Genomic DNA, 54,952 nt, shown 5'->3' with positions numbered 1-54,952 from the left:
CGAACACCTCAACCGCTGAAGGTCCAGCCGTCCGGACCGTTGCGCACGATGCGGTCGGCGCCGCCGGTGGCCAGGACGAGCGCCGCGTTGACGTCGTCGTTGCGGGCCACCCAGGCCTCGGCCTCGGCCGGCGCCTTGCCGAACCGGACGTGGCGCTCGACGAGCCGCGACCGTCGCAGGACGTCGTCCCCCGACACGAACCAGACCTCGGCGAGCTGGGCCCTGGCCCGCGCCCACCGCTCCTCGGGGAGCAGCAGGTAGTTGCCCTCGGTGACGACGAGGCGGGCGGCCGGGGGCACGACCGTGGCCGCCGCGATCGGCTGCTCGAGCGTCCGCTCGAAGCCGGGCGCGTAGACCCACGAGTCGGGCTGCTCGACGAGACGACGCAACAGGGCGGCATACCCGTCGGCGTCGAAGGTGTCCGGCGCGCCCTTGCGCGACCGCGAGCCGAGCCGGTCGAGCTGGGCGTCAGCGAGGTGGAAGCCGTCCATCGGCACGTGGGCGACCCAGTCCGCACCCTTGCGAGCCGCGACGGCCTCGACCAGCGCCACCGCGAGGGTCGACTTGCCCGCCCCCGGCGCGCCGGCGATGCCGAGCACGGCCCGGCGGCGGTCGCCCACGAGCGCCACCGCGGCAGCCACGAGCTCCTCGATGCCATGCACGGTCGGAGTCTCCCACCTCGTCACGGGTGGGTGCGGAGGTACTCCAGCTGCGCCTGCACCGACAGCTCCGCCGCCGGCCAGACGCTCCGGGGCACGTCGGCGTAGACCTCCTCGACGACCGCGTATGCCGTCTGCGCACCTCGGGTGACCGCGTCGCGCACCTGCCCCAGCCGTTCGGCGCGGTGCCTGAGGTAGAAGGTCACGGTGGCGGCCGCGTCGGCGACGAACGGCCCGTGGCCCGGGAGCAGGCTCGTGACGTCACCGGCCCGGGTCAGGGCCTCGATGCGGTCGAGGGAGGCGAGGTAGGCCTCGAGGCTGCCGTCAGGCCAGGCGACGACGGTCGTGCCGCGCCCGAGGATCGTGTCGCCGGTGAGCAGGGTGTCGTCGGCGGGGAGGACGAACGAGAAGGAGTCGCTCGTGTGTCCGGGCGTCTCCACGGCCAGGATCTCGAGCCCGCCGACCGTGATGGCCTCGCCGGCCCACAGGTCGTCGTGCCCGCGCCCGAAGGCCCGCACCGGGGCGCCGGTCAGCTCGTGGAACCGGTCGGCGCTCTCGGCGTGGTCGTCGTGCCCGTGGGTGAGGAGGGTCAGCGCGACCCGGCGGCCGGAGTCGGCGACGCGACGCAGAACGTGCTGGAGGTGGTGCTCGTCGAGCGGGCCCGGGTCGACGACGACGACCTCGTCAGAGCCCGGCTCGGCGAGCAGCCACGTGTTCGTGCCGTCGAGGGTCATCGGCGACGGGTTGGGGCAGAGCACGCACTCGGCGCGCTCGCTCGTGATGCCGCCGTGCCAGCCGGGGTCGGCCGCGGTGCCGATCACCGCGACACGTCCCGGGGCCGGCCCGACGACGTCACCGGGCTCATCGTTCGACGATCTCCATGGCCGGCCCGCCGGGGCCGTCGACGACCTCCGGCATGATGAGCGGAAGGTGCTCACTGTGCACGACCACGTCTGCGGCAGAAGGCGCGTCGCGGATCTCCTCCACGCACACGACCGTCGGGGGCAGCATGAGAGCCGACCCGGCGGAATACGCCCTCAGCAGCTCGGAGGGCACCACCCACGTGGCCTGGTCGGCCTCGGTGGTCTCGCCGTCGGCCACCTGGAGCGGCGGCATGAGAGCGGCGAAGAACCACGTGTCGTAGCGGCGCGGCTCGAAGACCGGGGTCAGCCAGTGCGCCTTGGCGACGATGAGGTCGGAGCGCAGGACCAGCCCCTTGTCGCGGAGGACGTCGGCCAGCGAGAGCCGGCGGTCGACGAGCGCGAGGCGGATGTCGAGCCACTCGGGGCCGTCGACCATGGCGAGCGGTCCGCTCGCCGACGGGCTCGCCAGGAGCACGCCGCATTCCTCGAAGACCTCGCGGATCGCGGCCGCGACGTACATCTGGGCCTCCGAGGGCGAGCAGCCGAGCCGGTCGGCCCACTCGGACGGAGAGGGACCCGCCCACGGCAGGCCGATCTCGCCGTCGCGGTCGTCGACGGAACCGCCGGGGAAGACCATCATGCTCGGCGCGAACTCCATCTCGGAGACGCGCCGCAGCATGAAGACCTCGGGTCCGTCCACGCCGCCGGCGCCGTCACGCACGAGCATGACGGTGCTGGCGCGGCGGGGTTCGGCCTCGTCCCAGCGCTCCCCCGCGAGCCAGCGGGTCGCGGTGTCGGAGATGCCGGGCGTCGTGGTCAGGGGGAACCGGCGACCCACGGTGCCGGTCACCTGGCGCTCACCTGCCGTCATCGTGGCATCACCCGCACTCACCGGGCGACGGAGACGATGACCTCGACCTCGACGGGTGCGTCCAACGGGAGCGCAGCGACACCGACGGCCGAACGGGCATGGATCCCCTTGTCACCAAACGCCTTGACGAGCAGCTCGCTCGCGCCGTTGATGACCCCGGGCTGGCCGGTGAAGCCCGGGTCGGAGGCGACGAAACCGACGACCTTGACGACACGGGTCACCGTGTCGAGGTCGCCGATCTCGGACTTGATCGCCGCGATCGCGTTGAGGGCACACGTCTCGGCGAGGGACTTTGCGGTCTCGGCGTCCACCTCGGCGCCGACCTTGCCGGTCGCGGCGAGGGAACCGTCGACCATAGGCAGCTGACCAGAGGTGAACACGAGGTCGCCCTCACGGACGACGGGGACGTAGGCGGCGACGGGCGGCACGACCTCGGGCACGGTGAGGCCGAGCTCGGACAGGCGGTCTTCGACTGCAGACATGGTGCGGTGACTCCTCAGGACTTCGGGCGCTTAAAGTAGGCGACGAGGCTCGTGCCGTCGGGACCGTTGACGATCTGGACGAGCTCCCACCCGTCCGCCCCGAAGTTGTCGAGGATCTGCTTGGTGTTGTGGATCAGAAGCGGTGCGGTGAGGTATTCCCACTGGGTCATGGCCATCACCCTACTCAGTGTCACCACGGCTCTCTCGGGGTGCGTCGGTGGCGCGGGTGACACCATGACGCCCATGACGCGCAGCCCCTCGACGACGTCCCCCGCGAGCGCCTCGACGCGCTCCTACGGCAGCGACCCCGCGCAGGTCTACGACGTCATCCCGCCGGCGTCGGGTGCGCCTGCGGCGAGGGGCACCGTCGTCGTCGTCCACGGCGGGTTCTGGCGGGCGCAGTACGACCGCGAGCACGCGCTCCCCGAGGCCCGCGCCTTCGCGGCGGCGGGCTACCACGTGGTGCTGGCGGAGTACCGCCGAGTCGGTATGCCGGGTGGCGGCGTCCCCGGGACCCTCGACGACGTGCGCGACCTCGTCGCGTCGATCGCGTCGCAGCCTGACCTGCCGAAGTCGCTCGTCCTCGTCGGCCACTCCGCCGGCGGGCACCTCGTCACGTGGGCGGCGGGCCAGCCGTGGGCGTCGGAGCGCGGCATCGCCGGTGTGGTCTCGCTGGCCGGGGTCGTCGACCTCGGTGCCGCGGACCGGCTGCACCTCGGGTCCGACGCCACGCGTGACTTCGTCGGGTCGGGACCGGGCAAGGCGGCGTGGACCTCGGCCGACCCGATGTCGACGCTGCCTCCGAAGGTGCCGGTGCGGCTCGTCAACGGGGCCGACGACGACACCGTGCCGCTGGGCGTGGCCGATGACTACGTCGCGAGGGCCAAGGCCGCCGGCGGCGACGTGACCGAGCAGGTCGTGCCCGGAGCCGACCACTTCGCCGTCATCGACCCGACGACGCCCGCCTTCACGGCCGTCCAGGCGGCAGTAGCCACCCTCCTCCCACCCAGTTGAGGTAAACCCGCCGCCGTTTCCGCGGCGTGGATACCTCAAACGCGGCGTCGTCCACATCCGGTCGCACCGGCTCGGAGTTGTCCCCAGGCTGGTTCGCCGACCGCCCCCGGCGACCCGCGCGGCTGCAGGGTCGGGTCATGAGATCCACCCGGCGCCGTGAGAGGGCCCGCGTCGTCGACGCCGCAGACCTCGGCGTGGTCTCTCGCGCCTCGCTGCGAGCACACGGGATCAGTGCCGCCGACGTGCGGGCAGAGGTCAGGGCCCACCGCTGGACGACGCACGGCCTGCAGACGGTGGCCCTGCACACCCGACCACTCGGTCAGGAGGAGCTGCAGTGGCGCGCGGTCTGGGAGACCGGCGCCGACGTCGCGGCCCTCGATGGCGTGACCGCTCTACTCGCGGCCGGGATGAAGGGCCACTGCGACGATCGCGTCCATCTCTCCGTCGTCCACTCCCACACGGTCAAGCGACTACCGGGGGTTCGAGTGCACAAGATCACGCGCCGCCACGACCGCGAGCTCGAGCCACACGGCATACCCCGAGTTCGGCCGGCCGTGGCCGCGATCCGGGCCGCTCACTGGGCCGACTCGGATCGGCAGGCCGCCTTGCTGCTGGTCCTGCCGACGCAGCAGGGGCTCGTTCGGGCGTCAGATCTGCTGGAGACGGCGCGGACGATCCGCGGGCGTCGACGGCGCGCCTTCGTGGGTGGAGTCGTCAAGGACATCGCGCTCGGTGCGCAGTCTTTGGGCGAGCTCGACTTCGCCCGACTCTGCCGTGCCCGGGGGCTCCCCGAACCGGACCGGCAGGTCGTACGCCGAGGACCGAAGGGCCGGATCTACCTCGACGTCCGCTGGCGCTGCGGGGTCGTCGTCGAGATCGACGGCATCCAGCACACGTGGGGCCTCGCACCCGTCCTCGATGCTCTGCGCCAGAACGGCGTGACGCTCTCGCGCGACACGGTGCTGCGCATCCCCAACATCGGGCTGCGCCTGCACGAGAACGCCTTCATGGACCAGGTGGCGCAGGCGTTGCAGCAACGCGGCGCTTTGAGGTGATGCGGTCGACGAATTGGCGGCGTGTTCACCTCTAACCGGGGCGCGTCCGGGCGCGCCCTAAGGTGGAGGGGTGACGACCGGCCCCACCGACCCCTCCTGGGCGCGAGCGCGGCTGCACGTCGTCACCGGCAAGGGCGGCACGGGCAAGACGACCGTCGCCTCGGCCATCGCGCTGGCCCTCGCGTCGGCCCATGCCCACGTGCTGCTCACCGAGGTCGAGGGCCGGCAGGGCATCAGCCAGACCTTCGACGTCCCCCCGCTCGGCACCGACGAGACCCGCATCGTGCGCCTGCCCGGCGGCGGCGAGGTCGTCGGCCTGGCCATCGAGCCCAAGGCCGCGCTCCTCGAGTACCTCCAGCTCTTCTACAAGCTCGGCCGCGCCGGCAAGCTCCTCGAGAAGTTCGGCGCCATCGACTTCGCGACGACCATCGCCCCCGGCGTCCGGGACGTCCTGCTCATCGGCAAGATCTACGAGGCCAACCGCCGCCGCCGGGACGGCAAGCACAAGGGCGACGCACCCCCTGTCTACGACGGCATCGTCCTCGACGCGCCGCCGACCGGACGCATCGGACGCTTCCTCTCGGTCAACTCCGAGGTGGCCGACCTCGCCCGCGTCGGACCGATCGCCTCGCAGGCCGGCTCGATCACCCGCCTGCTCGAGTCCGAGCAGACCGTCGTCCACCTCGTGACCCTCCTCGAGGAGATGCCCGTGCAGGAGACCCTCGAGGCCATCGCCGACCTCCGGGCCAAGGGCCTGCACCCGGGCGCGATCATCGTCAACATGGTGCGCGAGCCGCTCCTCGACGACACGGCGCTCGAGCAGGCGCGCGCGGGCCGGCTGCACAAGCCGTCGATCCGCACCCAGCTCGGCGAGGCCGGCGTCAAGGCCACACCGGAGCTCGTCGACGGCCTGCTCGAGGAGGCCCGCGACCACGCGCAGCGGATCGACCTCGAGCGCGAGCAGCTCGCACTCCTCGAGGCCACCGGCCTGCCGATCGCCGAGCTGCCCGCACTCCCGGGCGGCGTCGACTCGGGCTCGGTCCGCGAGCTCGCCGACCTCCTCGTCCCGCTCTTCCACCGCGCCGGAGCGCCGACCGGGAACGAGCAGGCCCACGCATGAGCCCCGGACCCGTCTCGACCAAGGCGCCCCTCCTCGACATCGACGCCCTCATCGACGATCCGGCGACGCAGATCGTCGTGTGCTGCGGTTCAGGCGGCGTCGGCAAGACCACGACCGCCGCCGCCCTCGGCCTGCGCGCCGCGGAGTCGGGCCGCAAGGTCGTCGTCCTGACGATCGACCCCGCCCGCCGCCTGGCCCAGTCGTTGGGTCTCACCGAGCTCGACAACACCCCTCGGCCGGTCACCGACATCGACACGGCGGCCGGCGGCAGCCTCCACGCGATGATGCTCGACATGAAGCGGACCTTCGACGAGGTCGTCATCGCCCACACCGAGCCGGGCAAGGCCGAGCAGATCCTCGCCAACCCCTTCTACCAGGCCGTGAGCAGCTCCTTCGCCGGCACGCAGGAGTACATGGCGATGGAGAAGCTCGGCCAGCTCAAGGCGAGCGCCGGCACCGAGGACGCCCCGTGGGACCTCATCGTCGTCGACACCCCGCCGTCCCGCTCCGCCCTCGACTTCCTCGACGCCCCGAACCGCCTCGGCAGCTTCCTCGACGGACGCTTCATCCGTCTGCTCACCGCGCCGGCCAAGGCGGGCGGGCGCGCCGGCCTCAAGGTCTTCGGCGTGGGCGTCCAGATCGTCACCTCGACGATGACCAAGATCCTCGGCGGCCAGATGCTCAGCGACGTGCAGACGTTCGTCAACGCGCTCGACACGATGTTCGGCGGCTTCCGCGAGCGTGCGGACGAGACCTACCGCCTGCTCTCCGAGGACGGCACGGCCTTCCTCGTCGTCGCCGCACCGGAGCGCGACGCGCTCCGCGAGGCGTCCTACTTCGTCGACCGCCTCGAAGCGGACGGTATGCCGCTCGCCGGGCTCGTCGTCAACCGCATCGGTCGCGTCTCGGCGACCGGGGTCACCCCGTCGCGCGCGCTCGCCGCCGCGGAGTCGCTCGAGGAGAGCGGCGGACCGAAGTCGGCATCCAACGCCGCCGGCCTGCTGCGGTTGCACGCATCGCTCGTGCGCACGGCCGAGCGACAGCGCGAGCTCGCGGACCGCTTCTCACGGTCACACCCCGGTATACCCGTCGCGCACGTGCCGGCGCTGGGACGCGACGTCCACGACCTCGACGGCCTGCGGGAGATCGGGCATGCGTTAGCGGGGTCGTGACCCACCCTCAGGTGGCCACGGCCCCGCTCACGTACGACGTGGACCGACCGGCGAACGGTCGGCGTGAAGCCGGCTCAGTCGTGCTTGACCTGTGAGGCCATGCCCGAACGGAGCGCCGACTTCCAGGACGTGATGTCCGGACGCTTGCGGAGCAGGGCCCGGCGCTCGCGCTCGGTCATGCCTCCCCAGACGCCGAACTCGGTCCGGTTGTCGAGAGCCTCGGCCAGGCACTGCGCGAGAACAGGACACGTCTTGCAGACGGCCTTCGCGTCGTGCTGGGCCTTGCCTCGGACGAACAGAGCATCCGGGTCCACGCCTGAACAGCTGGCCTGACTGGCCCACTCGTTCACCCACGGATCCACGATTGCGACAGCACTCATTTTGTTTCCCCTCCCCGCCCGGCGCCTCCCATGACATCCGGACTGACCGCGGACCGTCCCACCGATCCTGATCATGTGGACCCCCCTAAGGCCCAAACGAGACATTACGAGCGCTGGGCCGCGCCGGACATAGCCTCTATGGACCATTTAGTTGGGACGGTGACTAGTCACCTGGACCTCGGACCCCTGGTCATCCAGAGGCGCGAGCGGGTGGTTTGAGACACCTGCAGACCCGGGTGGCTGCACAAGTCCAGTGGCCATAGGGTGAGCGGTTACCCTTGGGCCCATGTCTTCACGCACTACCTCGATCGGTGGCGTCATCAGCCTGCTCGGCGCGTTTCTCGCGTCCGCGCTCGTGCTCGGACTGCTCGCCGCCGGCCTGGTGATGCCCGCGGTGGGCGCCACCGGCGCGCTCGCGCGCAGCGGCGTCGACGTCTTCAACGAGCTCCCGAGCGAGTTCACGACCGACCCGCTGGCCCAGACCTCCCGCATCCTCGCCGCTGACGGCACCGTCATCGCGACGCCGCAGGAGCAGAACCGCACCATCGTGCCGCTCAACAAGATCGCGCCGATCATGCGTGAGGCCCAGGTCGCGATCGAGGACCACCGCTTCTACGACCACGGTGGCATCGACATCCAGGGCACGGCCCGCGCCGTCATCTCCAACCTGCGCAACGGCTCGTCCGTCGGCGCCTCGTCGCTCACCCAGCAGTACGTCAAGATCTCGCTCCAGTACTCCGCCCTCAGCTCCGGCAACGAGGAGGCGGCCGCCGAGGCCGTCAAGAAGGACTACATGCGCAAGCTCAAGGAGCTGAAGTACGCCATCACGCTGGAGAAGAAGCTGACGAAGGACGAGATCCTCGAGGGCTACCTCAACCTCGTCTACTACGGCGACCGCGCCTACGGCGTCGAGGCCGCGGCCCAGCACTACTTCAGCGTCCACGCCGACAAGCTCTCCCTGTCGCAGGCCGCACTCCTCGCCGGGCTGACGCAGAACCCCGGCACCACCGACCCGGTGAACTTCCCGAAGAAGGCCCTGGCCCGACGCAACGTCGTGCTCGACCGCATGCACGAGCTCGGCCGCATCACCGACAAGCAGTGGCAGGCCGCCAAGAAGCGCACGCTCAAGCAGGACATGCGCGTGACGCAGCCGAAGAGCACGTGCCTCGCCTCGCCCTACCCGTACTGGTGCGACTTCATCGTCAACTACGCCCTGACGATGCCGCAGCTCGGCAAGACGCTCGAGGAGCGCAAGCGCACCCTCTACCGCGGCGGCGTCACGATCACGACGACCCTCGACCCGAAGCTGCAGGACTACGCGCAGAAGGAGATCACCAAGAAGGTGCCGATCGGCAACAAGGCCCGGATCGGCTCCGCGGCCTACGTCGCCGACCCCAACACCGGCAAGGTGCTCGCCTTCGCCCAGAACACCGCCTACTCCGTCACCAAGGACGCCGGCGGCGAGACGGGCATCAACTGGGCCCTCGACAAGAAGTACGGCGGGTCCGGCGGGTTCCAGTTCGGCTCGACCGCCAAGGCATTCGCCCTCGTGACGGCCATGCAGTCCGGCATGACGACGAAGTCGTCGGTCAACGCCAAGGCGGCCGGCGGCGAGAGCAAGGCGACGTACACGCCCAAGGAGTGGCCCGGCGGCACCGCCAACTGCGGTCCGGGCGACACGTGGAAGGTGCGCAACGACACCCCGTTCAAGGGCGGCAACATCTCGCTCATGGAGGCCACGGCGCTGTCGACCAACACCGCCTTCGTCGCCCTCGTCGAGCAGCTCGGCGGCTGCAAGGTCCGCGACACGATGATCCGCCTGGGTCTGCACCGCTCCGACGGCCAGACGATCGGCAGGTACGCCCCGCAGTACATCCTCGGTGGCGACGACGTCTCCCCGCAGGGTGTGGCGCACGCCTACGGCGTCCTCGCCGCAGACGGCAAGAAGTGCCCGATGGTGGCCATCACGAAGATCACGCAGGGCGGCAAGAACGTCGCCCTGCCGGCGTCGAAGTGCGACCAGGTCGTCGAGCCGGACGTCGCCAAGGCGACCGACAAGTTCCTCGAGTACAACATGACCCACGGCTCGGGCATCCGGAACCAGCTCAACGACGGCACCCGTGAGTCGGCCGGCAAGACCGGTACCGCCAACAACAACAACGAGTCGTGGTTCGTCGGCTACACGCCGCAGCTCGTGACGGCCGTCTGGGTCGGCACGCCCTACGACCCGGTGACCCGCGTCATGAAGAACGTCCGCGTCGGCGGCGAGTTCTACCCGGTCATGCACGGAGCGGCCATCGCTGCGCCGATCTGGAAGGCCATCATGAACAAGGCCCTCGACGGCCAGCCCGAGGTCAAGTTCGGGGATCCGGCCGACAAGTACCTCGGCACCGACACCGCCAACCAGACGGTGACTCCGGGCCAGCTGCCCGCCGTCGTCGGGCGGTCCGTCGCCGAGGCCGAGTCCCTGCTCCAGGCGGCGGGCTTCCAGACGCAGGTCGGCGGGACGATGTCCTCGCAGGTGCCGCAGGGCCTCGTGGCGGGCATCTCGCCCTACCAGTCGCCGCCGCCCGGCAGCATGATCACGATCTACACCTCGCGCGGCGGGTTCCGACAGGCACTCCCCGCCCCGCAGACGACCGTCTTCACCCCCGGCGGCACCGGCGGCGGTGGCGGTGGCGGCGGCGGCGGGAACGGCAACGGCCACGGAGGCGGCAAACCGACCAAGCCGCCAGGCCGCGGTTGACCCAGCGATGACGAAGGCCCGACGCGATGCGCGTCGGGCCTTCGTCGTCCGTCGGCGACGTGGGTGGGCCTCAACCCGCGAGCACCCGGCGCACGATGGCGGCGACGCGTCCACCCTCGGCGCGGCCGGCCACGGCAGCGTTGGCGGCCTTCATCGCGAGGCCCATCTGCGGCATACCCGTGGCGCCGGAGGCGGTGACCGCCTCTCGGACGATCGCCTCGAGCTCGTCGTCGCCGAGCTGCGTCGGCAGGTACGCCTCGAGGACGGCGAGCTCCGCGTCCTCCTTGGCCGCGAGCTCCGGGCGTCCCGCGCCGACGTATGCCGTCGCCGCCTCACGACGCTTCTTGGCTTCCTTGGTGAGGACCTTGAGGACGTCGTCGTCCGTCAGCTCGCGGTGCTCGGTCCCGGCGACCTCCTCGTTGGTGACGGCGGTGAGGGCCATCCGCAGCGAACCGGCCCGGACCTGGTCGCGCTCGCGCATCGCGGACGTCAGGTCGGACTTCAGCTGCTCCTTGAGGGTGCTCATGGGGCCAGTCTGTCAGGTCGGCCACGCGGGCCCCGACCGGTTTGTCGGGGGTGCGGCCCTCGGGTGCGAGGATGGGCCCCATGCGTGCCGTGACCAAGACCGTCCTGGGCCTGGGGATCGCCGGCGCCGGGGTGCTCGGCTGGGCCTCGCTCGTCGAGCGCAACGCCTTCGTGCTGCGTCGCTTCGACGTGCCGGTGCTGCCCGACGGCGCCGAGCCAATGCGGGTGCTGCACCTGTCCGACCTGCACCTGCTGCCGCGCCAGCGCGCGAAGCGCTCCTGGGTGCACAGCCTCGCCTCGCTCGACCCTGAGCTCGTCATCACGACGGGAGACAACATCGCGGCCCCCGATGCCGTGCCCGCGCTGCTCGACGCGTACGACCGGCTCCTCGGCATCCCCGGCGTCTTCGTCCTTGGGTCCAACGACTACTTCGCCCCCAAGCTGAAGAACCCCCTCGGCTACCTGACCCGCAACTTCGGCAAGGGCGTGGGCACGACCCAGCGGCTGCCCACGGCCGACCTCGTCCGCGGGCTCGGATCCCGTGGCTGGGTCGACCTGACGAACCGTCGGGACTCGCTCACCGTGCGCGGCCTGCGGATCGACGTGCGTGGCGTCGACGACCCGCACCTCGGCTACGACCGCCTCGACCTCGTGCGCGGGCCGGCGTCGCCCGAGGCCGACCTGACGCTCGGCGTGACGCACGCGCCCTACCAGCGGGTGCTCGACGCGTACGCTTCCGACGGCGCCGGACTCATCATCGCCGGACACACGCACGGCGGCCAGGTCTGCGTGCCCGGCTACGGCGCGCTCGTGACGAACTGCGACCTCGACACGGGCCGCGTCAAGGGCCTGTCGCGCTGGTGGCCGGGAGCCGGCTCCACGCCGTCGTCGCAGGCTCCTGAGGGCGCTGCGTGGCTCGAGGTGTCCGCCGGTCTGGGCACCGCGCCCACCGCTCCCGTACGCCTCGCCTGCCGTCCCGAAGCGACCCTCCTGACGCTCGTCCCCCGCTCGCAGGCCTGAACTGGCACGGTCCGTCGCGGCGGTCGACGAGCCCGATTCGGAGATGGGCCGGGGGCTGCGCTAGCATCTCTGCTGCTGCCTCCGGTCCACGGATCAGGGCTAGATGCAGCACCGGGGTGTGGCGCAGCTTGGTAGCGCGCTTCGTTCGGGACGAAGAGGTCGCAGGTTCAAATCCTGTCACCCCGACCATCCGCGAAGGGCCTGCTGGAAACGACGAAGTCGTTCCAGCAGGCCCTTCGGCTGTCGGGGGACGACATCCGAGGAGGAGCGGCGGCCGACGTGGAGTCCTAGTGTTCGACGACGTGGTCGCCGTGCTGGTAGTGGCGGTGCCCATCGTGCAGGTGATCCACGTGGTTGCCGTGCTGGACCGTCTCGCACCCGTCGCCCTCGGCGTGGGCGTCACTGTGGTCCGTGTGCACGGCCCGCTCGGCGTGACGTTCGGAGCCATGGACGTGGTCGAGGTGGTCGCCGTGCTCGACGGTCTCGCAGCCGTCGTCAGGAAGGTGCTCGTGGTCGGACGCGATCGTGTGATCGGACATCTTTCCTCCAGGGACAGGTCGGTTCACCCGCATCTTCCTCCAGCGAACCCGGGGTGCGTCAAGGGTGGGTCGCGAGCGCGTCGGACCCCTACCGGTCGGTGCGGCCGTCGATGCACTCGCGCAGCAGGTCGGCGTGCCCGCTGTGCTGGGCGTACTCCGAGATCATGTGGCCCACCACGGCCCGCACAGACATCTGTCCGCTGCCGGTCGCGAGGACGTCGTCCAACGAGGCCGTCGCGAGCGCCGCCTCGGCCAGCCGGCACTCCTCGAGCAGCCGGTCGTAGTCCGCCTGGGCCCGGGCCGGGTCGAGGTCCTCGAAGTCGGCGTCGGGTCCGAGCGCGGGGTCGTACATCGGCTCGAGGTCCTCCCCGCCGATGAACTCGCGGAACCACCCGCGCTCGACCTTGGCCATGTGCCGGACCAGCCCGAGCAACGACAGGCTGGACGGCGGGACCGAGCGCTGTGCGAGCTGCTCTCCGGTCAGGCCCGCGCACGTGTCGAGCAGCACGGCGCGACGCCAGGCGAGCCTGGCCTCGAGCAGGGTCCGCTCGTCCCCCACCGGCTCGAACTGCGGCAACGACACCTCAGGCGCGGTCCACGTCATCCGGACATCCTGACAGTCAGCCCCCACGCCGTCGGGGTGACCTGCCGACCCGGCCGACAGAAAATCTCGGGTGTCGAGCCCGGCGCGGCGCGACACTGGTGCGGAGGTGCCGGCCGGGCGGCCGGCCCCCGAGCAGGGACGGAGACCGCGATGAGCGACGTGCCCCCTTCAGCAGGCCGGTCCGTCGACCCCGAGGGGGCCACCGAGGGAGCAGCAGAAGGAGCCGTCGAGGGCGCCGCCGACCCGCCCTGCCTGCGCGACTCGACGACACCCGGCCTCCCCGTCTACCTGTCGACGGAGCACTGGAGCCTGCTCGGCACCCGCTCCATGACGTGGTCGGAGATCATGAGCCGGATCACGATCTACCTCACCGTCGTGTCGGCGTTCCTCGTCGTCCTGGCCCTGACCGCGCAGGCCACCGGCTTCGGCACGCCGTTCCGGGTCATGGCCGTCGGCTTCGCGTCGGCCGCCCTCGTCATGGGCTCGCTCACGGCGATCCGGGTCAACCTCGCGAGCCGGGAGGACGCCGACCTCATAAGGGCGATGAACCGGCTCCGGCACGCCTACGTCGAGCTGGCGCCCGAGCGTCGGGTCTTCGCGGGACCGAACGACGACGAGCGCTTCCCGACGCCCGACTGACGCCCGACTGACGCCCGGCCGATGCCCGCGTGGACGCCCGGCTGACGCCCGGCGGGAGCGCTACGGCTCGTCCGCCAGTGCCGTCTCGCGGACCGCCTCGGCGACGACGTCGACGAGCCGACCCGTGTGCGCCAGCATCGCGCGCTGCCGGACGGCCCCGTTGCCCTCCTCCCGCACCCGCGCGAGCCCCTCCTGCACGACCGAGAGGTCGCCCGCCGCCTGAAGTGCGGGTCCGACGTGGTCGAGCAGCGACTCGAGGACCGTCCAGCACGGCACGGGCAGTCCGGTGCGCCAGTCGAGGAGACGACCCTCGAGACCCTCGCGCCCGGCCTGCCAGGTCGCGAGCCGGAGCATCGTCGTCGACACGTCGGGCGCCGGACGGCCGAGAGCCCACTCCTGCGCAGCCGTCTCGACGAGCCCCCGGCACAGGGCGGCGACGACGACGGCCTCGTCGACCGTGAAGCACACGTCGGCGGCCCGGACCTCGACGGTCGGGTAGTGCTGGGCCAGTCGGGCGACGAAGTAGACCATCCCCTCGTCGAGGACCACGGACGACAGCACCATGTCGCGGACGAGCCGGCGGTACGCGTCCGCCGACCCGAAGGGCCCCGTCGGACCCCACGACGGCCACCGGGCGAGCTCCTGGCTCCGGTAGCTCGCGAAGCCCGAGTCCTGCCCGTTCCAGTAGGGGGAGTTCGCGCTGAGCGCGAGCAGCGCCGGGAGCCAGACCCGGATCCGGTCGAGGACGCCGACTCCCTCCTCGTCGCCCTCGACGGACACGTGCACGTGGCAGCCGCAGATGAGGTGCTCGCGGGCGGTGAGCTGGTAGCGCTCCTGCAGCCACGCGTACCTCGGCGACGTCACGGCGACCGGGCGGACGGGCAGCGGCGAGGTGGCGAGCGCAGCCACGCTCGACCCGGTCCCCCGGGCTGCCGCGACTGCCTCCGTGCGCCAGTGCCGCACCTCGTGGCGCAGCGCGTCGAGGTCGGCGGTGGGCGGCGTGTGCGTCTCGATCTGCTGCTGCTGGAACTCCCCCTCGACGGCTCCCTGCACCCCGGCGCCCGCTTCCTCGGGATTCCGCCGCGCGGCCCGTACGAGCAGCTGGGCCGACACCGACCGTGGCCGTCCGTCGTGGACGTCGACGAGCAGCATCTCCTCCTCGACACCGAGGGTCCGCACCATGGTGCTCCTTCCGGAGCACGACCGAGGACGTATGCCGTGTGGCCCGGTGACGCGCCACGGCACCGTGTGGCGCCCGGCGCGCCGGACGGCATACGCCCGTTGCTCCGCGTGACCAGTGTGGCCCGTGGTGGGCTCCGGCGGGAGGGACGAAGGGCCCGGATGTCGGACCGGCGGGAATGAACGGCGGGCGCGTGCGTTGTCCCTCTTTGTCGCCCCAACCGGCAGGAGCATCGTGTCGACCTCGTCCACCCTCGGATTTCGCTCGGAACGCGGGCCCATCCTCATCGCCCTCATGCTGTCGACGTCGCTCATCGCGCTCGACTCCACGATCCTCGCCACGGCGGTCCCCTCCATCGTCGCGGACCTCGGCGGCCTCACCCAGTTCCCGTGGCTCTTCTCCGTCTACCTGCTCGCGCAGGCGGTGTCGGTCCCCGTCTACGCCAAGCTCGCCGACACGGTCGGGCGCAAGCCGGTCATCCTCGTCGGCATCGGGCTCTTCCTGGTCGGCAGCATCCTCTGCGGGTTCGCTTGGGACATGGGCTCGCTCATCGTCATGCGAGCACTGCAGGGGCTCGGCGCCGGTGCGGTCCTGCCGATGACGACGACGATCGCCGCTGACATCTACACCGTTGCCGAGCGGGCCAAGACGCAGGGCTACATCGCGAGCGTCTGGGCCGTGTCGTCCGTCGTCGGCCCGACGCTCGGTGGCGTCTTCTCCCAGTTCGCCTCGTGGCGCTGGATCTTCTTCGTCAACATCCCGTTCTGCCTGCTCGCCGCCGGCATGATCTGGCGCAAGTACGACGAGTCCGTCGAGCGTCGCCGGCACCGCATCGACTACGCCGGGGCCACCGTCCTCACGGTCGCCTTGACCCTGCTCATCCTCGCCGTCCTCGAGGGCGGCCAGGCCTGGGCGTGGAGCTCGTGGCAGAGCATCGGCTCCTTCGCCGTAGGCGGCGTGCTCCTCCTCGCCTTCGGTCTCATCGAGCGACGGGCGGCCGAGCCGATCCTGCCGCTCGAGGTGCTGACCCGGCGGCTCATCGTCGCGACGTGCCTCATCGGCATCGGCGTCGGTGCAGTGCTCGTCGGGCTCACCTCCTACGTGCCGACCTTCCTCGAGCGCTCGACCGGCGCCACCCCCATCGTGGCGGGGCTCGCGGTCGCCGCCCTCACCATCGGCTGGCCCATCTCGGCCTCGCAGTCGGGTCGGCTCTACATGCGCATCGGCTTCCGCCCGACGGCGCTCATCGGCCTCGTCGTCGCGACCGTGGGCGCCCTCGCGCTGTGGCTCACCTCGGCCACCCCGAACGTCTTCGCCACGGCCGCGTCGTGCCTCGTCGTCGGCTTCGGCCTCGGCCTCGTCGCCACGCCCACGCTCATCGCGGCGCAGGCCTCGGTGCCGTGGAACGAGCGTGCCGTCGTCACGGGAACCAACATGTTCATGCGCTCGGTCGGCAGCGCCGTCGGCGTCGCGATCTTCGGCGCCATCGCGAACGCCGTCATCGCGTCCCATGGTGGCGAGGCGTCGAGCGAGGCGGTGCAGGCCGGCTCGACGGCCGTCTTCCTCGCCGTCCTCGTCGTCGCTCTCGTCACGGTCGCCGCCGGGCTGCTCATGCCCCACACGCGGGCTGAGGACGTCGCCCACGGCGGCTCGTCGGACAACGAGTCCACCGACCTCGCGCAGACCGAGCCCTCCACCGCCTGACCCGTAGCCACCGGCCGGCCAACCCTCGACAGGAACGAGTAGGGCTCGAGGGCATCGGGTACGTCGCCAGGGACAGCGTCACAGACCCCGACGACGAGGAGAAAGCGATGAGCGAGCACGACGACGGCACCCGGAAGGTCGCCGACCTGATCAAGGACATCCGGATCGCGATGCTGACGCACGCGGACTCCAACGGTGTCCTCGTGAGCCACCCGATGGCGACCCAGGAGGTCGAGTTCGACGGCGACGTGCTCTTCGTCGCCGAGCGCGACAGCCACAAGGCACGCGACATCGCCACGCAGTCCCCGGCGCGCGTCAACGTCGCCTACAGCTCGAACAGCTCGTGGGTGTCGCTGTCCGGCACGGCGACCATCGTCGACGACAGCGCCAAGCTCGCCGAGCTGTGGAACTCCTTCACGGGAGCCTGGCTCGAGGGTGGGCCGGAGAACCCGAACAACATCATCATCAAGGTGAGCGCCGACTCGGCCGAGTACTGGGACTCCCCCGGCGCCAAGGTCACGCAGATCGCCAACTTCGTCAAGGCGAAGGTGACCGGCGAGCGCATCGAGGGTGACAACGAGGTCGTCGACCTCTGACCGCCTGAGACGGTCGTATGCCGTCGGGTCCCCTTCGCATTGAAGGGAACCCGACGGCATACGTGCTTTCAGGCGTGCCTCAGAGGAGCCTCACGCCGCGCCCTTGACGAGCCGCATGACGGCTCGCTCGAGCGCGTCGCGGTCGCGCACCCGCACGAGCTCGCCCAGCTCGAGTCGGGTGCGATCGGCCTTGGTCAGGCGCGACAGGCTGCGTGCGATGGTGCGGCCAACGGCGTACTCGTCGAGGACGCGGGGGTCGACGTACGAGCTGCGGGCGACCGCGGGCGTGTTGCCGAGGTGCTCGGAGACGACCTTCATCGCGTCCTTCTCGGCGCGCTTGAGCTCGCGCTCGGAGTCGACGGGGCCGGTCCGCGCGAGCGCGACGGCAGCCGTCACGGTGGCCGCCCAGGTGCGCAGGTCCTTGACGGTGTACTCCTCGCCGACGAGCTCCTTGAAGGCGACGTTGAGGTCGCTCGAGCGCAGCTCGTGCCAGCCGTTCGTGTCGCGGTAGGCCAGCAGGCGCTCACCCGGATAGCCACTTCGCTTGAGGGACAACACGATCCGCGCCAACAGCTGGTCGGTCATGACGGCCTCGCGGGTGACGCCCGACTTCGCCGGGAACTCGAAGGTGACGTCCTCACCGCTCACCGTGACGTGGGAGCGGAGCAGCGTCGCGACGCCGTGCGAGCCGTGCTCGGCCTCGTACTCCTCTCCGCCGCTGCGGAAGAGCCCGGCGTCGAGCATCCGCAGGCCGGCGGCGGTGACGCGCTTCCGCGTCAGGCCGTTGGTGCGCAGGTCGGCCGCGATCTGCTTGCGGGCGGCCGGCAGCTTGCGGGCCAGCACGATGACGCGGTCGTGCTTCTCGCGGCCGCGCGCCTCGTGCCAGGCGTCGTGGTAGAGGTACTGACGCCGCCCCGCGTCGTCGGTGCCGACGGCCTGGATGTGGCCGTTCGGGTGCGGGCTGATCCAGACGTCCTGCCAGGCCGGCGGGATGACGAGTGCGATGACCCGTTCACGCGTCTCGGCATCGACGGCCCTGCCGTCGGCGTCGACGTAGCTGAAGCCCTTGCCCCGCCGCACGCGACGGATCCCGGGCTTGTCGATGGTGCTCCGGCGCAGTCTCACACCGTTGAGATACCCGCACCGGGTCGAGCCCCAACCGCACCCCCACCGCACCGCGCCGCGGTGCTGCGCGGCTCGGCGTGGTGGGCGGACGGGTGGTGCTCAGTCAGCAGGGTCGGGGCGCACGCCCCCGACCTCGGACGTCGCGTCCGTGGTCTCGCGGGTCGACGCCTCGGTGTCGGGACCGTCCGGGGAGGCGACCGGCACCATGTCGGGCACCTTGATCTCCGCCTGACCGGGCGGCAGAGGGGGATCGGGCGTGACGGGCGGGAAGACCGAGCCGTCGCTCTGCAGATGTGATTCGTGAGGGGTCACGTCAGTCATTACCTATCGCCCCGAGTAGGTGGTTGTCGTGCTACCTCTTCGACCATACCCACGGCTCGCTGAGGCGAACCTGTGCCTTTCGGCGCCGCCCGGGCCGCCGGACCTTCCCGACGAGAGTCAGGCGATGGCCGGCGCGCTCCGTCAGCGGGTGAGGACGCCGACCCGGCCCTGCTCGCCGGACGCCCAGCAGGCGCCGTCGTGCGTGCACTCGACGGAGTCGAAGCTCCCGGTGTCGAACGTCGACCACGTGCGGCCGCCGTCGGTCGAGACGTCGGACCCCGACGGGCCCACGGCCAGCACCGTGCGCGCCGTCCGCGGCACCCAGGCCGACCCGGACCGGTAGCCCGACGGGTTGGTCGTCGACTTCGTCCACGAGCGCCCGCCGTCGGCGGTCCACGCGGCGTTGTCGACCGCGCCGGTCGGAGCCGCGAAGTCGCCGCCGACGATGACGCCGCGCCGGGCGTCCCGGAAGGTCACCGAGAAGATGCCGGCGGACGCACCACCGGCGACGGGACTGTCGGCGACGGTCCACGTGCGGCCATGGTCGGTCGAGGTGAAGACGCGGGCCGGGTCGACACCACCGCTCACGAGGTAGGTGCGACCGCCGACACCCGACGAGAGGCAGGTGCCCGACGCCGCGAAGGCGAACTCGCCCGCCTGGGCGGCCGGCATCCCGGCCGGGTCGACGGGGGTCCACGAGCGGCCGCCGTCGGAGGTCTGGACGAGCCGGAACCTCCCGTCGACCGGGTCGCTCATCGCGAGCCCGCGCCGCGGCGAGCTGAACGCCATGCAGTCGTAGAAGGCGGCCGGGTCGGTGTTGCGGAAGCTCTCGGTCCAGGTCGCGCCACCGTCGTCGGTGACGAGGATGCGCGAGTCCTCCCCCTCCCCGATCGAGAGGATGACGGCGTGCCGCGCGTCGAAGGCCTCGATGTCGCGGAACTCCAGCGCTGCGGTGCCGAGCCCCTGCGGGCTGACGTCGCCCCACGTGCGGCCGCCGTCGGTCGTCCGCAGCACGGTGCCCTTCGTCCCGCTCACCCACGCCACGTCGCGTGAGACGGGCGCGAGGCCGCGGAAGCGCTCGGTCGTCCCGGTCGGCGTGACCGTCCAGCCGTATGCCGTCACCCCGGCCCTCGCGGGAGCGTCACGTCCCACGGCACCGGGCGACACGGCATACGCACTCGAGGTCGTGGCGACGAGCGCGGTGGTGGCGGCTGCGAGCAGGACGGATCGCGTCGGGAGTCTCATGCCTCCCGAAACTAGCCGCGATCGGGCCGGTCGGCGCGCTCAGCGGCCGGTGCCGCCGTAGACGATGGCGTCCTCGGTCGAGTCGAGACCGAAGGCGGTGTGCACGGCGCGGACGGCGTCGTCGAGGTCCTCGGCGCGGGTCACGGCCGAGACGCGGATCTCGGACGTCGAGATCATCTCGATGTTGATGCCGGCCTCGGCGAGCGCGCCGAAGAACTTCGCCGAGACGCCGGGGTGGCTTTTCATGCCGGCCCCGACGAGGGCGATCTTGCCGACGCCGTCGTCGAAACGGAGGTCGGCGTACTCGACCTCGTGCTTGATCGACTGGAGCACCGACATCGCCTTGGGGCCGTCGGCCTTGGGCAGCGTGAAGGAGATGTCGGTCTTGGCCGTCTCGGCGGCCGACACGTTCTGCACGATCATGTCGATGTTGAGGCCGGCCTCGGCGATGGCCCCGAAGATCTTGGCGGCGATGCCGACCCGGTCGGGCACGCCGACGATCGTGATCTTGGCCTCGCTGCGGTCGTGGGCGATGCCGGCGATGATCGGTGCCTCCACGGCGCCTTCTCCTTCGTAGGGGTTGTCCTTGATCCACGTGCCGGGCTTTCGCGACCACGACGAGCGGACGTGGATCGGGATGCCGTAGCGGCGGGCGTACTCGACGCACCGCAGGTGCAGGATCTTGCTGCCGTTGGCGGCGAGGTCGAGCATCTCCTCCATCGAGAGGACGTCGAGCTTGCGGGCGTTGGGCAGCACGCGCGGGTCGGCGGTGAAGACGCCGTCGACGTCGGTGTAGATCTCGCAGACGTCGGCGCCGAGCGCCGCGGCGAGCGCGACGGCGGTCGTGTCGGAGCCGCCGCGGCCGAGGGTCGTGATGTCCTTCGTCGTCTGGCTGACGCCCTGGAAGCCGGCGACGATCGCGATGTGACCGGCGTCGAGCGCGCTTTGGATGCGGCCCGGCGTCACGTCGATGATGCGGGCGGCGCCGTGGGCGTCGTCGGTGATGACGCCCGCCTGGCTGCCGGTGAAGGAGCGCGCCTCGGCGCCGAGCTGGGCGATGGCCATCGCGACGAGCGCCATCGAGATCCGCTCGCCCGACGTGAGCAGCATGTCGAGCTCGCGGGCCGGCGGGGCCGGCGTGACCTGCTCGGCGAGATCCATCAGCTCGTCGGTCGTGTCACCCATCGCGGAGACGACGACGCAGACCGAGTGGCCCGCGCGCTGCGTCTCGACGATGCGCCGGGCCACACGCTTGATGGCCTCGGCATCGGCAACGGACGACCCGCCGTACTTCTGGACGACGATGCTCACACTGGCTCCGGATCTCCTCGGTGGTCTGCGGCGGCTCCGAGTCTAGGCGGGCTCGCAGGACGTCCACCGGGACGTCGCGATGGTGAGATGTGCGCCGATTCGTCCCGTGCGCCGAACGTTCTTGCGCGGGCTACGGGTGCAGCGCGTCGAACTCCGCCTCGCCCACGGCCTCCTCGTCGGCGTCGAGCCGCAGGTGCGCGAGGATCGAGTGGAGTGACCGGAGCGCCATCATCCCCCGGTCGCCCCAGTTGGACAGGTAGCCGAACTGCCACCACCACAGCGCCTCGAGCCTCCGACCGGCGGCGTAGTGCTTGAGCCCATGGCTCAGCGACACCGCCACGTCGACGAGGTCGTTGGTGATCGACCCGTCGGCGCGGTCGGAGGAGGTGATCGGGTCGATGACGTAGACGTAGTCGTCGATGCCGACGAAGACGTTGGCGAGGCCCGTGCGCAGCGGGTCCGAGTCGTCGTCGGCCGCATCCGGCTCGAAGCGCTCCTCGGGCACGACGTCCTGGATGGCGCCGAGTCGTGCCCCGGCGACGAGCACCTGCGACAGGGCGAGGGTCAGCAGCGGCAGCGCCGTCTCGGGGGAGCTGCCCGACGCCACCTCCGTGACGGACGTGAGGAAGGCGCTCGCCTCCGCGGCGGTCAGGTCGGCGAGACCCGACAGGTCGTCGATCTCGCCCGGGTGGCCCTCGTCCAGCGGCTCGTCAGTCATGGCCCCCAGCATGCCGTATGCCGTGTCGCCCAGTCGCGCCCGGAGCCACCCGGAGCCGTCCGAGCCGTCCGCACGCCAGCCCGCTCACCCTCACCCACTCGAGTGAGCGCCCAGTCCCACTCGAGTGAGCGCCCAGCACCAGCCACCACGCGTCCGTGTTGCGAAGCGCTCACTCGAGTGTTGCGGAGCGTCACTCGACGGGAGGGTGGCTGGACGGCATACGTCCTCGGTGGGCCTGGCCCACCGACCCGTGGGAGGTCAGGCGTCGACGCGGCGGCGGCCCTCGAAGGCCCGCCCGAGGGTCACCTCGTCGGCGTACTCGAGGTCACCGCCGACGGGCAGGCCCGACGCGAGACGCGTCACGGTGAGGCCGACGTCACGCAGCAGCCGGCTGAGGTAGGTGGCCGTGGCCTCGCCCTCGAGGTTGGGGTCGGTCGCGATGATGACCTCCTGCACCTCACCGGAGGCGAGGCGCACCATGAGCTCGCGCACCCGCAGGTCGTCGGGACCGATGCCGTCGATGGGGCTGATCGCGCCGCCGAGCACGTGGTAGGTGCCCCGGAACTCACGGGTGCGCTCGATGGCGACGACGTCCTTGGGCTCCTCGACGACACAGATCGCCGTCTGGTCGCGGCGCGGGTCGGCGCAGATGCGGCACCGCTCGGCCTCGGCGACGTTGCCGCACTGCTCGCAGAAGCGGACCCGGGCCTTGACCTCGGTGAGCGCCGTGACGAGCCGCGTCACGTCGTCGGAGTCGGTCTGGAGCAGGTGGAAAGCGATGCGCTGGGCGCTCTTGGGACCGACTCCGGGGAGTCGTCCGAGCTCGTCGATCAGGTCCTGCACCGCGCCTTCGTACACACCGCAACACTAAGCCCCGCAATCACCTGCTGCGCACCGCCGCACCGGACTAGCGTGGTGAAGCAGAGTCAGGGGCGACGGGTCGAGGGGGTGTCGGAGTGGGTGACCAGATGGACGACCGGACGGTGTCCCGGCGCAGCGAACGCATCCAGGGCGCCATGCCCTTCCGGACGATGTTCTGCTTCCGGATGCACTCCGGGTACGCCGAGCGCCGGCTCGAGCCCGGAGTGCTCGACTTCACGTTCGGCGACCCCCACGAGCTGCAGGTGCCGGCCTACGTCGATGCCCTCCGCGAGGCCGCGGTGCCCCGCGACGCGCTGTGGGTCGCCTACAAGCAGAGCGAGGTCGCGGCACAGGCAGCGGCCGCGGCCTCGCTCGAACGGGTCGTGCCACTCGGCCGGGGCGACACCGCGACGGCCGAGTCGGTCGAGGCGGCCCTGCCGCACTTCCGCGGCGCGTTCGAGGCCGCCCGCACCTGACCGTGCGCGGCTCGCGCCACGATCAGTCGGCGAGCGTCGCCGACCACCGCTCCTCGATGCGCCCGAGCCGCCACACGGCGAGCGCCACGGCCCAGGTGAGGACGAAGAGCCCGACGATCCAGAAGCCGACGTCGCCGAGGTCGATCGAACCGACCCACGCGACCGGTCCCGACGTGACGTCGAGCTTGTCGGCGAGCAGCCCGACGAGCTCGATGACGCCGATGAGGAGGGCGACGGCCACCGACAGCGATGTGACGGTGATGTTGTAGAAGATCTTGCGCACCGGCCGGTTGAACGCCCAGCCGTAGGCGACGCTCATGAACGACCCGTCGAGGCTGTCGAGGAGGGACATGCCCGCGGCGAAGAGCACGGGAAGGGTGAGGACGGCATACCAGGGCAGGGCGGCCGCGGCGGCGCCGCCGGCGATGACGAGCAGCCCCACCTCGGTCACCGTGTCGAAGCCGAGGCCGAAGAGCAGCCCGACCGGGAACATGTGCCACGGCTTGCGCACGGCCCGCGTGACGCGCCCGAGGATGCGGTTGAGGAAGCCGCGCTTGTCGAGCTGCCGCTCGAGCTCGGCCTCGTCGTAGTGCCCCGAGCGCATCCGGCGGAAGACCTTGAGGATGCCGACGAGCGCCGCGAGGTTGATGAGACCGATGAGGACGAGGAAGACGCCCGAGACCGTCGTGCCCCAGACACCGGTCGCCTGTTGCAGCGCCGAGCCGTCGTCCTCGAGGGCGCCGGCGAGGGCCCGGATGCCGAGGGCCACGAGAATGACCATGACGAAGACGACCGACGAGTGTCCGAGGCTGAACCAGAAGCCCACGCTCATCGCCTGCCTGCCGTCGGCGAGCAGCTTGCGGGTCGTGTTGTCGATGGCGGCGATGTGGTCGGCGTCGAAGGCGTGGCGCATCCCGAGGGTGTAGGCCGTGACGCCGAGCCCGACGCCGAAGAGCTGGCCGGCGACGCGGTACTCCGCCGGGGCCACGACGAGGACGAGCAGTCCCCAGCCGACGACGTGCAGCAGGGCCACGAAGGCCGCCATCCCGACGAGGCTGCGTCGCTCGTCCCGGGAGAGCCGCCGGCGCGCAGCCGAGCCCGACCGCGGGCCCGAGCTCGGGCGGGGGGACGTCAGGGTCACGGCCCCACGCTAGATGCGACTGGGTCGCATCTGCAACGCCCACCCTCAGATGGCGGGCTCGCCGCCCGGCACCTCGTTGTACGTGTCGACGCGCTCCTGGCCACTCAGCTCCGCGATGGCTTCCATGACCCGGTCGGTCAGCAGGCGCCGCGCCTTGCCTGCGGGCATGCCGGCGTACTCCTCGACCCCGATCGGCTCACCGAAGCGCACCGTGACCTTCGCGAGCCGCGGGAAGCTCGCCCCGACGGGCTGGATGTCCTCGGTCCCGATGAGCCCGACCGGCACGACGGGGACCTGCGCGGTGAGCGCGAGCCACGCCACGCCCGTACGCCCGCGGTAGAGCCGGCCGTCCCGCGAGCGCGTGCCCTCCGGGTAGATGCCGAACGCGTCGCCCGCCTTGAGCACCTCGAGTGCCGCGTCGAGACTCTCCTGCGCGGCGGTCGGCGAGTGCCGGTTGACCGGCACCATCCCGACGGCGCTGAAGAAGCCCTTGCGCACGAAGCCGCCGACGCCCGTGCCCGTCCAGTACTCCTCCTTGGCGAGGAAGCGCACCTGCCGCGGCGAGGCGAGCGGGATGGCGAAGGAGTCGATGAACGAGCGGTGGTTGCTCGCCACGACCACGCCGCCTTCGCGCGGGATGTTCTCCTTGCCCTCGATGGTGGGCCGGTACAGCGCATGGGACAGCGGGTACAGGAGGTTGCGCCCGAGGCTGTAGAACATGGGCCACAGCCTAGGGCCGTCCACCGGCCGTCCGGTGTGGGGCGTGCGTCGCGGCGGCCCGGTGTTCACCCCTTGGTATGCCGGGTGGCGGGCCCGAGCACGTCGGGCGCAGACGCGTCAGGCGTGGGCGCGAACGGCCCAAGCGGTGGCCATGATGTAGAAGGGCGGCGCGGGCAGCAGCTCGCGGCAGTGCTCGCGCAGGCGGACGCGTCCGACCTCGTCGAGGCTCTGCACGTGCGCCCCCGCCGGACCGACGCCGAGCGTGTAGGGGTCCCACCAGTCCTCGAAGGTCGGGTGCCGCACGGTGACCGTGAGCGCGGTGTCCTCGATCTGGTTGAGACCGGCCTGGTCGCAGAAGTGGGCCAGCTCGCCCTCGCGGACCCCGCTCATCCCCGACTCGTCGTCGACGCCGGGGTCGAGGTCGCGGGCCGCCTGCCAGAAGACGGTGAGCGGCGCTCCCCCACCGGCGAGGTCCCACACGCACGCCGAGACGGTCCCGCCCGGCCGCGTGACCCGGGCCATCTCGTGCAGGCCGAGCACCGGATCGGCCATGAAGCTGACGACGAGCTGGGCGAGCGCGTGGTCGAAGAGGTCGTCGGGAAAGGGCAGCGCCTCGGCCGTTCCGGTCTGCACGTCGAGCGTCGGGAACGACTGGCGCAGGGCGGCGAGCAGCTGTTGCGACGGGTCGACCGCCGAGACCCCGTCGACGCCCAGCCGGTCGATGAGGACTCGGGTCAGGGCGCCGGTCCCACAGCCCACGTCGATGGCCCGACCCGGTCCGGCCACACCGGACCAGTCGGCAAATCGTGTGGCGAGCGGCCCCGAGTAACGCCCCATGAAGCGGTTGTAGGCGTCCGCCGCAACCTCGAAGGTCACCTTGCGACGCTACTCCCGGGAGGCGTACGCCCACGGGTGAATGAACATTCTCCTAACCCCGAGTCAGCAGCTGCCGCAGGCGTCCCCGGCCGAGGGGACCGGCGTGGGACAGGGCGGGCTGGGTCAGTTCTCGAGCTCCTGGACGACCCGACCGCCGAGCACCTTCTCGATGACGGAGCGCCCGACGTCCCCGGACTGCTCGATGTCCTCGTCGTCGTCGCTGACCGCCGAGTCGTCGGTGACCGGCTGGCGCGGCGGGTCGTCGTCGGTGGGGCGAGAGCCTCCGGCGCGCGACCGGGCCTGGGCGAACGACTGCCGGACGGCACTCGCCCCGCGCACGGCGGAGTCGGTGGGCACGTCTCCCCCGCCGGACGCCCCCGCGGCTGCCGGGTCTGTGTCCCCCGCGGCGGACGCTACCGGCTGACCAACCGCACCCGACGCACCCGACGCACCCGACGCACCGGACGCCGGCGACTCCCCGGCGGGGGCGGTGGCCCAGTCGGGGGCGGGCCCGGTCGCCGAGCCCCAGCCGGCGTTGTCCTCGAGCGAGCGGCCGGAGACCGGGCTCAGCCCGGCATCGGCGAGGGCGGTCGCGCCGCGCGAACCGGTGGTTGACGCGCCGCCTCCTGCGCTCGGGGACGATCCACCGGATCCGCCGGCCCCGCCCGGAGCGCTGTCTCGGGAGCCGGCGGACTCATGCCCCGCGCCGGCATCACCCCACGACTGGCGGCCTGCGCCGCCATCACCCTGCTGGCCCGATGGCTGACCGACGTCCGGACCACCGGGCGCACCCTTGCTGGGAGGGTCCGGCAGCCCGGGCGGGACCACTCCCGGCGGCGGCGCGACGGGGGCCTGCTGCGAGACCGCGTCGACGTGGATGCCGTCGACGATGGCGTCGACGCCGAGCTCGTCGATGAGGGCCTGTCGGACGATGTCGGCGTGGTTGCCGGCGCGGAAGGTCTGCGTCAGGCCGGCCGTCGCGATGCCGAGGGTGAGCCTCTTGCCGTCGAAGGCCGTGACCTGGGCGTTCTGGGACACGAAGGTCCAGGTGATGCGACGCATCGTGAAGATGCGACCGAGCACGTTGGGCCAGGCCCGGCGGATGGCATCGGTGTCCATGCCACCGGCAGGAGCGCCCTCGGCGACGGCGTCGTCGGTGCCGGTGGACGCCCTGCCCGCCGGATGCGACGCGGGGGCGGACGGCGACGGCGCGGCCGTGGCCGCGGACCGAGCCTCGTCGGAGGCACCGGCGAGGTGCTGGCCGCCAGTGTGCGACTGGTCGACGGACGACGGGCCGCCGACGGACTCGTCCGGCGTCATGACCGGCGGGGAGCCGACCTCGGCCCGGGTGGCGTCGACGCGGCCCGCATCACCCGGACCCGACGGACCAGCCGTCGCGGCGGCAGCCGCGCCGGGGGTGTCGATGCCGGTGCTGCGACCACCCCCGCCCATGCCACCGGCGGCGTGCGAGGCGCCTGACCCGCCGCCGCCCGGCGGAGGCGTGTAGTCGGAGACGGTGCGCGGCGGCGCGGACACGGCCGAGGTCACCGAGGCCGACGGGCCGGACGGGGCCGGAGCTGACGGCGGGGCGGGAGGCGCACTCATCGGCACCCCCACGGGCGGGACGTCGGCACGGGCGGCGGTCGGGACCCCGCCGACGTCGAGGCGCCGCTCGAGACGGTCGAGGCGGGCGGCATACCCCTGCTCGCCGGAGGCGGCCGGGAGGAGGATGCGGGCACAGATGAGCTCGAGCTGGAGCCGGGGCGCGGTGGCACCGGTCATCTCGGTCAGGCCGGTGTTGACGATGTCGGCCGCCCGCGACAGCGCGCCCGGGCCGAACGCCGCCTGCTGCACCCGCATGCGCTCGAGCTGGTCCTCGGGGACGCCGCGCAGCACCTGCGAGACGCCCTGGGGGATCGCCGCGACGATGATGAGGTCGCGCAGCCGTTCGAGGAGGTCCTCGACGAAGCGTCGCGGGTCGTGGCCCGACTCGATGACCCGGTCGATCTGGCGGAAGGTCGCGGCGCCGTCACCGGCGGCCATCGCGTCGACGGTGCTGTCGAGCAGCTCGCCGTCGGTGAAGCCGAGCAGCGACACGGCGCCGTCGTAGGTGAGCCCCTCGGGACCCGAGCCGGCGATGAGCTGGTCGAGGACCGACAGCGAGTCGCGCACCGAGCCCCCGCCGGCGCGCGTGACGAAGCTGAGCACGCCCGGCTGCACCGCGACGTGCTCGGACTCGAGCAGCCGCTCCATGTACGTCGACAGCTTGGCCGGCGGGACGAGGCGGAAGGGGTAGTGGTGGGTGCGCGAGCGGATCGTGCCGATGACCTTCTCGGGCTCGGTCGTCGCGAAGACGAACTTCACGTGCTCCGGCGGCTCCTCGACGATCTTGAGCAGCGCGTTGAAGCCCTGAGGCGTCACCATGTGCGCCTCGTCGATGATGTAGATCTTGAAGCGGCTCTGCGCCGGGCCGTAGCTCGCCCGCTCGCGCAGGTCGCGGGCGTCGTCGACACCACCGTGGCTCGCGGCGTCGATCTCGATGACGTCGACCGAGCCGGAGCCGCCGCGCGCGAGCGCCACGCACGAGTCGCACGTGCCGCACGGGATCGGCGTCGGGCCCTGCTCGCAGTTGAGGCAGCGCGCGAGGATGCGCGCGCTCGTCGTCTTGCCGCAGCCGCGCGGGCCGCTGAAGAGGTAGGCGTGGTTGACCCGACCCGTGCGCAGCGCCTGCATGAGCGGCTCCGTCACGTGCTCCTGGCCGATGACGTCGGCGAAGCTCTCGGGCCGGTAGCGGCGGTACAGGGCGGTGGCCATGCCCGAAACCCTAACGGCCACGACCGACGCCGGGAACGCCGACCGAGCAGCCGGCGGCGGCGCACCGTGCGGACGGTCGGGACCGTCGAAAGGGTGAACAGCTCCTTACGGACCGCTGGTCGGACGAGCGACTGTCACCGGGTGTGCCTAGGGTCGATGCACCGGTCCGCTGTGCACGGTGCACCAGCGGCCGACGGAGGAGGTCACCCATGCCCGACCCGACCTGGGACGCCGACACGCTCGTCGCCCGCTACGACGAGGTGCGAGCCCACACCGAGACGCTCGCCGCCCCGCTGTCCCCCGAGGACCAGACCGTCCAGACGATGCCCGACGTGTCGCCGACGAAGTGGCACCGCGCGCACGTCACGTGGTTCTTCGAGACGTTCGTGCTCGCCGACCACGAGCCGTCGTTCAAGCCCTACCAGGACCGCTACTGGTTCCTCTTCAACAGCTACTACGAAGGCGTCGGGCCCCGCCATGCCCGCGCCGAGCGAGGATTCGTCACCCGCCCGGGCGCCCACGACGTCGGGCTCTACCGCGCCGACGTCGACTCGCGGATGCGCGATCTCGTCACGACCCTCGACGGCGGTTCGCTCGAGAAGCTCACGTCCACCATCGAGCTCGGCTTCCACCACGAGCAGCAGCACCAGGAGCTGCTCCTCATGGACATCAAGCACGTCCTGTCGGTCAACCCCCTCCAGCCGACGTATGCCGGCAGCCCCCTCGCGCCGTCGGCTCCCGACCCGTGGGGCTGGGTCGACGTCGAGGGCGGCCTCGTCGAGGTGGGTCACCGTGGCGGCGGGTTCAGCTTCGACAACGAGCTGCCGCTGCACCAGCAGTGGCTCGAGCCGTACCGCCTCGCCGACCGCCTCGTCACCAACGGCGAGTGGCTCGAGTTCATGGCCGACCGCGGCTACGAGCGCCACGAGCTCTGGCTCTCCGACGGCTGGGGGAAGGTGCGCGCCGAGGGCTGGCGGGCGCCCTTCTACTGGTCCGAGGTCGACGGGGTGTGGTTCGAGCACACGCTGAGCGGCACCCGGCCCGTCGACCCGGGGCTCCCGGTCAGCCACGTCAGCCACTACGAGGCCGACGCGTACGCCACGTGGGCGGGCAAGCGGCTCCCCACCGAGGCCGAGTGGGAGCACGCCGTCGTCGCCGACGGCCAGTCCGAGCCGCCGGCCACCGGCGCCAACCTCGCCGACACCGAGACGTTCCACCCGCGCGCGGCCGGTCCGAGCACCGGCCACCTGCGCCAGGTCTACGGCGACTGCTGGGAGTGGACGAGCTCGGCCTACCTCGCCTACCCCGGCTACCACGCGCCGGCCGGCGCCATCGGCGAGTACAACGGCAAGTTCATGTCGGGCCAGATGGTGCTGCGTGGCGGGTGTGCCCTGACCCCGCCCGGTCATGCCCGGGCGACCTACCGCAACTTCTTCCCGCCGGGCTCACGCTGGGCGCTGTCCGGCGTCCGCCTCGCCGACGGCGGTGAGCGCCGATGAGCGCCCGCGAGCCGGTCGTCACCGTCGCGCTCGACCCCGACTGGGCGTCGGGAGCGCTCGTCGACGACGTACGCCGTGGGCTCGGGTCGCAGCCGCGCACCCTGCCGCCGAAGTGGCTCTACGACGACGCCGGCTCCGACCTCTTCGACGAGATCACGCGACTGCCGGAGTACTACCCGACCGAGCGCGAGCGGGCCATCCTGCGCGACCACGCCGCCGACATCGTGACCGCGTGCGACGCGACGACCGTCGTCGAGCTCGGCAGCGGCACGAGCGACAAGACCCGCACCCTGCTCGACGCGTTCGCCGCGCGCGGGAGCCTCGAGCGCTTCGTCCCGGTCGACGTGTCCGAGCAGACCCTGCGGGACGCGGCGGCGATGCTCTCCGAGCGCTACCCGTCGCTGCGCGTCGAGGCCCTCGTCGGCGACTTCACGCTGCACCTCGGGCACCTGCCAACAGGCGGGCGGCGGCTCGTCGCCTTCCTCGGCGGGACCATCGGCAACTTCTACGTCGAGGAGCGGGCGGCCTTCCTCGGGGCCCTGCACGACAGCCTCGAGTCCGGTGACTGGTTCCTGCTCGGCACCGACCTCGTCAAGAGCACCGACCGGCTCATCGCCGCCTACGACGACAGCCGCGGTGTCACGGCGCGGTTCGTCACGAACTGCCTGCGCGTGCTCAACCGCGAGCTCGGCGCCGACTTCGACATCGAGGCCTTCTCGTACGTCCCCTTCTGGGACCCGCGTCAGGAGCGGATGGACCTCCGGCTGCGCGCCGACATGCCGCAGCGGGTGAGCATCCCCGGTGCCGACCTGACGTTCGACCTGGCGCACGGCGAGGAGATCCGCGTCGAGATCTCGACGAAGTTCCGCCGCGAGAGCCTGCGCGACGAGCTGGGCGCGGCCGGCTTCACGGTCGAGCGCACGTGGACCGACGACGACGGCGACTTCGCCCTGACCCTCGCCCGACGGGACGGTTGACCGGGGTCATTCCGAGGGCGGTGCGGCTCAGGCGAGCAGCAGCTCGGTGAGCGTCTCGACCCACCACTGCTCGACCTCGTCGACGGACCAGCCGCGCTCGCGCGTCGCGATGTCGAAGGTCTGGATCGAGCACACCGTCGCGTAGACGTCGAGGGCCCGGTCCAGCGTGAGTCCGTCGCGCAGCGCCCCGCTCGGCCACGAGGCGAACAGCCCGCGCCGGTTCGCGTCACCGCGGGCCCGCCCCTGCTCGTACGCCGCGGCGAGCGCGGGCTCGTTGCGCCCACCCTCGACGGTGAGCCGCAGGCCGTCCCCACCGCGCTCGAAGAGTCGCCGGTCGAACCGGATGAACGCAGCGAGCTGCCCTCTCGGGTCACCCTGCGCCGCGTCGATCTCGCGGGCGACCTGCTCGACCCCGGCATCCAGCTCACCGCTCTCGACGAGGGAGGTCGCGAGCCCCGCCTTGGTGCCGTAGACCGCATAGACCGTGGCCTCGGAGACGCCGGCATCCGCCGCGACCGAGCGCACGCTCGTGCCCGCCCACCCCGACTCGACGAAGCGCTGCCGGGCGGCCCGGGCGATGCGTTGCTTCGTCTGCTCGGCCTGCTCCTCGCGAAGGGAGGAGTGGTAGGCGCGAGGGGCGGGCTCGGAGCTGTTCACGGAAACCACTGTACAGGTCGACTGAGCGGTTCTATATTGACTGAGTATTGCTCAATCAATCATGAGCAACTCACTCAAAGGAGAGCACCACGAGCACCACCCAGCTGGACCCGTCCGCCACCGAAGCCGCGCCGCACACCGCCGCCACCGAGGGGGCCGGCGCCGACACGGCCGCCGCCGACACGGCCGCTGCCGTCCTGCGGCGCCTCGAGGCGGCCTGGAACGCCGGCGACGGCCAGGGCTTCGGCGCGCCCTATGCCGCGGACGCGGCCTTCGTGAACATCCGCGGCGAGCACCACCGAGGACGCGACGCCATCGCCGGCGGACACGCGGGGATCTTCGCGACCATCTACGCCGGCAGCACGAACCGGATGGAGCTCGTGGACGCACGCCACCTCGCCGACGACGTCATCGTCGCGACGTCGCGCAACACCCTGGACGTCCCGAGCGGTCCACTGGCCGGCATACACGCCGCCACCTCGACCTCGGTCCTCGTCCGCGTCGGCGAGACCTGGCAGATCGCCGTCACCCACAACACCCTCGAGGCCACGCGATGAGCGCCCTCGTGGGCGGGACGGTCGGCGAGGCACTCGCGGGCCGCGCGGCCGAGACCAACACCACCCCCGCGTCGGAGCGCACGTCCGCCCCATCCCGCCTCGCGCGTCGCGCCGCCGTGGTCTTCGGCGTCGGTGGAGCCCTGCTCGCCGTCGGCGGGACGATGCACCCGCACGAGACGTCGGGTTCGATGCACGAGAGCCTTCTCGCGCTCATCGGGTCCCCGGTCTGGCTGCCCGCACACGCCGTGCTCCTCGCGGGCATGCTGACGACACTGGTCGGCCTCGTCCTGCTCCGGCGCCACGACGCCTTCCCGGCCGGGGTCCGGCCGTGGTCACCGGGACGATCGTCGCCTGGGCCGTCGCGGCGCCGGAGTTCGTGCCGCACCTGCTCGCCGGCGGTGAGCACGATGCGCTCGAGGCCGGCGGCGCGACCCCGATGGTCGACACCCATCTGGCGCTCTCGACCTTCACGACCCCGCTCGTCGGCGTGTCTGCGGCCCTGCTCGCCGTCGCGGTCGCACGGGCGGCGACGTGGCCCGCCCGGGTCCTCGCCGTCCTCGGCGTCGTCGGGGGTCTCGGTTTCGCTGTCGCCGCACCACTGCTGGCGGCCACGGGCAACCCGGAGGTCTCGAACCTCTTCGCCGCGCAGACCCTCATCGACGTCTGGATCATCGGCACGAGCGTCCGCGTCGTCCTGTCCGAGAGGGCGGCGCGGCGCTGACCCAGGACGCGCCGCCCGAGGTATGCCGTCGCGCCCGGTCGCGACGGCATACCCCTGTGCCGGAGGAACGCGGGGCTCATCCGTCGGGGTGCCCGCGGAAGCCGTCCGGGCGTTTGGCACACTGGGCGCTCCAGTACGACACGATGTAGGAGATCTCCGCATGACCCCTCGTTCCCTCTACCGCCGGATCGCCCTCGCGGAGGTGGTGACGTGGGCGCTGCTCCTGCTCGGGATGGTCCTCAAGTACGTGACCCACACGACCGAGCTGGGGGTCAGGGTCTTCGGACTCGTGCACGGCGTCGTCTTCATCGCGTTCTGCCTCGTCACGCTCCTGCTCTGGGTCAACCAGCGCTGGACCGCCCGAGAGGGCCTGCTCGGCCTGCTCAGCGCGGTGCCGCCGTTCCTCACCGTGTGGTGGGAGCGACGCCTCGAGCGTCGCGGGCGCCTCGACGGCGGCTGGCGCCTCGGCCGCGGCGGCGACACGCCGGCCACTCCGGCCGAACGCCTCGTCGCCGCCCTGCTCGCCCGGCCGTTGGTCGCCGTGGGTGTCGGCGTCGTCGCGGTGCTCGCGCTGACCGGCGTCGCCCTGCTCCTGGGCCCGCCCGTCGGCACGCAGGGCTGACCCGGCGCCCGACGTCGCCCCCTCACGGCTCGTGGGTACCTCCTCCCGGTCAGGGCATTCCGAGCCGGGCGGCATACGGTGGCTTCCGACAGCTCGACCGGGTCGACGAAGGGATGGAAGCAGATGGGTGCGGTCGCAGTGCTGACCGGTGAGGTCCGTGCGGAGGGCGTCGGCAAGACGATCGACGAGACGACCCTGCTGCTGCCGACCGACGTCAGCGCCGACCCCGGCGAGTGCATCGTGCTTCGGGGTCCCAACGGCTCGGGCAAGACGACCCTGCTCCGGATCATCGGCGGGCTGCTCGTGCCCAGCACGGGAACCGCGACCATCGGCGGCCGCGAGGCCGACGAGCGCGACCGGACGGTCCGCGCCGCCGTCGCCGCCCTGCTCGGCGCGCCGACGACCTACCGGGACCTGACCCTCGTCGACCACCTCGTCCTCATCGACTCGACGTGGGGTGGTGACCCGGCCACGTCCGACGACCGCAGCCTCGCCCTCCTCGACCGCCTCGGCATCGCCCACCTCGACGACCGCTTCCCGCACGAGCTGTCGTCGGGTCAGGAGCAGCTCTTCCGGCTCGCGCTGACGTTCTCGCGCCCCGCCAGCGTCGTGCTCCTCGACGAGCCCGAGCAGCGGCTCGACACCGGCAAGCGCCAGGTCGTCGCCGAGCTGATCCGCGAGCGCACCGAGTCCGGCGGCACGGTGGTCATGGCCTGCCACGACCCCGAACTGACGGCCACCCTCGCGACCCGCGTGGTCGACATCGTCCCGGCGCGCTGACCACGGACCGCCGATGAGCAAGCGCAAGCAGCCGGCCCGCAGAAAGGCCGCACCTGCACCCACGACCCCTGCACCCACGACTCCCGCACCCGCGACCCCCGCACCCACGACCCCCGAGCCGACGGCGGAGCCGGCGGCGACCCAGACGCCCGGCGAGACGGCATACGACCGCTCGGCACGTGACGTCACGGCACCGGCCGAGGTCGACTACGACGACCACGACCTCCTCGGCCAGGCCGACTGGGTCATCGGTGGCGAGGCCGCGCGCAAGGCCCGGCAGCAGGGGCTGTATGCCGGCTACGTCCTCTTCCTCGGCGCGCTCGTCTACGGCCTCCCGATCGTCCAGGCCGTGTTCCGCACGTCCGATGCCTCCTCGCTCGGTGACCAGCTGAGCTCGCCCGAGGCGATCGCGCTACTCGTCGCGTCCGTCGCGGCGCTGCTCGGAGCGGTGGTCTTCGCCGGCCGCTTCCGGGGCCCGGTCGTGCCGCCCATGCCCTGGATCGACCTCGTGCTCCCCGTGCCGCTCGACCGCGCCCTGGCCTTGCGTCGGTGGTGGCGCTACGCCGCCGTCGGGGGCCTGTTCATCGGGGCGCTCAGCGGGCTGACCATCGGGGCCGGCCTGGCCTTCGCGCACCTGGCCGGCCCGTTGACGATCATCGTGACCACGGCTGTCGGCACCGCGCTCGGTGTCCTCGCCACGCGCCTCTGGCTCTGGTCGCAGGTGCGCTCCTGGCCCGGCCCGGACCGCGGTCTCAGCCTGCTCTGGCGCGTGCCCGATGCCCTGCGCGAGCTGCACGCCGAGTCGCTGCGGGCCCACTCGGCCAACACCTCGACGATGGCCGGGTCCGCCCTCACGGGCAACCTGCGCACCGCGCGCCTCGCGCTGACCCGCCCGGTCCGCCACGGTCGCTCCGCGCGACTCCGCCCGGGTCGACCCTTCGGCGTGCTCGTCCGCCGCGACGTCATCGGCCTGCGGCGCACGCCGGGCGCGTTCCTCTCGGGCCTCGGCCTCACGCTCCTGGGCGGCGCGATCGTCACGTGGGCGTTTACGCAACCGGCGGCCCCGAGCATCGCGGCGACGATCGGCCTGCTGCCGCTCTACCTCGGCTTCGGCGCCTGGGCGGAGGGGCTGCGCCTGCAGGCCGACAACGTCGGCACTCCCTCCCTCCTCGGCACCGGCGAGCTGACCGAGGCCGTGGCCCACGTGACGGTCCCCACCGCCCTGACGCTCCTGGTGCTCGGCGGCTGGGTCGCCGTCGCCGGTGCCCTCGGGTCGCTGCCGGCCAGTGCGCCGCTGTCGCTGTGGCTGATCCTCGTGCTCGTCGTCGCCGGCAACGTGCTGGCGGCCTTCCGCGGCTCCCCCACCTTCATGCTGCGTCCCCAGATGGTCATCGCCTGGTACGCCGTGCCGGCCCTCACCGTCGTCGTGCTCGGCTCGCTCGTCGCGGTGCTGACCAAGGCCGCCAGCTACACGTGGCTCTCGGTCGTGAGCTGGCTCGTCTACGCCGTGCTCGCCTGGGCGGTCTCGAAGGTGCGCCGGCTGACCTACCTGCACCGCGCCTGAGCGACAACCCGTTCGCGGTCGGCGGTGACCACTCGTTAGGTTCGGGGCCATGAGCGAGCTGCGCACGCGTGACGTCGTCGACGCCGACCTCCCCGCCGTCCTGGCCATCCGCAACCGGTCGTTCGGTCCGCTCGGCACCGGCGGCGACGTGTGGTGGCAGCGCGTCTCGGCCGAGACCCTCGGTGGCCGGATGATCGCGGTCGTCGACGAGTCCGACCAGGTCATCGGCGCGGGCCGGATCCGACCCTACGAGCAGGCGTGGGGCGGACAGCACCTGCGAATGGGCGGCGTCGCCGGCGTCTACGTCGAGCCGAGCGCCCGCCGCCGGGGCGTCGCGACGACCCTGACCCGCGCCCTCATCACGAGGATGGGCGAGCTCGGCGACGTCGTGTCGTGCCTCTTCCCGACCACGGCGACCCTGTACCGCCGCACCGGCTACGAGATCGGGGGCGTGCAGACCCGGATGACGTATGCCGCCCACCACCTCCGCGACCTCGGCGCCACGCGCGCCGGGCGGGCTGGGTCGACCGGCCTGCGCCCCGCGGTGCCGAGTGACGCGCAGCAGATGCACGACCTCGCCCGCGCCTCGAACGCCCGGCACGGGGTCAGCGGACCGATGGTGCGCTCGGTGGCGGCACTCACCGGGATGCTCGAGCGCGACGAGCTCATCGCCTACGTCGTCGACGGCGGCTTCGTCGTCTACGACCTGTCCGAGCAGGCCGTCACGGTCGAGGTTCTCGTCGCCACGACCCCCGAGGCAGCGGCGACGCTGTGGGGCGTCGTCGGATCGGGCTCGTCCGCCGCGCCGACGGTGCACACCTTCCTCGACCCGCGCGACCCGGTGACGCTCGCGCTGGGCGGGCTGCCGACGGTGGAGGTCCAGCAGATCCCGTGGATGGGCCGGGTCGTCGACCTGGGGGCGGCCTTCGCCGGGCGAGGCTTCGGTCGGCACCTCTCGGTCGAGGCCGACCTGGTCGTCGACGACACCGAGGCGCCCGCCAACACCGGTCGGTGGCGCCTGTCGGTCCGCGACGGGCGCGGCACCGCGACACGCACCGACGACGCCCCGGTTCGAGGTGATGCCGGCACCGACGCGGCTGACGCGATCACCTCGAACGCGCTGCGGGTCGAGGCGCGCGGGCTGGCGGCACTGTGGTGCGGCTGGTCCGTGTCGCGCCTGCGCCAGGCCGAGCTCGCGACCGGGGGCATCCCCGACGGCGATGCCGCCCTCGACGCCGTCTTCGCCTGCCAGCCCTTCATCACCGAGTACTTCTGACAGCAGGCTGACCCAGTCGAGTGGCCCCGTCGTCACACCGGGGACTGGGACCGGTGCGACCGCTGGGCCACGCCCCCACTCGAGTGGGAGCGGGCGCTCACTCGAGTGGGACTTGGCGCTCACTCGAGTGGTGACGGGCAGGCGGTCAGTCGGTGGTCGAGGCGGTGGTCGAGGCGGTGGTCGAGGCGGTGGTCGAGGCGGTGGTGGTGGCTCGGTCGGGCTCGCGGACGGCGGGGATGGCCACGAGGGCGACGACCGCCATGGCGCCGACGACGAGCAGCGAGTGCAGCACGCCGACGTGGTCGCCGAGGAAGCCGAGCAGCGGCGGCCCGGCGAGGAACGCGGTGTAGCCGATCGTCGAGACGACGCTCATCCGGGCGGCGGCACGCCTCGGGTCGTCGGCCGCGGCGCTCATGCCGACGGGGAAGCCGAGGCTCGCCCCGACACCCCAGATCGCGGCGCCGACGAAGGCGAGCACCGGACCGCCGTAGACGACGAGGAGGCAGCCGACGACGGCCGACACGAAGAGGACGCGGAGCACCGGCACGCGGCCGCGCTCGTCGAGCACGCGGGTGCCGAGCAGTCGGCCGGCCGTCATCGCCGTGAGGAAGACCGCGAAGCCGACGACGCCCACCCAGCGCTCGAGGCCGTAGCCGTCCGAGAGCGCCACCGCGACCCAGTCGTTGGCGGTGCCCTCGGTGAACGCGGCGGCGAGGACGACGACGCCGATGAGCAGGGTGCGCGGCTCGCGCCAGGCCGCACCGATCCCCGCCTCCGAGCGCACCTCGGCGCCCGTCTCGTCGGTCTCGACCGAGCGGGGCAGGAAGGCGCGCAGGAACCACGGGGTCACGGCGAGCAGCAGCACGACGACGCCGGCGAGGTGCACGGCGACCGGGACGTGGAGGAACGACAGGCCCGCACCGATGAGGGCGCTCACGACCGTGCCACCGCTGAAGGCCGCGTGGAAGTGCGGCATGATCGCGCGGCCGAGGAAGCGCTCGACCTCGGCGCCCTCGAGGTTCATCCCCACGTCGAAGACCCCGGTGCCGATGCCGACGAGCACGAGGCCCGCCATGACGACGGCACGGTTGTGGGCGACGTCGACACCGAGGCCGACGCCGAGCAGACCGATGCTCTGGACGACGGCGGCGCCCATCAGGGTGCGGGCCGCACCGAGGCGGTGCACGATCCAGCCGGACAGCGGGAGGCCGATGACCGAGCCGAGCGAGGCGGCGAGCAGGGTCAGGCCGAGCTGTCCGGCCGAGAGCCCGAGCTCGTGCTTGATGTCCGGCACTCGTGAGGCGAAGGCCGCGAAGGCCGCCCCGTTGATCGCGAAGGCCGTGAAGACGGCGGTGCGGGCCGTGCGGACGACGGCGGCCGGCGGGGCACTGACGGCGGACATGGAGCAAGCCTCTCAGGGGACGACCGACGCGGGGGGCGTGAAGCGAGGGGGGTGAAGCAGGCCGGCCGTCCGTGCGGCCGACCACCTCGACGACGGTCTGGCGATGGTTCGGGACGAGGGTCGCCCCGGTGAGACCGAACCCTCGAGCGTTTCGAATCGATTCGACTCGAAACGTTTCGATAGCATGCCTCCCATGGTCACCCGAGGTCAAGCCCGTCCGACGCTGCGCGACGTCGCCGAGCGCGCGGGCGTCTCGGTGTCGACGGCCTCCCTCGTCTTCAGCGGCAAGGGTCCGGTCGCGGAGGCCACGGGCGACCGCGTCCGTGCCGCCGCGACCGAGCTCGGCTTCACCGGGCCCAACCCGCTCGCGTCGTCACTGCGCCAGGGCCGCTCGGGCGCCATCGGCGTCCTCGTCGAGGGTCGCCTGCGAATGGCCTTTCGCGACCCCTTCGCCATCGCCGTCCTCGACGGCCTCGCCGAGGTGCTCGAGACCGTTCCCACGGGCATGCTGCTCATCGGGCAACCCGCCGGCTCAGGCGAATCCGTCGTCCCGCAGCTCGCGCCGCTCGCGCTCGACGCGGTCGTCTTCTCGCTCTGCGGACCCGGCGAGAACCCTGCCGTCGAGCACCTCGCGGCCCGCGGCATCCCGATGTTCAGCACCGGTGTGCCGGGCGACCGGCGCATCACCCAGGTCCGCGTCGACGAGCGCGCCGCAGGCATCGCCATCGCCGAGCACGTGCGCTCGCTCGGGCACCGCCGGGTCGCCCACGTCGCCATGCCGATGCTGCCGACGAGCACGGCCGGTCCGGTCCCCGACGCCGAGGTGCGGCCGGGCGAGGCCAACGTGCCGAGCGTGGGCCGCCTGCTCGGCTTCCGTGACGTCTTCGGCGCGGACGCCGCCGCGGTCCAGACCGGGGACGGGTCATCGTTCGAGGGCGGCCGGATCGCGGGCCGGTCGCTGCTCGACGTGCCCGAGCACGAGCGCCCGACCGCCATCGTCACCCAGTCGGACGTCATCGCGGCCGGAGTCATCGTCGCCGCCGAGGAGCTCGGCCTACGGGTTCCCGACGACCTCAGCGTCACCGGGTTCGACGGCGTCGACCTCCCGTGGCTGCCGCACCGGATCACGACGATGGACCAGCAGGGCCGCGAGAAGGGCCGGATCCTCGGGACGCTCGTGCGCAAACGCCTCGACGGCACCCGGCCCCGGAGCGTGACCCAGCCGGTGCAGCTACGGGTCGGCACGACCACCGCTCCCCCGGCCTGACCGGAGGCCCGCCACGCGCGGAGGGGAAAAGGGACACCCCGCGTACCTGGAAGAGCTCTCCTACCCTTGCTGCATTCCTGCCCTGGGGGAGTTCGGAGAGGTACCACCACGCGGGGTGCCGACGGCCAGTGTATGCCGCCCCCGACGTCAGCCGGAAATCGCCCCTCCAGCCGTGGCCGGGCTCGCGGTCGGCGCCTGCTCGACCTCTCGGACTCCGTTGACGTGCGGGGGCAGCCGACGCTCGACGACGAGCGAGATGACGGCGAGCAGGGCGCACCCGCCGACGAGGAAACCGATGTAGACCGGACCCAGGCCTCGCCCGATGAGGAAGCTCGCGACGACCGGCCCGACGACGAAGGCGATCGAGAACATGAGCGAGCTGAGCGCGTTGTAGCGACCCCGGAGGTGGTCGGGCGCGAGGTCGTTGACCATCGCGGCGCTCGTCGGCTGGAGCATCGTCTCGCCGAGACCGAACACCCCGGCACAGGCGCAGAGCAGCACGGTGGCCGCGACCGTGCCCGGCACGAGCGCCGTTGCGCCGAGCAGCGACCAGGCCACCATCCACGTGAACGCCATGACGACGGCGACCCGGGTGCGACGTCGCCCCTCGATGCGCTGGAGCACGACGAGCTGGAGCAGCACGATGACGACGGTGTTGGCCGCGAACGCGTAGCCGAGCCCCTCGGTCGAGACCTGCCCCAGGGCCCGCGCGAAGGCCGGCATGCCGGCGTTGAGCTGCGGGTAGCTGACGAGCGCGGCGACGCCGACGAGGAGCAGCAGGGCCCGCAGCCGGGGGTCACGCAGCAGCGCGACGTAGGACACGCTGCCGGTCGCCTCGTCGGCCGGCCGCGCGACCCGGTCGCGGGCACGGCGCAGCGGGCCGAGGAGGATGACGAGTGCCGGCACGTAGCTGACGGCGTCGAGCAGGTAGACCGTGACGAACGTGCCCGGCCGCGACACGTCGACGAAGCGCCCACCGACGATGCCGCCGATGCCGATGCCGAGGTTGAGCAAGGTGAAGTTGACGCCGAAGTAGCGCTGCCGCTGCTCGGTCGGGATGAGGTTGCCGATGAGCGCGCTCGACGCCGGCCAGACGATGCCGAAGCCGTAGCCCATGAGGACGAGCGCGAGGGCGGCCTGCCCCGTCGTCGTGGCGAGCGCCAGCACGATGTCGGCGAGGAGCAGCGCCACGAGGCTGCTCGCGTAGACCCGCCGCGGCCCGATGCGGTCGATGAGCGCCCCGGCCGGCGCCACGAGCACGATGCCGACGCCCGCCTGGAGCGCGAGGAGCAGGCCCACGGTCTCGAGCGGGATGCCACGCACCTCGTGGAGGTAGACGACCATGAACGGCAGGACGAGACCCGTGCCGATCGACTGGAAGACGACGGTCGAGATGAGCAGCTTGCCCTCGCGCGGCAGGTCGTGCCAGAACGAGGTCAGCGGCGGTCGGGCGGCACTGGTCGAGCTCACCGGTGCAGTCTGCCGTCCCCCACCGACACCGTGGGAGGCAGCCGCCGCCTGCTCCCGGCCCCGGACGCCCCCGCAGACGGCAAACGGCCCCCACTGCGCTGAGCGCGATGGGGGCCGTTGCTGTCGGCGGAGGATGGGGGATTTGAACCCCCGAGGGTTTTATCCCAACACGATTTCCAATCGTGCGCACTAGGCCACTATGCGAATCCTCCGTCGCGCAGGTTACCGGAGGCGGACCCCGCACAAGAAATCGGCCTTCCCGGGCACCCTGCACGACCCCGGTGCACAATCACCGCATGGCCCCTCCCACGCCGGTCGCCCTCGACACCGACGTCACCTGGATCCACGGCGCACCCTCCCCGGGGCGACGACACGACCCGCCAATCCAGGTGCACCACCTCGCCCCCGGCACCGTCCTGATCCGGCAGAGCAAGGACCTCACCTACGAGGCGCCGTTCATCCTGCTGCTCCTCGGCGAGCGCCGCGCGCTGCTCCTCGACACCGGGGCGGTGGAGGGCGCCGCCCTTCGACAGACGGTGGACCGCCTCGTCGCGGACCACCTCGCCGCGCAGACCCGGCCGGACGCGCAGACCCCGCCGGACGCGTACGACCACGACGCGTACGAGCTCGTCGTCGCCCACACGCACGGCCACGGCGACCACGTCGCCGGCGACGCCGCGTTCGCCGACCGGCCACGCACGACCGTCGTCGGCCACGACGTCGCGAGCGTGTGCGCCTTCTTCGGCATCACCGAGTGGCCGACCGAGGTCGCGACGCTCGACCTCGGTGGCCGTCCCCTCGAGGTCTTCGGCATCCCGGGTCACCACGCGGCCTCGATCGCGGTCCTCGACCCGACCATCGGGCTGCTCCACACGGGCGACACGGTCTACCCGGGCCGCATCTACGTCCAGGACTCCGACGCCCTCCTCGACAGCCTCGACCGCCTCGTCACCTTCGCCGCGGAGCGCGCCGTCACGCACGTCCTCGGCTGCCACGTCGAGATGACCCGGCGGCCCGGTCGCGACTACCCGCTCGGCTCGCGCTACCAGCCCGACGAGCCGTCACCGTTCATGACCGCGGCGCAGCTGCGCAGCGCCCGCGACGCCTTCCGCACCGTCGCGCACCGTCCCGGCATCCACCGGTTCGACGACGTCGTCTTCTGCGTCGGCGAGGGCCCCCGCGTCCTCGTCCCGCTCCAGCTGCGGGCGCTCGTCGAGCAGGTCCGCTGGCGGCTCGGGCTGCTGCGCCGCCGACCGGCTCCCTGAGACCGGATTGCCGCACGGCGACCGCGCCTGAAACCATCACGTGCATGTCCCTCGCCGCACTCCACCGCCGCAACCTGCTCAAGGAGATCGACCTGACGCCCGACGAGTTCCGGGCGCTGCTCGACCTCGCCGCCGAGCTCAAGGCCGCCAAGCGCGAGGGCCGCGAGGAGCGACGCCTCAGTGGCAAGAACATCGCCCTGCTCTTCGCCAAGACCTCGACGCGCACCCGCTGCGCGTTCGAGGTGGCCGCGGCCGACCAGGGCGCCAGCACGACCTATCTCGACCCGGTCGGCTCGCAGATGGGCCACAAGGAGTCGGCCAAGGACACCGCCCGCGTGCTCGGCCGCTTCTACGACGGCATCGAGTACCGCGGAGCCGGGCACGACGTCATCGAGACCCTCGGCGCCTTCGCGGGGGTGCCGGTCTGGAACGGCCTCACCGACGACTGGCACCCGACCCAGTCGCTCTGCGACGCGCTGACGATGCGTGAGCACGCCGGCAAGAGCGACGAGCAGATCGCCTACGCCTACGTCGGTGACGCCCGCTTCAACATGGGCAACTCGCTGCTCGTCACCGGGGCCCTGCTCGGCATGGACGTGCGCATCGTGGCCCCGCAGTCGCTGTGGCCGTCCGACGCCGTCGTCGCCGTCGCGAGGAGGTATGCCGCCGAGACCGGTGCCCGCATCACCCTCACCGAGGACGTGGCGGAGGGTGTGCAGGGCGTCGACTTCGTCCACACGGACGTGTGGGTGTCGATGGGTGAGCCGAAGGAGGTCTGGGCTGACCGCATCGAGCTGCTGACGCCCTACCAGGTCAACGCGGAGATGCTTGCGCTGACAGGCAATCCGCGCGTCAAGTTCATGCACTGCCTGCCGGCCTTCCACGATCTCGAGACGCAGGTCGGCAAGGAGGTGCACGAGCAGTTCGGGCTCAAGGAGCTCGAGGTCACCGACGACGTCTTCGAGTCCGACGCCTCGGTCGTCTTCGACCAGGCCGAGAACCGGATGCACACGATCAAGGCGCTCATGGTCGCCACGCTGGTCCAGCTCTGACGGGGGGGTCCCAGCGACCTCCCAGCCTCACGACGCCTGACGTTCACGCTTTGGTGGTGGCGCCGTTCGACGACGGTGCGGGAGAACAGCAGTCATGCAACTTTCTCGCACCCCAGCCCTGGCGGCCATCGCCGCCGCACTCGTCGTCCTGCCCGCTGCCACGGCGGCTTCCGCCGCAGATGCCCCCGGTCAGGGCAAGGACGGCCACTACCGCTTCGCCGTCATCGGTGACGTGCCCTACGGCGACGCCCAGGTCGCGGCCTTCCCGAGATGGGTCGACCAGGTCAACGCCACCCCGGACCTCTCCTTCACCATCCACGTCGGCGACATCAAGAACGGCTCGTCGCGCTGCACGAACGAGTACTTCTCGATGATCCGCACCCAGTTCGACCGCTTCACCACGCCGCTCGTCTACACCCCGGGCGACAACGAGTGGACCGACTGCCACCGCACCAACAACGGCACGTACGACCCCCTCGAGCGCCTCGCCGCCGTCCGGTCGACCTTCTTCCCCCGCGCAGGCCACACCCTCGGCGCCGACATGCCCGTCGCGTCGCAGGCGGCCGCCGGCTTCCCCGAGAACGTCTCGTTCCGGCGCCAGGGCGTCGACATCGCGACCCTGCACGTCGTCGGCAGCAACAACGGCCTGCTCCCCTGGCCCGAGCTGGGTTTCACCTCCCCCACGGCGCAGCAGGTCGCCGAGGAGCAGGCCCGCACGGACAACGCCGTGGCACAGGTCCGTTCGGCCTTCGCCGGAGCCCGGCAGCGCCACGACCGCGCCGTCGCGCTCTTCCTCCAGGCCGACATGTTCGACCCGACGTACGCCGTGACCTGGGCCGACAACTCGGCCTTCCAGCCGCTCGTCCGCGAGCTCGTCGCGCAGTCGAACGCCTTCGACGGCGAGGTCTACCTCTTCAACGGCGACAGCCACGTCTACAACTCCGACCGCCCGCTCGCCTCCGGCTCGAGGTGGCTCGACTTCTACGGCGTGCAGGGCTCGGCGGACAACCTCACGCGCGTCACGGTCGACGGCTCGAGCAACAACACGGACTTCCTCGAGGTCACCGTGAACCGTCCCGGCGCCGCGCACGTGCTGTCGTGGAAGCGCGTGCCCTACACCCCCTGAGACGTCCCGACGAGGCAGCACCGCGTGAGTATGCCGTCCGGCGCAGACCGCGCCGGACGGCATGCTCACGCTCGTGTCACGGCTGGACGGTGATCGTGGGGCACTGGCGCAGCGTCTGGGTGGGCGTCGCGACGACGGGCACCTTCCCGAAGCTCTTCCAGGCCGCGCCCACGACGAGGTCGACGGTGTCGCCCTTGCGCTTGTCGTTGAGGTAGACGGCCTGCGGCACGTGCGCCTTGACGAGACGGGCCGACGCGGCACCCTCGGGTCCGAAACGGATCTGCGCGACCTGCTTGACGCCCGCGTCCTTCGGGTCGTTGCCGACGGCCTTGACCTTGAAGCCACGGGTGTCGGCGACCTTGGCGACGGCCGCGGCGAGCCCGTTGCGCGTCGTCGAGTTGTAGACGTTGAGGCTGACGTCGGCCGGGCGCAGTGGTGCGACGGGCACCTCCGTCGTGCACGGTCCCGGTGTCGGGGTCGTGTCGCGGAAGTAGGTCGAGGCGTAGTAGAACGCGCCCGCCATGCTCAGCAGGACGACCGCGATCACGATCGTCGACCGGCGCTGACGCCGCACCCGGTAGGTGCGGTCGTCCTTGTCAGCGACCTGCGACATCACCGCTCCTTCGTCCGTCGTCGCCCTGGTCGGGCGGGCCCGTGTCAGGAGAGTACGAGGACTCGGGCGTGAAGGACAGGACGCTGCTGCAGCGCGGCGCGCAGTGCCCGGTGCAGCCCGTCCTCGAGGTAGAGCTCGCCCTCCCACTCGACACAGTGCGGGAAGAGGTCCCCGTAGAACGTCGAGTCGTCAGCGAGGAGTCCGCGCAGGTCGAGCGTGCTCTTGGTCGTGATGAGCTCGCCGAGCTGCACCACCCGAGGCGGGACGTTCGACCAGTCCTTGGTCGTCTCGAGTCCATGGTCTGGGTACGGGCGCGAGTCGCCGACGGCCTTGAAAATCACCGGGTCAGCATAGGCGTCGAACGTGGACGACCGGCCACTAGAGTTCGAACCGTGACCGAGACTGCAGGCTCAGGAGCCCCTCAGACGGGCGGCACGGGAGACACCGGCCAGATCGACGAGATCCGGGCCGGCTACGCGTTCGAGGGCGGGGTGCTCAAGCTCGGCGCCGCGGTCGTCGACGGCCAGGCCCACGCTGACGCCCCGGTGCAGATCCCGCTCAGCGTCCTCAACCGCCACGGCCTCGTCGCGGGCGCGACCGGCACAGGCAAGACGAAGACGCTCCAGCTCATGGCCGAGCAGCTGGCCGACCAGGGCGTCCCGGTCTTCCTCGCCGACATGAAGGGTGACCTGTCGGGTCTCGCGACGCCCGGCGAGGGCGGCGACAAGATCACCAGCCGCGCGGCCGACGTCGGTATGCCGTGGACGGCGACGGCATACCCCACCGAGTTCTACTCGCTCGGCGGCAAGGGTGACGGCATCGCGATCCGCGCCACGATCACGGGCTTCGGCCCGACCCTGCTCAGCAAGGTCCTCGGGCTCAACGACACGCAGGAGAGCAGCCTCGGGCTGATCTTCCACTACGCCGACAAGAACGGTCTAGCGCTCCTCGACCTCAAGGACCTCCGGGCGGTCATCAGTCACCTGACCTCCGACGAGGGCAAGGCCGACCTCAAGGACCTCGGCGGCCTCTCGAGCGCGACGGCGGGCGTCATCCTGCGCAACCTCATCACCTTCGAGGACCAGGGCGCCGGGGCCTTCTTCGGCGAGCCCGAGTTCGAGACGAGCGACCTGCTGCGCACCGCACCCGACGGCAAGGGGATCATCTCCTGCCTCGAGCTGCCCCAGGTGCAGGACCGACCGCAGCTCTTCTCGACCTTCCTCATGTGGATGCTCGCCGACCTCTTCCACGACCTGCCCGAGGAGGGCGACGTCGACAAGCCGAAGCTCGTCTTCTTCTTCGACGAGGCGCACCTGCTCTTCAACGACGCGAGCAAAGCCTTCCTGCAGGCCATCGAGCAGACGGTCCGGCTCATCCGCTCCAAGGGCATCGGCGTCTTCTTCGTGACGCAGTCGCCCAAGGACGTCCCGTCGGGCGTGCTCGCCCAGCTCGGCAACCGCGTCCAGCACGCCCTGCGCGCCTTCACCCCCGACGACGCCAAGGCGCTCAAGCAGGCGATCGCGACCTACCCGCACACGGCCTACGACATGGAGAAGCTCCTCACGAGCCTCGGCATCGGCGAGGCCGTCGTCACCGTGCTGTCCGACAAGGGCGTGCCGACGCCCGTCGCGTGGACCCGGATGAAGGCCCCGAACTCCCTCATGGACCCCTCGTCGCCCGCGACGATGGACGCCGTCATCGCGGCGTCGCAGCTCAAGACGAAGTATGCCGACGTCGTCGACCGCGAGTCGGCCTACGAGAAGCTGACGGCCCGGTTGCAGGCGGCTCCCGCGACGCCGGCGGCCCCCGCGCCGGCACCCGCCGCCCCGGCCACCCCGCCCGCGTCGACTCGCGCGGCCAAGGAGGAGCCGAGCATCATCGCGCAGGTCGCCGGCAGCTCGGCGTTCAAGTCGATGCTCCGCTCGGCCGGCACCGTCCTCGGCAGGGAGATCACCCGCAGCATCTTCGGCACCCGCAAACGCTGACCCCCCGTCTCCGAGCAGGAGCGCCTCGACCGCTCGTGGGTCGGGGCGCCTTTCGCGTGCCGCTGCTACGCGCTCGGGCGGCACTGTGATCGGCCCCGACATCACCCGGGGTCGACGAGCGGATCGGCCGTCCGGCCCGCGGCGCGCGGCACCGGTTGGCGCCCAACCTTGGACAGACCGCCGACGCCACGGCCCGGACGGGTACGCCGCAGGTGACGCGGCCTCGACCGCTGGGCACGCACCGCTGCCCCTCGTGGCCGCCCGAACGGGATCCTCATGACGGACATGCCGACAGAGCGCGACCTCGAGGAGGTCGCCCGCTCCCGGGAAGCGCGCCTCCAGACCATCATCAACGACCTCGTCCGCGAGGGCGGGCGCTCGCAGCCCGAGGTCGTCGAAGCCCTGACCCGGGCCATCGAGGCCGAGGGCCTCGGGAGTCGGCCCGAGCCGTGGCTCGACGCCGTCGCCGACGAGATCGCGCAGGGCAACGCGTACATCGTCTCGGCGCACGCCGCCGAGGTGACGGACGTCCCACGTCCCTCGACCGACGTCCCGTCGGAGACGATCGACTGACCACCCCACACCGCCGGTCGTCTGGCGAGCGCCCGGGGCTGTAGGTCAGGCGGGAGTCAGGCTGTTGTCAGGCGTCGAACTCGACGTCGTCGAGGTCGCCGTCGACGTCGGCGAAGTAGCTGATGACCCGGATGTCCGGCTCGTCGAGCACCTGCAGGACGAGCTGGCGCAGCTGGATGACCTGCCCGGTGTCGAGACGGATCCGCTTGGTGCGTCCCCGGGTCGGGTCGCTGTCGTGGCGCTCCCACCACTCGACGGTGTCCGGGTTCGTCTTGAAGATCTCGTCGAGGATCCGCTTGAAGGACGGGTCGTCGGGGTGCCGCGCGTATGCCTCACGGAAGAGCGCGAGCTGGTCGGCCGCCTCCTGCTCCCAGTCGACGAAGAGGCTCCGGGCCGCCGGGTCGCAGCAGTAGAACCACAGCAGGTTGCGCTCGCGCTTGCTCCGCTTGCTCTCCCAGTCGGTGAAGAGCTGGCAGGCGGTGTGGTTGGCGCCCAGCACGTCCCAGCGGGCGCCGACGACGTAGGCCGGGTTCGGGTCGATGGAGTCGAGCAGCTCCTCGAGCTCCTCGGTCAGCTCCTCCGGCGCCTGCGGCCGACGTGACGGCGTGCCCGTCGCGAGCGCGTGCAGGTGCGACCGGCCGTCGGCGTTGAGCTTGAGCGCGCGGGCGAGGCCGTCCATGACGCTCTTGCTCGGGCGCAGGTCGCGGCCGCGCTCGATGATGTCGTAGTACGCGACGGAGATGTTCGCGAGCTCGGCCACCTCGGTGCGGCTCAGACCCACCCGGCGCCGACCCTTGGCCCGCTTGATGCCGACCTCCTCCGGGGCGAGCTCGTGCCGGCGCGCGCGAAGGAACTCGCCCAGGGGGGAGGGGGTGCGCACGCTGAGCGGGACGTCCGTGGTCATGGCGCTCATCCTGCCAGTGGCCCGTCTCGGCCGCGGCCCGGCGGTGGCGCAGAGTCAGATCGGGTTGCCGCAACCGGTCCGCCACCCCTCGCGTTCGACGGGTTCCTCACCTGTTCCGGGTGATGCGGGCTGCGGTGGCCATGACGAGAGTGGCACCCGTGGCACCCCGCCGCACCATAGCCATCCGTACAGGAGACACACATGTCCGAGAACACACCCGTCCTTGACTGCCTGGCCGACATGACCGCGGTCTCTCTCGTGGAGGGCGGACTCGGGGCGCGCGAACACATGCTCGCCCGGCTTGCGGCCCTCGTCTCGGTCGGTGCCCCAGACGCGTCATACCTGATGAACGCCGCAGCGGCTGCCGAGGTCGGCATCACCGTGGAGGACGTGCAAGGAGTCCTGGTGGCGGTCGCCCCCATCGTCGGGACGCCCCGGGTGCTGGCCGGCGCAGCGGGCATCACCCGGGCGCTCGGCTTCGCGGTCGCCGTGGCGGAAGCGGAGATCCAGGCGCTCATCGCCGAGGCGGAGGCCGACACGGCGGACCCGAGCTGAGGGCAGGCGCCTCAACCCTCGGCGCCTCGCTCGCTCCTCCCACATCCCGCGGCCTCCTATCAAGATGACTCAGGACCCCGACGAAAAGCATGTCGGGGTCCTGAGTCATCTTGGCGGTGGCGGTGGGATTTGAACCCACGGTGGAGTTACCCCCACACACGCTTTCGAGCTCTGGGACCCACCGTTCGCCGTGGTTCCCGAGAGTGATCGCGTGCTCAGGGGCTCCCGGGATGAACTGTCCCGACGCACGCCGGACCAGCGCGAACGAGACCGCGAATGAGACCACGATCTGAAACAGCGGAGCGCCCGCTGCGTCGAGAGTCCGCGGTCGGAGTTTCACCCACATGCCGATGGTCGGACGTTCGGTTGGTGGTCGATGGTGCCGATGTGCGCGCGTTGGCAGTCAAGCCTCGTTGTCCTTCCCGAGAGTGCCGCGTCAAGCCCCAGCAAGGCGGGACGGGCCGGTCGGATCAACGCAGCATCCTGCTGTTGACACCTTCGCCGGTCGCGGCCAGAGTCGCGAGGAGATCAATGGTGTTCGACAGGGAGATGGTAGCGATGAAGGCCGTTCGTACTAGTGCTGACAACGTCGCTCCGGCTGGTCTGCGCGACACAGGCACTCCGTGGACCCAGGTGCTCGGATTCGCTGCCCTCGAGGTGGCCTTTCTCATGGGTGTTGGCACCGTGATCGCCAATAGCGGCGATCATCGCAACTGGTGGATCGCCGTGGCGGTCGTCACTCAACTCGTGTTGGTGGGTGCTGTTGTCGAAGCATTCCGGCGACGGAAACAACACCGGTCCCGGCAGCCGCATGAGTAGATGGTTCTCCGCAGAACTGTTGCACCACGCCAGGGGAGAAGAGGGGCCGCAGACCGGAATAGTCGCGCTCCCGCCTTGATGCACCGCTTGACTTCGGTAGCACCGTTACTTGTCCCGGTGCGTGCCGCATCCTCGACATCCCGGACGGCTCAGCTCAACGTTCTGCCTTCATCCTGAACGAACTGCAGGTCACGCGGCGTAGACGTCCGGAGATGCCGCGGGGCGTGCCCTACTGCGCGCCTCGTCGGTGCGACTTTCGAAGGGTGTGGGTCTCTGTGTCGACCGGGGGCGCGTCGTCGTCGCGGTTCGTTCGCGAGGCAGCCGTAGTGGCCTGCGGTACCGTTCACGCGCCGCCTGCAGGGGGCGGCGGCTCACAGGGGAGCTCAGATGCTCGATGCGAATGATCCAGATCCGGTCGCCACGCCGGTGGTCGGACTGCACGGGGTGACCGTGCGCTACGGCCGTGCGACGGCCCTCGACGACGTGTCGGTCTCGTTCGGCCCTGGCGTCACCGGGCTGCTCGGCCACAACGGGGCCGGGAAGTCGACATTGATGGGCGTGCTGATCGGGCTGGTCCGCCCGAGCGCCGGGGAGGTGCACCTTTCCGGGGTGGCGGTCAACAGGCGTGGCTCCCGGGCGCAGTTGCTGCAGTCACTTGGCGTTCTGCCGCAGCGCTTCGAGGCGTTCCCCTCCTTCCGGGTGCGTGAGTTCCTCGAGTACGCCGCCTGGCTGCGCCGCGTACCGGTGGCCGAGACAGCCGGTGCCATCGATCGGGCCTTGGCTCTGGTCGGGCTCACCGCACTGGCTGACCGCCGCATCAAGGACCTGTCCGGCGGGATGCAGCAGCGGGTCGGCATCGCCTGCGCCGTGGTGCACCGCCCACGTGTCCTGGTCCTGGACGAACCCACGAACGGCCTCGACATCGAACAGCGCGCCGCCTTCCGCGACATCGTCCGATCCCTGGATCCCGGCACCACCACGATCATCAGCTCGCACCTGGCCGAGGACGTCGCCGCTGTGTGCCACCGAGTCGTCGTTCTGCAGCAGGGCCGAGTCGTCGCCGAGGACAGTCTCGCCGGACTCATCGCCGGGACACGACCACCGGCCGAGCCGGCCACACATGCCGGTGACGCCAGTGACGCCATCCCGGTCGTCGTGGACGGTCCCGGACTGGAGCAGGCCTACCTTCGCGTGCTGGCCGCGAACGGCCGATGAGCACCCGGACCCGCAGCCAGCCGCCCGCGTCCACGCTCGCGGCCGACCCTCGACAACACCGGCTGTCGGAATGGCTGTGGAACCGGGTGTGGAACTGGCTGTGGCACGAGTTGCGCACCACACCGGCCCGGTGGCCTGCCCTGGGGCTCGCGGTTACCGGGGTGCTGTCTGCGCTGACCGGGTCGCCGCACTGGGTGGGACGCTGGAACGACACGACCCTGTTCGCGCACCTCTACGGGTCGATCGTCGTCGGCATCGTCAGCGGCATCGTCGCGGCCCTCATCGTTGGCCGCTCGCAGTCGCGAGGCGTGGCCGTCCTGGAAAAGACCGGGCTGCGCTCCGGGCCGGCAGTCGTGGCGCGGTCCGTTCTGCCGGTGTGGGTGCTGGCTGCCGGCGCGTTCCTGCTCGTGCTCGCGGCTGCGGCGGTGCGCACCGTGTTCGTGTCCGGCAGCGGCTCGCCGGCGTGGGGTGTCTTCGTGATCACGTTGTGCCTGCTGGCATTCCAAGTCGCTGTCGGCGCCTTCCTCGGGGCGTGGCTGCCCCGGTGGGCGGCGGTCGTCGGGACCGGTGTGCTGCTCTACGGGGCGCTCGTGCCGGTGTACCTGCCCGACGCCGAACGCACCTGGGGACGCCTCTACCCGGTGATCCAGCAACGCTGGGACGACGACGTCGTCCAACACGCGGCACGGATGTTCAGCGCAGGCGCCTGGCTCCTCGCGGCCGCTGGCCTGCTCCTGGTGGCCGCCGGGTCGCGTCATCGCTCGACACGGCCCTCGGGCCGGACCGCGGTCACCGCCCTGCTGCTCGCGGGCGCTGCCGCCGCGGGCGTGCTCCTGCCGCAAGTCGCCCGCGGCCAGCAGTGGATGTCCACCGCCGCTGCCGCGCGTCCACTCCAGTGCGCAGAGCACGACTCGGCGCGCGTCTGCGGCTACTCCGCCACCCGGCAGGACCTCACGATGCTCGCCGCCGCCTTCGCGGACCTGCGCCGAGCCGGCGCCGAGCTCGACTTCCTCCCGGCCCAGCTCGTCGAAAGCGGCGTACCGGTAGCCCCCGGGGAACCAGGCGCGCCAGCCGAGATCTGGGACACCTCCCGTGACCGCACCGCAGCCTGGAGCGCCGACCCCTCGGGGGTGATCGACCGGTCCCGTGCGGTCGAGCTCGTGGCCGCCGCCATCGTTCCCGTCGTCGACCAGGACTGCCTCCGCAGCGAGTTGGCCGCACGGACCGACCTCGACGCCAGCCGGGACATCGCCGCGACACTCACCGACCGGATCACCTCCACCGTCTCCCGGCCTGACGACACCCCGGCCCACGACCAGCTGGTCCACCTGCCGCCCAACCAACAAGACGCCTGGATGAACCAGGCCGTCGCGGCCGCCGCGGCGTGCCGACCGCTCCCACCGGTACCCACACCATGAACCCGCCGTCGACCTCCGCGAGCCCGGCACCGCGATCACCGCGATCACCGCGATCACCGCGGCCACGCGGACCACGACCCGGCGCGGCTCCCTGGCGCGGACCCTGGCTGATGGCCAGAGGACTGGGCATCCCCGCGACGCTGGCCACCTCAGCACTCATCGTGATCGCCTTCGCCGTGCCCGCATCCCTCGCGCTACCCGTCGGCGTCCTGACAAGTGTCACCCCAGCCGTCATGCCGCTCTACCTCGTCCAACCCGTCCCCCTCGCCATGCTCCTGGGACGCAGCTGCCACAGCCCCGCAGCACGGCTGGAGGCCACCGCACCCCGCCAGGCCCGCCACACCCACGCAGGCCTCCTCGGCGCCCTCATCGCCACCACCCTCGCCATGCTCGCGATCAACCCCGCCCTGACCCGCGATAGCTACGCCCTCGTCACCGCCTCCTACCTCGGGTCCGTCGGACTGGTGTGCACCGGCGTCGCCCTGCTCGGACGCGTCGGCGTCCTCCTGCCAGCGGCCTACCTGTGCCTGCTCACCGTCCTGGGCACCTCCGACAACGGGCAACCGGCGTCGTGGGCCTGGACCATGCAGCCCACCCCAACCGCACTCGCCACCGGTGTCGCACTGCTCGCAGTCGGCGCCCTCGCTCTCGCGGCACGCTGGAGAACAACCAAGCGCGACCAGGAATGAACGCCTCACCTTCCACCCCGCATGACCGCCCCTGACCTACCTCCCGACCCACCTCCCGACCCACCTCCCGACCCACCTCCCGACCTACCTTCCCCGGGCCGGCGGTCCTGCCAGCGGCCGCCGCTCGACGATCAGTGGTCGTCTGAGCCCGCGCCAACGTTCGCGCATGCCGCGCACAGACCGTCCCCTCGTGCCGCGAGCCTCGTGCAGTCGAGGCGCGCAATGTTCGTATTCGCCGAGCGGCCCGGGCCGAGGCGGGCCATGCAAAACTCGCCCATGCCCACCACCATGACGGAGCACGATGAGCGCAGAGTGGGGCCGCTGCCCGGCCGTCACCTCAAGCTCGCGCTTGCCATCTCTGTTGTGGTCCTTCTGGCAGCAGTCCTCACTGGGTGGCATGTGTGGACTGATCGCCAACCCACGATCTACTCCGCGATCGATGCCTACACCTCCGCTGTCGAATCCGGAGACCGAACTGCTCTCGAAGCGATCATTGCTGAGGGCCCTGGACGGGAGGCGCTCCTTCAGCGGCATGCGGGAAAGCCGAGCACTGTCACCGGCGTGACGACGGAAATGAGCGTCTCAGCCGTGTGGTGGCAGCTAGAGATCCGCTATGAGCTTCCCGGACAAGAGCAGACCAGCGAGCATCTGCTGGTGCACCCGCGCAGTGAATCGCCCGACCGCCTGATCGACTACGCCATCAGCCCCGCTCCCTGAGGCAGCTGGCGACGGACTCCTAGGGCGCCGTCCGCTTCTGCCGCGCGTCGGACGACGTCCGACCCTGCCCCTGAGCGCGCGCCGACCGTATTTGCAATCAGGTCAGCCGGATGAGCTTGATCCCGAACTCCTGCCCAGGGTTTACCAGATCCACCAGGTAGATGTGCTGATCGGGCTCCGCTCTGAGGGCGACTACGATCGCCCGACCATGCCGCTCTCCGTGAGAGTGCCGACGTCAGCTCGTCGACCTCTATCCGGGCGGCAGGCGGTGGCGGCCGGCGGCGCCTAAAGAAACTCGTCGCGCCACCGAACGTCCCCATGGAGGTAGACAACCTGACCTTCGTCGCTGCCCCACACGTCGATCCACGTCGGTACTCCGTGGTCCTCGACCAGGACCGGCGCGTGGGCCGAACGCAGCCGCGTCAATGCCTCCTCCGGCAGCCACGAGGGCT

56 protein-coding genes, 2 tRNA genes and 1 other RNA gene are annotated in these 54,952 nt (G+C 71.6%); 31 read left to right on the top strand and 28 right to left on the bottom strand.

The genetic code is table 11. From position 1 onward, the window contains the following. Positions 1 to 8: 8 nt before the first annotated feature. From AB4Z14_RS14180 to AB4Z14_RS14160, 5 genes are read right to left on the bottom strand one after another with little or no spacing between them, the layout of a single operon-like run. The gene (locus AB4Z14_RS14180; protein WP_442275734.1) at positions 9 to 662 is read right to left on the bottom strand and encodes a nucleoside/nucleotide kinase family protein; all 654 of its coding nucleotides are present in this window, start codon (positions 660 to 662) and stop codon (positions 9 to 11) included. 20 nt (positions 663 to 682) lie between these two features. Continuing rightward, complete coding sequence (locus tag AB4Z14_RS14175; protein WP_442275733.1) at positions 683 to 1,480, bottom strand: MBL fold metallo-hydrolase; 798 nt, start codon at positions 1,478 to 1,480, stop codon at positions 683 to 685. 40 nt (positions 1,481 to 1,520) lie between these two features. Next, positions 1,521 to 2,393 carry an NUDIX hydrolase gene (locus AB4Z14_RS14170; protein WP_442275732.1) on the bottom strand — a complete coding sequence of 291 codons (873 nt, stop codon included), beginning with the start codon at positions 2,391 to 2,393 and terminating at the stop codon, positions 1,521 to 1,523. 17 nt (positions 2,394 to 2,410) lie between these two features. Next, positions 2,411 to 2,875 (bottom strand): RidA family protein, encoded by a 465-nt coding sequence (locus AB4Z14_RS14165; protein ID WP_020145788.1) that lies wholly within the window; start codon positions 2,873 to 2,875, stop codon positions 2,411 to 2,413. 14 nt (positions 2,876 to 2,889) lie between these two features. Beyond that, positions 2,890 to 3,045, bottom strand: a complete 156-nt coding sequence (locus tag AB4Z14_RS14160) for a DUF4177 domain-containing protein (protein ID WP_142179199.1) — start codon at positions 3,043 to 3,045, stop codon at positions 2,890 to 2,892. Between the two features lie 73 nt (positions 3,046 to 3,118). Here AB4Z14_RS14160 and AB4Z14_RS14155 point away from each other — a divergent pair, with 73 nt between their 5' ends. The 4 genes from AB4Z14_RS14155 (at position 3,119) to AB4Z14_RS14140 (ending at position 7,236) form a co-directional block, all read left to right on the top strand. Then, entirely contained in the window at positions 3,119 to 3,889 is a 771-nt protein-coding gene (locus AB4Z14_RS14155; protein ID WP_442275731.1) for an alpha/beta hydrolase family protein, read from the top strand. 137 nt (positions 3,890 to 4,026) lie between these two features. After that, positions 4,027 to 4,944, top strand: a complete 918-nt coding sequence (locus tag AB4Z14_RS14150; protein WP_442275730.1) for a hypothetical protein — start codon at positions 4,027 to 4,029, stop codon at positions 4,942 to 4,944. A gap of 70 nt (positions 4,945 to 5,014) precedes the next feature. Further along, positions 5,015 to 6,064 carry an ArsA-related P-loop ATPase gene (locus AB4Z14_RS14145; RefSeq protein ID WP_442275729.1) on the top strand — a complete coding sequence of 350 codons (1,050 nt, stop codon included), beginning with the start codon at positions 5,015 to 5,017 and terminating at the stop codon, positions 6,062 to 6,064. Then, positions 6,061 to 7,236 (top strand): ArsA family ATPase, encoded by a 1,176-nt coding sequence (locus AB4Z14_RS14140; RefSeq protein WP_442275728.1) that lies wholly within the window; start codon positions 6,061 to 6,063, stop codon positions 7,234 to 7,236. Before AB4Z14_RS14145 ends, AB4Z14_RS14140 begins: the two co-directional genes overlap by 4 nt. Positions 7,237 to 7,310: 74 nt before the next feature. Here AB4Z14_RS14140 and AB4Z14_RS14135 read toward each other — a convergent pair whose 3' ends face one another. Next, a complete protein-coding gene (locus AB4Z14_RS14135; protein ID WP_442275727.1) occupies positions 7,311 to 7,616 on the bottom strand; it encodes a WhiB family transcriptional regulator in 306 nt (101 codons plus the stop codon). A gap of 286 nt (positions 7,617 to 7,902) precedes the next feature. On the opposite strand from AB4Z14_RS14135, the gene AB4Z14_RS14130 reads away from it, so the two are divergent. Continuing rightward, a complete protein-coding gene (locus AB4Z14_RS14130) occupies positions 7,903 to 10,362 on the top strand; it encodes a penicillin-binding protein (protein ID WP_442275726.1) in 2,460 nt (819 codons plus the stop codon). Positions 10,363 to 10,432: 70 nt separating this feature from the next. Here AB4Z14_RS14130 and AB4Z14_RS14125 read toward each other — a convergent pair whose 3' ends face one another. Then, the gene (locus AB4Z14_RS14125) at positions 10,433 to 10,888 is read right to left on the bottom strand and encodes a GatB/YqeY domain-containing protein (protein WP_442275725.1); all 456 of its coding nucleotides are present in this window, start codon (positions 10,886 to 10,888) and stop codon (positions 10,433 to 10,435) included. Between the two features lie 80 nt (positions 10,889 to 10,968). On the opposite strand from AB4Z14_RS14125, the gene AB4Z14_RS14120 reads away from it, so the two are divergent. Then, a complete protein-coding gene (locus AB4Z14_RS14120) occupies positions 10,969 to 11,907 on the top strand; it encodes a metallophosphoesterase (RefSeq protein ID WP_442275724.1) in 939 nt (312 codons plus the stop codon). Positions 11,908 to 12,019: 112 nt separating this feature from the next. Then, a tRNA-Pro gene (locus tag AB4Z14_RS14115) sits at positions 12,020 to 12,096 on the top strand. A gap of 98 nt (positions 12,097 to 12,194) precedes the next feature. Here AB4Z14_RS14115 and AB4Z14_RS14110 read toward each other — a convergent pair. Further along, positions 12,195 to 12,446 (bottom strand): hypothetical protein, encoded by a 252-nt coding sequence (locus tag AB4Z14_RS14110; RefSeq protein ID WP_442275723.1) that lies wholly within the window; start codon positions 12,444 to 12,446, stop codon positions 12,195 to 12,197. 88 nt (positions 12,447 to 12,534) lie between these two features. Continuing rightward, positions 12,535 to 13,050, bottom strand: a complete 516-nt coding sequence (locus AB4Z14_RS14105; RefSeq protein ID WP_442275722.1) for a DinB family protein — start codon at positions 13,048 to 13,050, stop codon at positions 12,535 to 12,537. 150 nt (positions 13,051 to 13,200) lie between these two features. Here AB4Z14_RS14105 and AB4Z14_RS14100 point away from each other — a divergent pair, with 150 nt between their 5' ends. Next, a complete protein-coding gene (locus AB4Z14_RS14100) occupies positions 13,201 to 13,689 on the top strand; it encodes a hypothetical protein (RefSeq protein WP_442275721.1) in 489 nt (162 codons plus the stop codon). Between the two features lie 60 nt (positions 13,690 to 13,749). Here AB4Z14_RS14100 and AB4Z14_RS14095 read toward each other — a convergent pair whose 3' ends face one another. Next, positions 13,750 to 14,871: a carboxylate-amine ligase gene (locus AB4Z14_RS14095; RefSeq protein WP_442275720.1), complete on the bottom strand. Its 1,122-nt coding sequence runs from the start codon at positions 14,869 to 14,871 to the stop codon at positions 13,750 to 13,752. Between the two features lie 292 nt (positions 14,872 to 15,163). On the opposite strand from AB4Z14_RS14095, the gene AB4Z14_RS14090 reads away from it, so the two are divergent. Then, on the top strand, positions 15,164 to 16,573 hold the full coding sequence (locus AB4Z14_RS14090; RefSeq protein ID WP_442275832.1) for an MDR family MFS transporter: 1,410 nt from the start codon (positions 15,164 to 15,166) through the stop codon (positions 16,571 to 16,573). A gap of 107 nt (positions 16,574 to 16,680) precedes the next feature. Then, on the top strand, positions 16,681 to 17,169 hold the full coding sequence (locus tag AB4Z14_RS14085) for a pyridoxamine 5'-phosphate oxidase family protein (RefSeq protein ID WP_256795700.1): 489 nt from the start codon (positions 16,681 to 16,683) through the stop codon (positions 17,167 to 17,169). Positions 17,170 to 17,259: 90 nt separating this feature from the next. On the opposite strand, the gene AB4Z14_RS14080 is transcribed toward AB4Z14_RS14085, so the two are convergent. The 6 genes from AB4Z14_RS14080 to recR all read right to left on the bottom strand — a co-directional run bounded on the left by AB4Z14_RS14080 (position 17,260) and on the right by recR (position 22,747). Beyond that, complete coding sequence (locus AB4Z14_RS14080) at positions 17,260 to 18,294, bottom strand: DNA topoisomerase IB (protein WP_442275719.1); 1,035 nt, start codon at positions 18,292 to 18,294, stop codon at positions 17,260 to 17,262. A 99-nt stretch (positions 18,295 to 18,393) separates the two neighbouring features. Then, a complete protein-coding gene (locus tag AB4Z14_RS14075; RefSeq protein ID WP_442275718.1) occupies positions 18,394 to 18,606 on the bottom strand; it encodes a hypothetical protein in 213 nt (70 codons plus the stop codon). Between the two features lie 150 nt (positions 18,607 to 18,756). Next, a complete protein-coding gene (locus AB4Z14_RS14070) occupies positions 18,757 to 19,860 on the bottom strand; it encodes a WD40/YVTN/BNR-like repeat-containing protein (RefSeq protein ID WP_442275717.1) in 1,104 nt (367 codons plus the stop codon). Positions 19,861 to 19,899: 39 nt separating this feature from the next. Next, the gene (locus AB4Z14_RS14065) at positions 19,900 to 21,171 is read right to left on the bottom strand and encodes an aspartate kinase (protein ID WP_056774091.1); all 1,272 of its coding nucleotides are present in this window, start codon (positions 21,169 to 21,171) and stop codon (positions 19,900 to 19,902) included. A 130-nt stretch (positions 21,172 to 21,301) separates the two neighbouring features. Beyond that, the gene (locus tag AB4Z14_RS14060) at positions 21,302 to 21,889 is read right to left on the bottom strand and encodes a DUF5063 domain-containing protein (protein ID WP_442275716.1); all 588 of its coding nucleotides are present in this window, start codon (positions 21,887 to 21,889) and stop codon (positions 21,302 to 21,304) included. Between the two features lie 258 nt (positions 21,890 to 22,147). Beyond that, on the bottom strand, positions 22,148 to 22,747 hold the full coding sequence (gene recR, locus AB4Z14_RS14055) for a recombination mediator RecR (RefSeq protein WP_020145767.1): 600 nt from the start codon (positions 22,745 to 22,747) through the stop codon (positions 22,148 to 22,150). A gap of 98 nt (positions 22,748 to 22,845) precedes the next feature. Here recR and AB4Z14_RS14050 point away from each other — a divergent pair, with 98 nt between their 5' ends. Further along, the gene (locus AB4Z14_RS14050) at positions 22,846 to 23,226 is read left to right on the top strand and encodes a hypothetical protein (RefSeq protein ID WP_442275715.1); all 381 of its coding nucleotides are present in this window, start codon (positions 22,846 to 22,848) and stop codon (positions 23,224 to 23,226) included. 22 nt (positions 23,227 to 23,248) lie between these two features. Here the strand turns inward: AB4Z14_RS14050 and AB4Z14_RS14045 are convergent, their stop codons facing one another. The 4 genes from AB4Z14_RS14045 to AB4Z14_RS14030 all read right to left on the bottom strand — a co-directional run bounded on the left by AB4Z14_RS14045 (position 23,249) and on the right by AB4Z14_RS14030 (position 28,777). Further along, the gene (locus tag AB4Z14_RS14045) at positions 23,249 to 24,367 is read right to left on the bottom strand and encodes a HoxN/HupN/NixA family nickel/cobalt transporter (RefSeq protein ID WP_442275714.1); all 1,119 of its coding nucleotides are present in this window, start codon (positions 24,365 to 24,367) and stop codon (positions 23,249 to 23,251) included. A 45-nt stretch (positions 24,368 to 24,412) separates the two neighbouring features. Continuing rightward, positions 24,413 to 25,087: a lysophospholipid acyltransferase family protein gene (locus AB4Z14_RS14040; protein WP_056774096.1), complete on the bottom strand. Its 675-nt coding sequence runs from the start codon at positions 25,085 to 25,087 to the stop codon at positions 24,413 to 24,415. 117 nt (positions 25,088 to 25,204) lie between these two features. Continuing rightward, complete coding sequence (locus tag AB4Z14_RS14035; protein WP_442275713.1) at positions 25,205 to 25,963, bottom strand: class I SAM-dependent methyltransferase; 759 nt, start codon at positions 25,961 to 25,963, stop codon at positions 25,205 to 25,207. 123 nt (positions 25,964 to 26,086) lie between these two features. Further along, positions 26,087 to 28,777 (bottom strand): DNA polymerase III subunit gamma and tau, encoded by a 2,691-nt coding sequence (locus AB4Z14_RS14030; protein WP_442275712.1) that lies wholly within the window; start codon positions 28,775 to 28,777, stop codon positions 26,087 to 26,089. A 209-nt stretch (positions 28,778 to 28,986) separates the two neighbouring features. Here AB4Z14_RS14030 and egtB point away from each other — a divergent pair, with 209 nt between their 5' ends. Further along, a complete protein-coding gene (egtB, locus tag AB4Z14_RS14025; protein ID WP_442275711.1) occupies positions 28,987 to 30,276 on the top strand; it encodes an ergothioneine biosynthesis protein EgtB in 1,290 nt (429 codons plus the stop codon). Next, the gene (gene egtD, locus AB4Z14_RS14020) at positions 30,273 to 31,253 is read left to right on the top strand and encodes an L-histidine N(alpha)-methyltransferase (RefSeq protein WP_442275710.1); all 981 of its coding nucleotides are present in this window, start codon (positions 30,273 to 30,275) and stop codon (positions 31,251 to 31,253) included. Before egtB ends, egtD begins: the two co-directional genes overlap by 4 nt. 27 nt (positions 31,254 to 31,280) lie before the next feature. Here the strand turns inward: egtD and AB4Z14_RS14015 are convergent, their stop codons facing one another. After that, a complete protein-coding gene (locus tag AB4Z14_RS14015) occupies positions 31,281 to 31,910 on the bottom strand; it encodes a TetR/AcrR family transcriptional regulator (protein WP_442275709.1) in 630 nt (209 codons plus the stop codon). A 104-nt stretch (positions 31,911 to 32,014) separates the two neighbouring features. Between AB4Z14_RS14015 and AB4Z14_RS14010 the strand changes: the two genes are divergently transcribed. The 6 genes from AB4Z14_RS14010 to AB4Z14_RS13985 all read left to right on the top strand — a co-directional run bounded on the left by AB4Z14_RS14010 (position 32,015) and on the right by AB4Z14_RS13985 (position 37,430). After that, entirely contained in the window at positions 32,015 to 32,467 is a 453-nt protein-coding gene (locus AB4Z14_RS14010; RefSeq protein WP_442275831.1) for an SgcJ/EcaC family oxidoreductase, read from the top strand. 328 nt (positions 32,468 to 32,795) lie between these two features. Next, entirely contained in the window at positions 32,796 to 33,188 is a 393-nt protein-coding gene (locus tag AB4Z14_RS14005) for a hypothetical protein (protein ID WP_442275708.1), read from the top strand. A 160-nt stretch (positions 33,189 to 33,348) separates the two neighbouring features. Beyond that, positions 33,349 to 33,810, top strand: a complete 462-nt coding sequence (locus tag AB4Z14_RS14000; RefSeq protein WP_056826611.1) for a DUF3817 domain-containing protein — start codon at positions 33,349 to 33,351, stop codon at positions 33,808 to 33,810. Between the two features lie 123 nt (positions 33,811 to 33,933). Further along, the gene (locus AB4Z14_RS13995; protein ID WP_020145753.1) at positions 33,934 to 34,590 is read left to right on the top strand and encodes an ABC transporter ATP-binding protein; all 657 of its coding nucleotides are present in this window, start codon (positions 33,934 to 33,936) and stop codon (positions 34,588 to 34,590) included. A gap of 13 nt (positions 34,591 to 34,603) precedes the next feature. Next, positions 34,604 to 36,154, top strand: coding sequence for a hypothetical protein (locus AB4Z14_RS13990; protein WP_442275707.1), 1,551 nt, complete (start codon positions 34,604 to 34,606; stop codon positions 36,152 to 36,154). A 49-nt stretch (positions 36,155 to 36,203) separates the two neighbouring features. Next, positions 36,204 to 37,430, top strand: coding sequence for a GNAT family N-acetyltransferase (locus tag AB4Z14_RS13985; protein WP_442275706.1), 1,227 nt, complete (start codon positions 36,204 to 36,206; stop codon positions 37,428 to 37,430). A 145-nt stretch (positions 37,431 to 37,575) separates the two neighbouring features. Here AB4Z14_RS13985 and AB4Z14_RS13980 read toward each other — a convergent pair whose 3' ends face one another. Further along, positions 37,576 to 38,832, bottom strand: a complete 1,257-nt coding sequence (locus AB4Z14_RS13980) for an MFS transporter (protein ID WP_442275705.1) — start codon at positions 38,830 to 38,832, stop codon at positions 37,576 to 37,578. A 193-nt stretch (positions 38,833 to 39,025) separates the two neighbouring features. Between AB4Z14_RS13980 and AB4Z14_RS13975 the strand changes: the two genes are divergently transcribed. Further along, positions 39,026 to 40,099: a LacI family DNA-binding transcriptional regulator gene (locus AB4Z14_RS13975; protein WP_442275704.1), complete on the top strand. Its 1,074-nt coding sequence runs from the start codon at positions 39,026 to 39,028 to the stop codon at positions 40,097 to 40,099. 26 nt (positions 40,100 to 40,125) lie between these two features. Here the strand turns inward: AB4Z14_RS13975 and ffs are convergent. The 3 genes from ffs to AB4Z14_RS13960 form a co-directional block, all read right to left on the bottom strand. Continuing rightward, an RNA gene (ffs, locus tag AB4Z14_RS13970) (signal recognition particle sRNA small type) lies at positions 40,126 to 40,222 on the bottom strand. A gap of 24 nt (positions 40,223 to 40,246) precedes the next feature. Then, the gene (locus AB4Z14_RS13965) at positions 40,247 to 41,569 is read right to left on the bottom strand and encodes an MFS transporter (protein ID WP_442275703.1); all 1,323 of its coding nucleotides are present in this window, start codon (positions 41,567 to 41,569) and stop codon (positions 40,247 to 40,249) included. 127 nt (positions 41,570 to 41,696) lie between these two features. Further along, positions 41,697 to 41,781 (bottom strand) — tRNA-Ser (locus AB4Z14_RS13960). A gap of 84 nt (positions 41,782 to 41,865) precedes the next feature. Between AB4Z14_RS13960 and AB4Z14_RS13955 the strand changes: the two genes are divergently transcribed. The 3 genes from AB4Z14_RS13955 to AB4Z14_RS13945 all read left to right on the top strand — a co-directional run bounded on the left by AB4Z14_RS13955 (position 41,866) and on the right by AB4Z14_RS13945 (position 45,012). Next, the gene (locus AB4Z14_RS13955) at positions 41,866 to 42,834 is read left to right on the top strand and encodes an MBL fold metallo-hydrolase (RefSeq protein WP_442275702.1); all 969 of its coding nucleotides are present in this window, start codon (positions 41,866 to 41,868) and stop codon (positions 42,832 to 42,834) included. A gap of 44 nt (positions 42,835 to 42,878) precedes the next feature. Beyond that, positions 42,879 to 43,886 (top strand): ornithine carbamoyltransferase, encoded by a 1,008-nt coding sequence (argF, locus tag AB4Z14_RS13950; RefSeq protein ID WP_442275701.1) that lies wholly within the window; start codon positions 42,879 to 42,881, stop codon positions 43,884 to 43,886. A gap of 94 nt (positions 43,887 to 43,980) precedes the next feature. After that, positions 43,981 to 45,012 carry a metallophosphoesterase gene (locus tag AB4Z14_RS13945; RefSeq protein WP_442275700.1) on the top strand — a complete coding sequence of 344 codons (1,032 nt, stop codon included), beginning with the start codon at positions 43,981 to 43,983 and terminating at the stop codon, positions 45,010 to 45,012. A 76-nt stretch (positions 45,013 to 45,088) separates the two neighbouring features. On the opposite strand, the gene AB4Z14_RS13940 is transcribed toward AB4Z14_RS13945, so the two are convergent. Together AB4Z14_RS13940 and AB4Z14_RS13935 are read right to left on the bottom strand one after the other, a co-directional pair. Then, a complete protein-coding gene (locus tag AB4Z14_RS13940; RefSeq protein ID WP_056774151.1) occupies positions 45,089 to 45,625 on the bottom strand; it encodes a LytR C-terminal domain-containing protein in 537 nt (178 codons plus the stop codon). A gap of 44 nt (positions 45,626 to 45,669) precedes the next feature. Next, positions 45,670 to 45,966: a type II toxin-antitoxin system VapB family antitoxin gene (locus AB4Z14_RS13935; protein WP_020145941.1), complete on the bottom strand. Its 297-nt coding sequence runs from the start codon at positions 45,964 to 45,966 to the stop codon at positions 45,670 to 45,672. A 51-nt stretch (positions 45,967 to 46,017) separates the two neighbouring features. On the opposite strand from AB4Z14_RS13935, the gene AB4Z14_RS13930 reads away from it, so the two are divergent. Next, positions 46,018 to 47,610: a helicase HerA-like domain-containing protein gene (locus AB4Z14_RS13930; RefSeq protein ID WP_442275699.1), complete on the top strand. Its 1,593-nt coding sequence runs from the start codon at positions 46,018 to 46,020 to the stop codon at positions 47,608 to 47,610. A gap of 276 nt (positions 47,611 to 47,886) precedes the next feature. Continuing rightward, positions 47,887 to 48,183: a hypothetical protein gene (locus tag AB4Z14_RS13925; RefSeq protein WP_442275698.1), complete on the top strand. Its 297-nt coding sequence runs from the start codon at positions 47,887 to 47,889 to the stop codon at positions 48,181 to 48,183. A gap of 67 nt (positions 48,184 to 48,250) precedes the next feature. Here AB4Z14_RS13925 and AB4Z14_RS13920 read toward each other — a convergent pair whose 3' ends face one another. After that, positions 48,251 to 49,087 (bottom strand): helix-turn-helix transcriptional regulator, encoded by an 837-nt coding sequence (locus AB4Z14_RS13920; protein ID WP_442275697.1) that lies wholly within the window; start codon positions 49,085 to 49,087, stop codon positions 48,251 to 48,253. Between the two features lie 201 nt (positions 49,088 to 49,288). On the opposite strand from AB4Z14_RS13920, the gene AB4Z14_RS13915 reads away from it, so the two are divergent. The 6 genes from AB4Z14_RS13915 to AB4Z14_RS13890 all read left to right on the top strand — a co-directional run bounded on the left by AB4Z14_RS13915 (position 49,289) and on the right by AB4Z14_RS13890 (position 54,500). Beyond that, positions 49,289 to 49,642: a carboxymuconolactone decarboxylase family protein gene (locus AB4Z14_RS13915; RefSeq protein ID WP_256795665.1), complete on the top strand. Its 354-nt coding sequence runs from the start codon at positions 49,289 to 49,291 to the stop codon at positions 49,640 to 49,642. A gap of 534 nt (positions 49,643 to 50,176) precedes the next feature. Beyond that, a complete protein-coding gene (locus tag AB4Z14_RS13910) occupies positions 50,177 to 50,461 on the top strand; it encodes a hypothetical protein (protein ID WP_442275696.1) in 285 nt (94 codons plus the stop codon). Between the two features lie 387 nt (positions 50,462 to 50,848). After that, positions 50,849 to 51,676 (top strand): ABC transporter ATP-binding protein, encoded by an 828-nt coding sequence (locus tag AB4Z14_RS13905; protein ID WP_442275695.1) that lies wholly within the window; start codon positions 50,849 to 50,851, stop codon positions 51,674 to 51,676. Further along, positions 51,673 to 53,094: a hypothetical protein gene (locus tag AB4Z14_RS13900; RefSeq protein ID WP_442275694.1), complete on the top strand. Its 1,422-nt coding sequence runs from the start codon at positions 51,673 to 51,675 to the stop codon at positions 53,092 to 53,094. Before AB4Z14_RS13905 ends, AB4Z14_RS13900 begins: the two co-directional genes overlap by 4 nt. A gap of 110 nt (positions 53,095 to 53,204) precedes the next feature. Next, the gene (locus AB4Z14_RS13895; RefSeq protein ID WP_442275693.1) at positions 53,205 to 53,783 is read left to right on the top strand and encodes a hypothetical protein; all 579 of its coding nucleotides are present in this window, start codon (positions 53,205 to 53,207) and stop codon (positions 53,781 to 53,783) included. 276 nt (positions 53,784 to 54,059) lie between these two features. Then, on the top strand, positions 54,060 to 54,500 hold the full coding sequence (locus tag AB4Z14_RS13890) for a hypothetical protein (protein ID WP_442275692.1): 441 nt from the start codon (positions 54,060 to 54,062) through the stop codon (positions 54,498 to 54,500). Positions 54,501 to 54,952 lie beyond the last annotated feature (452 nt).

The organism is Terrabacter sp. 2TAF16 (genome assembly GCF_052115065.1).
Taxonomy (GTDB): domain Bacteria; phylum Actinomycetota; class Actinomycetes; order Actinomycetales; family Dermatophilaceae; genus Terrabacter.
Note: the sequence above shows the minus strand (reverse complement) of the source record. Positions and strands in the feature narration are given on the sequence as shown.

Bases quoted from the DNA above. Each gene is read 5' to 3' on its own strand.
- AB4Z14_RS14170 (WP_442275732.1), bottom strand. From the start codon at position 2,393: ATGACGGCAGGTGAGCGCCAGGTGACCGGCACCGTGGGTCGCCGGTTC.
- AB4Z14_RS14165 (WP_020145788.1), bottom strand. From the start codon at position 2,875: ATGTCTGCAGTCGAAGACCGCCTGTCCGAGCTCGGCCTCACCGTGCCC.
- AB4Z14_RS14160 (WP_142179199.1), bottom strand. From the start codon at position 3,045: ATGACCCAGTGGGAATACCTCACCGCACCGCTTCTGATCCACAACACC.
- AB4Z14_RS14155 (WP_442275731.1), top strand. From the start codon at position 3,119: ATGACGCGCAGCCCCTCGACGACGTCCCCCGCGAGCGCCTCGACGCGC.
- AB4Z14_RS14150 (WP_442275730.1), top strand. From the start codon at position 4,027: ATGAGATCCACCCGGCGCCGTGAGAGGGCCCGCGTCGTCGACGCCGCA.
- AB4Z14_RS14140 (WP_442275728.1), top strand. From the start codon at position 6,061: ATGAGCCCCGGACCCGTCTCGACCAAGGCGCCCCTCCTCGACATCGAC.
- AB4Z14_RS14135 (WP_442275727.1), bottom strand. From the start codon at position 7,616: ATGAGTGCTGTCGCAATCGTGGATCCGTGGGTGAACGAGTGGGCCAGT.
- AB4Z14_RS14130 (WP_442275726.1), top strand. From the start codon at position 7,903: ATGTCTTCACGCACTACCTCGATCGGTGGCGTCATCAGCCTGCTCGGC.
- AB4Z14_RS14125 (WP_442275725.1), bottom strand. From the start codon at position 10,888: ATGAGCACCCTCAAGGAGCAGCTGAAGTCCGACCTGACGTCCGCGATG.
- AB4Z14_RS14120 (WP_442275724.1), top strand. From the start codon at position 10,969: ATGCGTGCCGTGACCAAGACCGTCCTGGGCCTGGGGATCGCCGGCGCC.
- AB4Z14_RS14110 (WP_442275723.1), bottom strand. From the start codon at position 12,446: ATGTCCGATCACACGATCGCGTCCGACCACGAGCACCTTCCTGACGAC.
- AB4Z14_RS14105 (WP_442275722.1), bottom strand. From the start codon at position 13,050: ATGACGTGGACCGCGCCTGAGGTGTCGTTGCCGCAGTTCGAGCCGGTG.
- AB4Z14_RS14100 (WP_442275721.1), top strand. From the start codon at position 13,201: ATGAGCGACGTGCCCCCTTCAGCAGGCCGGTCCGTCGACCCCGAGGGG.
- AB4Z14_RS14095 (WP_442275720.1), bottom strand. From the start codon at position 14,871: ATGGTGCGGACCCTCGGTGTCGAGGAGGAGATGCTGCTCGTCGACGTC.
- AB4Z14_RS14090 (WP_442275832.1), top strand. From the start codon at position 15,164: ATGCTGTCGACGTCGCTCATCGCGCTCGACTCCACGATCCTCGCCACG.
- AB4Z14_RS14085 (WP_256795700.1), top strand. From the start codon at position 16,681: ATGAGCGAGCACGACGACGGCACCCGGAAGGTCGCCGACCTGATCAAG.
- AB4Z14_RS14070 (WP_442275717.1), bottom strand. From the start codon at position 19,860: ATGAGACTCCCGACGCGATCCGTCCTGCTCGCAGCCGCCACCACCGCG.
- AB4Z14_RS14060 (WP_442275716.1), bottom strand. From the start codon at position 21,889: ATGACTGACGAGCCGCTGGACGAGGGCCACCCGGGCGAGATCGACGAC.
- AB4Z14_RS14040 (WP_056774096.1), bottom strand. From the start codon at position 25,087: ATGTTCTACAGCCTCGGGCGCAACCTCCTGTACCCGCTGTCCCATGCG.
- AB4Z14_RS14030 (WP_442275712.1), bottom strand. From the start codon at position 28,777: ATGGCCACCGCCCTGTACCGCCGCTACCGGCCCGAGAGCTTCGCCGAC.
- egtB (WP_442275711.1), top strand. From the start codon at position 28,987: ATGCCCGACCCGACCTGGGACGCCGACACGCTCGTCGCCCGCTACGAC.
- egtD (WP_442275710.1), top strand. From the start codon at position 30,273: ATGAGCGCCCGCGAGCCGGTCGTCACCGTCGCGCTCGACCCCGACTGG.
- AB4Z14_RS14000 (WP_056826611.1), top strand. From the start codon at position 33,349: ATGACCCCTCGTTCCCTCTACCGCCGGATCGCCCTCGCGGAGGTGGTG.
- AB4Z14_RS13995 (WP_020145753.1), top strand. From the start codon at position 33,934: ATGGGTGCGGTCGCAGTGCTGACCGGTGAGGTCCGTGCGGAGGGCGTC.
- AB4Z14_RS13990 (WP_442275707.1), top strand. From the start codon at position 34,604: ATGAGCAAGCGCAAGCAGCCGGCCCGCAGAAAGGCCGCACCTGCACCC.
- AB4Z14_RS13985 (WP_442275706.1), top strand. From the start codon at position 36,204: ATGAGCGAGCTGCGCACGCGTGACGTCGTCGACGCCGACCTCCCCGCC.
- AB4Z14_RS13980 (WP_442275705.1), bottom strand. From the start codon at position 38,832: ATGTCCGCCGTCAGTGCCCCGCCGGCCGCCGTCGTCCGCACGGCCCGC.
- AB4Z14_RS13975 (WP_442275704.1), top strand. From the start codon at position 39,026: ATGGTCACCCGAGGTCAAGCCCGTCCGACGCTGCGCGACGTCGCCGAG.
- AB4Z14_RS13955 (WP_442275702.1), top strand. From the start codon at position 41,866: ATGGCCCCTCCCACGCCGGTCGCCCTCGACACCGACGTCACCTGGATC.
- argF (WP_442275701.1), top strand. From the start codon at position 42,879: ATGTCCCTCGCCGCACTCCACCGCCGCAACCTGCTCAAGGAGATCGAC.
- AB4Z14_RS13945 (WP_442275700.1), top strand. From the start codon at position 43,981: ATGCAACTTTCTCGCACCCCAGCCCTGGCGGCCATCGCCGCCGCACTC.
- AB4Z14_RS13940 (WP_056774151.1), bottom strand. From the start codon at position 45,625: ATGTCGCAGGTCGCTGACAAGGACGACCGCACCTACCGGGTGCGGCGT.
- AB4Z14_RS13925 (WP_442275698.1), top strand. From the start codon at position 47,887: ATGACGGACATGCCGACAGAGCGCGACCTCGAGGAGGTCGCCCGCTCC.
- AB4Z14_RS13920 (WP_442275697.1), bottom strand. From the start codon at position 49,087: ATGACCACGGACGTCCCGCTCAGCGTGCGCACCCCCTCCCCCCTGGGC.
- AB4Z14_RS13915 (WP_256795665.1), top strand. From the start codon at position 49,289: ATGTCCGAGAACACACCCGTCCTTGACTGCCTGGCCGACATGACCGCG.
- AB4Z14_RS13905 (WP_442275695.1), top strand. From the start codon at position 50,849: ATGCTCGATGCGAATGATCCAGATCCGGTCGCCACGCCGGTGGTCGGA.
- AB4Z14_RS13900 (WP_442275694.1), top strand. From the start codon at position 51,673: ATGAGCACCCGGACCCGCAGCCAGCCGCCCGCGTCCACGCTCGCGGCC.
- AB4Z14_RS13895 (WP_442275693.1), top strand. From the start codon at position 53,205: ATGGCCAGAGGACTGGGCATCCCCGCGACGCTGGCCACCTCAGCACTC.
- AB4Z14_RS13890 (WP_442275692.1), top strand. From the start codon at position 54,060: ATGCCCACCACCATGACGGAGCACGATGAGCGCAGAGTGGGGCCGCTG.